50 protein-coding genes, 1 tRNA gene, 1 pseudogene and 1 riboswitch are annotated in these 47,570 nt (G+C 66.2%); of the genes and pseudogenes, 32 read left to right on the top strand and 20 right to left on the bottom strand.

Annotated features, from left to right (window positions below):
- Positions 1-818 (top strand): enoyl-CoA hydratase/isomerase family protein (locus IE113_RS15715; RefSeq protein WP_308430084.1); only part of this gene is annotated, 818 nt, incomplete at its 5' end.
- A 4-nt stretch (positions 819-822) separates the two neighbouring features.
- Here IE113_RS15715 and IE113_RS15710 read toward each other — a convergent pair.
- Genes IE113_RS15710 through IE113_RS15700 form a run of 3 tightly spaced genes read right to left on the bottom strand, consistent with a single transcriptional unit; the run spans position 823 to position 3,153 of the window.
- Positions 823-1,599 (bottom strand): enoyl-CoA hydratase, encoded by a 777-nt coding sequence (locus IE113_RS15710; RefSeq protein WP_189543194.1) that lies wholly within the window; start codon positions 1,597-1,599, stop codon positions 823-825.
- 1 nt (position 1,600) lies between these two features.
- A complete protein-coding gene (locus IE113_RS15705; RefSeq protein WP_189543192.1) occupies positions 1,601-2,365 on the bottom strand; it encodes an N-acyl homoserine lactonase family protein in 765 nt (254 codons plus the stop codon).
- Entirely contained in the window at positions 2,365-3,153 is a 789-nt protein-coding gene (locus IE113_RS15700; protein WP_189543190.1) for an SDR family NAD(P)-dependent oxidoreductase, read from the bottom strand. The genes IE113_RS15705 and IE113_RS15700 overlap by 1 nt, the downstream gene beginning before the upstream one ends.
- Before the next feature lie 181 nt (positions 3,154-3,334).
- Here IE113_RS15700 and IE113_RS15695 point away from each other — a divergent pair, with 181 nt between their 5' ends.
- Positions 3,335-4,504: an acyl-CoA dehydrogenase family protein gene (locus IE113_RS15695; protein WP_189543201.1), complete on the top strand. Its 1,170-nt coding sequence runs from the start codon at positions 3,335-3,337 to the stop codon at positions 4,502-4,504.
- Positions 4,505-4,510: 6 nt separating this feature from the next.
- Here IE113_RS15695 and IE113_RS15690 read toward each other — a convergent pair whose 3' ends face one another.
- The 4 genes from IE113_RS15690 to IE113_RS15675 form a co-directional block, all read right to left on the bottom strand.
- Positions 4,511-5,110 carry a 2-hydroxychromene-2-carboxylate isomerase gene (locus IE113_RS15690; RefSeq protein ID WP_229822628.1) on the bottom strand — a complete coding sequence of 200 codons (600 nt, stop codon included), beginning with the start codon at positions 5,108-5,110 and terminating at the stop codon, positions 4,511-4,513.
- Entirely contained in the window at positions 5,110-5,832 is a 723-nt protein-coding gene (locus tag IE113_RS15685) for an SDR family NAD(P)-dependent oxidoreductase (protein WP_189543185.1), read from the bottom strand. Before IE113_RS15685 ends, IE113_RS15690 begins: the two co-directional genes overlap by 1 nt.
- Positions 5,829-6,275 carry a hotdog fold thioesterase gene (locus IE113_RS15680; protein WP_189543183.1) on the bottom strand — a complete coding sequence of 149 codons (447 nt, stop codon included), beginning with the start codon at positions 6,273-6,275 and terminating at the stop codon, positions 5,829-5,831. The genes IE113_RS15685 and IE113_RS15680 overlap by 4 nt, the downstream gene beginning before the upstream one ends.
- A gap of 81 nt (positions 6,276-6,356) precedes the next feature.
- Positions 6,357-7,895 carry a flavin-containing monooxygenase gene (locus tag IE113_RS15675; RefSeq protein WP_189543180.1) on the bottom strand — a complete coding sequence of 513 codons (1,539 nt, stop codon included), beginning with the start codon at positions 7,893-7,895 and terminating at the stop codon, positions 6,357-6,359.
- A gap of 211 nt (positions 7,896-8,106) precedes the next feature.
- Between IE113_RS15675 and IE113_RS15670 the strand changes: the two genes are divergently transcribed.
- The 12 genes from IE113_RS15670 (at position 8,107) to IE113_RS15615 (ending at position 20,396) form a co-directional block, all read left to right on the top strand.
- Positions 8,107-8,862, top strand: coding sequence for a DUF2059 domain-containing protein (locus IE113_RS15670; RefSeq protein ID WP_189543177.1), 756 nt, complete (start codon positions 8,107-8,109; stop codon positions 8,860-8,862).
- Positions 8,863-8,944: 82 nt separating this feature from the next.
- The gene (crtY, locus tag IE113_RS15665; protein WP_189543175.1) at positions 8,945-10,126 is read left to right on the top strand and encodes a lycopene beta-cyclase CrtY; all 1,182 of its coding nucleotides are present in this window, start codon (positions 8,945-8,947) and stop codon (positions 10,124-10,126) included.
- Positions 10,123-11,634: a phytoene desaturase gene (locus tag IE113_RS15660; protein WP_189543173.1), complete on the top strand. Its 1,512-nt coding sequence runs from the start codon at positions 10,123-10,125 to the stop codon at positions 11,632-11,634. The genes crtY and IE113_RS15660 overlap by 4 nt, the downstream gene beginning before the upstream one ends.
- The gene (locus IE113_RS15655) at positions 11,631-12,227 is read left to right on the top strand and encodes an LOG family protein (protein ID WP_189543171.1); all 597 of its coding nucleotides are present in this window, start codon (positions 11,631-11,633) and stop codon (positions 12,225-12,227) included. Before IE113_RS15660 ends, IE113_RS15655 begins: the two co-directional genes overlap by 4 nt.
- 18 nt (positions 12,228-12,245) lie before the next feature.
- Positions 12,246-13,208 carry a phytoene/squalene synthase family protein gene (locus tag IE113_RS15650; protein ID WP_189543169.1) on the top strand — a complete coding sequence of 321 codons (963 nt, stop codon included), beginning with the start codon at positions 12,246-12,248 and terminating at the stop codon, positions 13,206-13,208.
- A 12-nt stretch (positions 13,209-13,220) separates the two neighbouring features.
- Positions 13,221-14,114, top strand: coding sequence for a prephenate dehydratase (locus IE113_RS15645; protein WP_189543168.1), 894 nt, complete (start codon positions 13,221-13,223; stop codon positions 14,112-14,114).
- Positions 14,115-14,171: 57 nt separating this feature from the next.
- Positions 14,172-14,807 carry a hypothetical protein gene (locus IE113_RS15640; protein WP_189543166.1) on the top strand — a complete coding sequence of 212 codons (636 nt, stop codon included), beginning with the start codon at positions 14,172-14,174 and terminating at the stop codon, positions 14,805-14,807.
- Complete coding sequence (locus IE113_RS15635; RefSeq protein WP_189543164.1) at positions 14,804-16,108, top strand: DUF4350 domain-containing protein; 1,305 nt, start codon at positions 14,804-14,806, stop codon at positions 16,106-16,108. Before IE113_RS15640 ends, IE113_RS15635 begins: the two co-directional genes overlap by 4 nt.
- Before the next feature lie 5 nt (positions 16,109-16,113).
- Positions 16,114-17,070: an AAA family ATPase gene (locus IE113_RS15630; RefSeq protein ID WP_189543199.1), complete on the top strand. Its 957-nt coding sequence runs from the start codon at positions 16,114-16,116 to the stop codon at positions 17,068-17,070.
- 4 nt (positions 17,071-17,074) lie between these two features.
- Positions 17,075-18,409 (top strand): DUF58 domain-containing protein, encoded by a 1,335-nt coding sequence (locus IE113_RS15625; protein ID WP_189543162.1) that lies wholly within the window; start codon positions 17,075-17,077, stop codon positions 18,407-18,409.
- Positions 18,409-19,467 (top strand): stage II sporulation protein M, encoded by a 1,059-nt coding sequence (locus tag IE113_RS15620; RefSeq protein ID WP_189543160.1) that lies wholly within the window; start codon positions 18,409-18,411, stop codon positions 19,465-19,467. Before IE113_RS15625 ends, IE113_RS15620 begins: the two co-directional genes overlap by 1 nt.
- Entirely contained in the window at positions 19,464-20,396 is a 933-nt protein-coding gene (locus IE113_RS15615) for an RDD family protein (RefSeq protein WP_229822626.1), read from the top strand. The genes IE113_RS15620 and IE113_RS15615 overlap by 4 nt, the downstream gene beginning before the upstream one ends.
- 28 nt (positions 20,397-20,424) lie before the next feature.
- On the opposite strand, the gene IE113_RS15610 is transcribed toward IE113_RS15615, so the two are convergent.
- Positions 20,425-21,357 (bottom strand): isoaspartyl peptidase/L-asparaginase family protein, encoded by a 933-nt coding sequence (locus IE113_RS15610; RefSeq protein ID WP_229822625.1) that lies wholly within the window; start codon positions 21,355-21,357, stop codon positions 20,425-20,427.
- Between the two features lie 127 nt (positions 21,358-21,484).
- Here IE113_RS15610 and IE113_RS15605 point away from each other — a divergent pair, with 127 nt between their 5' ends.
- The 7 genes from IE113_RS15605 (at position 21,485) to IE113_RS15575 (ending at position 26,431) form a co-directional block, all read left to right on the top strand.
- On the top strand, positions 21,485-21,949 hold the full coding sequence (locus tag IE113_RS15605) for a GNAT family N-acetyltransferase (RefSeq protein WP_189543158.1): 465 nt from the start codon (positions 21,485-21,487) through the stop codon (positions 21,947-21,949).
- Positions 21,949-22,467: a GNAT family N-acetyltransferase gene (locus tag IE113_RS15600; RefSeq protein WP_189543156.1), complete on the top strand. Its 519-nt coding sequence runs from the start codon at positions 21,949-21,951 to the stop codon at positions 22,465-22,467. Before IE113_RS15605 ends, IE113_RS15600 begins: the two co-directional genes overlap by 1 nt.
- A gap of 51 nt (positions 22,468-22,518) precedes the next feature.
- Positions 22,519-23,652, top strand: a complete 1,134-nt coding sequence (gene ispG, locus IE113_RS15595) for a flavodoxin-dependent (E)-4-hydroxy-3-methylbut-2-enyl-diphosphate synthase (RefSeq protein ID WP_189543154.1) — start codon at positions 22,519-22,521, stop codon at positions 23,650-23,652.
- Positions 23,653-23,739: 87 nt separating this feature from the next.
- Positions 23,740-24,240: a retropepsin-like aspartic protease family protein gene (locus IE113_RS15590; protein ID WP_189543152.1), complete on the top strand. Its 501-nt coding sequence runs from the start codon at positions 23,740-23,742 to the stop codon at positions 24,238-24,240.
- 32 nt (positions 24,241-24,272) lie between these two features.
- Positions 24,273-25,187, top strand: a complete 915-nt coding sequence (locus tag IE113_RS15585) for an EamA family transporter (protein WP_189543150.1) — start codon at positions 24,273-24,275, stop codon at positions 25,185-25,187.
- Entirely contained in the window at positions 25,184-25,681 is a 498-nt protein-coding gene (locus tag IE113_RS15580) for a GNAT family N-acetyltransferase (RefSeq protein WP_189543148.1), read from the top strand. Before IE113_RS15585 ends, IE113_RS15580 begins: the two co-directional genes overlap by 4 nt.
- Before the next feature lie 42 nt (positions 25,682-25,723).
- A complete protein-coding gene (locus tag IE113_RS15575; protein ID WP_189543146.1) occupies positions 25,724-26,431 on the top strand; it encodes a murein L,D-transpeptidase catalytic domain-containing protein in 708 nt (235 codons plus the stop codon).
- Between the two features lie 3 nt (positions 26,432-26,434).
- Here the strand turns inward: IE113_RS15575 and IE113_RS15570 are convergent, their stop codons facing one another.
- The gene (locus tag IE113_RS15570) at positions 26,435-27,250 is read right to left on the bottom strand and encodes a MipA/OmpV family protein (RefSeq protein WP_189543144.1); all 816 of its coding nucleotides are present in this window, start codon (positions 27,248-27,250) and stop codon (positions 26,435-26,437) included.
- A 164-nt stretch (positions 27,251-27,414) separates the two neighbouring features.
- Positions 27,415-29,238, bottom strand: coding sequence for a DUF885 domain-containing protein (locus tag IE113_RS15565; RefSeq protein WP_189543142.1), 1,824 nt, complete (start codon positions 29,236-29,238; stop codon positions 27,415-27,417).
- A gap of 287 nt (positions 29,239-29,525) precedes the next feature.
- Between IE113_RS15565 and IE113_RS15560 the strand changes: the two genes are divergently transcribed.
- A complete protein-coding gene (locus IE113_RS15560) occupies positions 29,526-30,932 on the top strand; it encodes a L,D-transpeptidase family protein (RefSeq protein WP_189543140.1) in 1,407 nt (468 codons plus the stop codon).
- On the opposite strand, the gene IE113_RS15555 is transcribed toward IE113_RS15560, so the two are convergent.
- Genes IE113_RS15555 through IE113_RS15545 form a run of 3 tightly spaced genes read right to left on the bottom strand, consistent with a single transcriptional unit; the run spans position 30,929 to position 34,400 of the window.
- The gene (locus IE113_RS15555) at positions 30,929-31,816 is read right to left on the bottom strand and encodes an enoyl-CoA hydratase-related protein (protein ID WP_189543138.1); all 888 of its coding nucleotides are present in this window, start codon (positions 31,814-31,816) and stop codon (positions 30,929-30,931) included. The two genes, IE113_RS15560 and IE113_RS15555, sit on opposite strands and share 4 nt — an antisense overlap.
- Complete coding sequence (locus IE113_RS15550; protein WP_189543137.1) at positions 31,813-33,036, bottom strand: cytochrome P450; 1,224 nt, start codon at positions 33,034-33,036, stop codon at positions 31,813-31,815. Before IE113_RS15550 ends, IE113_RS15555 begins: the two co-directional genes overlap by 4 nt.
- Positions 33,033-34,400 carry a flavin-containing monooxygenase gene (locus IE113_RS15545; RefSeq protein WP_189543135.1) on the bottom strand — a complete coding sequence of 456 codons (1,368 nt, stop codon included), beginning with the start codon at positions 34,398-34,400 and terminating at the stop codon, positions 33,033-33,035. Before IE113_RS15545 ends, IE113_RS15550 begins: the two co-directional genes overlap by 4 nt.
- Before the next feature lie 183 nt (positions 34,401-34,583).
- On the opposite strand from IE113_RS15545, the gene IE113_RS15540 reads away from it, so the two are divergent.
- Positions 34,584-34,985, top strand: coding sequence for a hypothetical protein (locus tag IE113_RS15540; protein WP_189543133.1), 402 nt, complete (start codon positions 34,584-34,586; stop codon positions 34,983-34,985).
- Between the two features lie 4 nt (positions 34,986-34,989).
- Here IE113_RS15540 and IE113_RS15535 read toward each other — a convergent pair whose 3' ends face one another.
- On the bottom strand, positions 34,990-35,607 hold the full coding sequence (locus IE113_RS15535) for an SOS response-associated peptidase (RefSeq protein WP_189543131.1): 618 nt from the start codon (positions 35,605-35,607) through the stop codon (positions 34,990-34,992).
- Positions 35,608-35,651: 44 nt separating this feature from the next.
- Positions 35,652-35,794: riboswitch (TPP riboswitch) on the top strand.
- Between the two features lie 35 nt (positions 35,795-35,829).
- Here IE113_RS15535 and thiC point away from each other — a divergent pair.
- Together thiC and IE113_RS15525 are read left to right on the top strand one after the other, a co-directional pair.
- A complete protein-coding gene (gene thiC, locus IE113_RS15530; protein ID WP_189543129.1) occupies positions 35,830-37,677 on the top strand; it encodes a phosphomethylpyrimidine synthase ThiC in 1,848 nt (615 codons plus the stop codon).
- Between the two features lie 118 nt (positions 37,678-37,795).
- Positions 37,796-38,938 carry a hypothetical protein gene (locus IE113_RS15525; protein ID WP_189543127.1) on the top strand — a complete coding sequence of 381 codons (1,143 nt, stop codon included), beginning with the start codon at positions 37,796-37,798 and terminating at the stop codon, positions 38,936-38,938.
- Between the two features lie 29 nt (positions 38,939-38,967).
- Here IE113_RS15525 and IE113_RS15520 read toward each other — a convergent pair whose 3' ends face one another.
- On the bottom strand, positions 38,968-40,041 hold the full coding sequence (locus IE113_RS15520; protein WP_189543125.1) for a hypothetical protein: 1,074 nt from the start codon (positions 40,039-40,041) through the stop codon (positions 38,968-38,970).
- Positions 40,042-40,182: 141 nt separating this feature from the next.
- Here IE113_RS15520 and IE113_RS15515 point away from each other — a divergent pair, with 141 nt between their 5' ends.
- Positions 40,183-40,635 carry a hypothetical protein gene (locus IE113_RS15515; RefSeq protein WP_189543123.1) on the top strand — a complete coding sequence of 151 codons (453 nt, stop codon included), beginning with the start codon at positions 40,183-40,185 and terminating at the stop codon, positions 40,633-40,635.
- A 23-nt stretch (positions 40,636-40,658) separates the two neighbouring features.
- Complete coding sequence (locus IE113_RS15510) at positions 40,659-41,003, top strand: hypothetical protein (protein WP_189543121.1); 345 nt, start codon at positions 40,659-40,661, stop codon at positions 41,001-41,003.
- Here the strand turns inward: IE113_RS15510 and IE113_RS15505 are convergent.
- A complete protein-coding gene (locus IE113_RS15505; RefSeq protein WP_189543119.1) occupies positions 41,000-41,167 on the bottom strand; it encodes a DUF1674 domain-containing protein in 168 nt (55 codons plus the stop codon). The two genes, IE113_RS15510 and IE113_RS15505, sit on opposite strands and share 4 nt — an antisense overlap.
- 54 nt (positions 41,168-41,221) lie before the next feature.
- Here IE113_RS15505 and IE113_RS15500 point away from each other — a divergent pair, with 54 nt between their 5' ends.
- A complete protein-coding gene (locus IE113_RS15500) occupies positions 41,222-42,451 on the top strand; it encodes an RsmB/NOP family class I SAM-dependent RNA methyltransferase (protein WP_189543117.1) in 1,230 nt (409 codons plus the stop codon).
- Here IE113_RS15500 and msrA read toward each other — a convergent pair.
- Positions 42,448-42,975 carry a peptide-methionine (S)-S-oxide reductase MsrA gene (gene msrA, locus IE113_RS15495; RefSeq protein ID WP_189543115.1) on the bottom strand — a complete coding sequence of 176 codons (528 nt, stop codon included), beginning with the start codon at positions 42,973-42,975 and terminating at the stop codon, positions 42,448-42,450. The two genes, IE113_RS15500 and msrA, sit on opposite strands and share 4 nt — an antisense overlap.
- A gap of 122 nt (positions 42,976-43,097) precedes the next feature.
- On the opposite strand from msrA, the gene IE113_RS15490 reads away from it, so the two are divergent.
- The 4 genes from IE113_RS15490 to IE113_RS15475 all read left to right on the top strand — a co-directional run bounded on the left by IE113_RS15490 (position 43,098) and on the right by IE113_RS15475 (position 45,444).
- On the top strand, positions 43,098-43,961 hold the full coding sequence (locus tag IE113_RS15490; protein WP_189543113.1) for a class I SAM-dependent methyltransferase: 864 nt from the start codon (positions 43,098-43,100) through the stop codon (positions 43,959-43,961).
- A 13-nt stretch (positions 43,962-43,974) separates the two neighbouring features.
- Positions 43,975-44,826, top strand: a complete 852-nt coding sequence (gene aguB / locus IE113_RS15485) for an N-carbamoylputrescine amidase (RefSeq protein ID WP_189543111.1) — start codon at positions 43,975-43,977, stop codon at positions 44,824-44,826.
- A 7-nt stretch (positions 44,827-44,833) separates the two neighbouring features.
- Positions 44,834-45,331 carry a 2-amino-4-hydroxy-6-hydroxymethyldihydropteridine diphosphokinase gene (folK, locus tag IE113_RS15480; protein WP_189543108.1) on the top strand — a complete coding sequence of 166 codons (498 nt, stop codon included), beginning with the start codon at positions 44,834-44,836 and terminating at the stop codon, positions 45,329-45,331.
- Between the two features lie 37 nt (positions 45,332-45,368).
- Positions 45,369-45,444: transfer RNA gene (locus tag IE113_RS15475), tRNA-Lys, on the top strand.
- A gap of 158 nt (positions 45,445-45,602) precedes the next feature.
- Here IE113_RS15475 and IE113_RS16460 read toward each other — a convergent pair.
- From IE113_RS16460 to IE113_RS15460, 3 genes and pseudogenes are all read right to left on the bottom strand, one after another.
- Positions 45,603-45,871, bottom strand: a pseudogene (locus IE113_RS16460) (MucR family transcriptional regulator); the annotation flags it as partial.
- A 250-nt stretch (positions 45,872-46,121) separates the two neighbouring features.
- Positions 46,122-46,487, bottom strand: a complete 366-nt coding sequence (locus IE113_RS15465; RefSeq protein ID WP_189543106.1) for a hypothetical protein — start codon at positions 46,485-46,487, stop codon at positions 46,122-46,124.
- A gap of 2 nt (positions 46,488-46,489) precedes the next feature.
- A partial coding sequence (locus IE113_RS15460) for an IS256 family transposase (RefSeq protein ID WP_229822623.1) occupies positions 46,490-47,570 on the bottom strand: 1,081 nt, incomplete at its 5' end.

Here is a 47,570-nt window from a genome sequence, read left to right as displayed (position 1 = left end):
AAACCCGGCTGCCCTGCCATCACCGCCTCCGACGCCTCGTCGGCGAAGTGAATCAAATCCGACCTTCAAACGCCAGAGTTTTTCGAGGCGTCCAACTGGTCCTGCTGGAGCGGCGCGGTGCCATTGCGCTGCTGACGCTGAACCGACCGGACAAGCGCAACGCGCTGAATCTCGCCCTGTGGGGTGAACTCGATACGCACCTTAACGCAATCGAGGCTGCGGGCGAGGAGATCGGTGTGGTTGTGCTGCGCGCCGCAGGGTCAGTGTTCTGTGCGGGCAACGACCTGAAGGAGCGAGGAGCGGAGGCTCCGCGCGCGAACTATCAGGCCGGCATTGTCACGCGGTTGGCCAATCTGCCGCATCCGGTGATCGTCGCGGTGCAGGGTGGATGCTTTACCGGCGGGTTGGAACTGGCGCTGGCCGGAGACATCATTCTGGCCGGGGAAAGCGCAAGCTTTGCCGATACGCACGGCCAGTTCGCATTGGTCCCGATCTGGGGGATGAGCCAACGCCTTCCGCGCCGCGTCGGACAGTGGAAGGCCCGTGAGATGAGCTTCACCGGGTTGCCGGTGAGCGGCGCAGAGGCGGCGCGGATCGGGCTGGCCAATCAGTGCGTGCCCGATGCCGAGCTGGCGGCGCTGACGCTGCGCATGGCCGAGGCCATCGCTGCACAAAGCCGCCATTCCGTGCTGGCCTATAAGGCGCTCTACCGGGCGCAGGCCGACCTGCCGCTGGATGCCGGGCTGGCCTATGAAGTGTTCAACACCGCCGGGGTTGGCCCCGACTTTGCCGAGCGGGTCAGCGGCAGGTTCGGCTGAAGGGTCAGACCTGCGCGCGGCCGCGCTCCATCACTGCGCGGCGGCGCGCCTCCACCTCGTCGGCGCTGACCTGGCCATTGGCAGCGCTGGAGCGGCTGTGCTCCAGCGCCATCCCGTCGCCGAAGGACGCGGCATAGCCATCGTCGATCAGTGCCTTGTAGGCGCGGATCATGCCCGGGTCGGCGGTGGCGATTTCCCCCGCCAGTTTCTTTGCCGCTGCCAGCAACTCGTCGGCAGGGACCACGCGGTTGACCAGCCCCCAGGCACACGCTGTCTGCGCATCGAGGAAGTTGCCCGAGAATGACAGTTCCTTGGCCCGGCTGATGCCAATCATCCGCGACAGCTTTTGCGACAGGCCCCAGCCCGGCATGATCCCGACGCGGGCATGGGTATCGGCAAAGCGGGCGTTTTCCGACGCGATCAGGATATCGCAGGCCAGCGCCACTTCGAACCCGCCGGTGATCGCCACGCCGTTGATCGCGCCGATCACGGGCTTCTTGCATTGCTCGATGGCCTTGACCGGATTGGCGAGCGCGTCCTCGGCATTGGCGGCGCCGAGGTTGGAGGTGTCGGCCCCCAGTTCCTTGAGATCGAGACCGGCGGTGAACGCGCGCGTCCCCGCGCCGGTCAGCACCACGGCGCGGATCGAGTCGTCGGCGTTCACTTCCACCATCGCGGCAGCGAGCTCGGCCCGCAGTCCCTTGGACAGCGCATTCATCGCTTCCGGGCGGTTCATTGTTACTACGGCGACCGGTCCGTCGCGTTCAATCGTTACCAGCATGTCAGTTCCCCAAATCGAAGGGCACGCCTTCATGCACGTGCGCCCATTGCTTGCCATCATGGCCATAAAGGATCGTGGTGCCGCCAGCGCGCGCCTTCGCCAGTCGTTCGAACGTGAGCAGGCCCTGCTCCACATCGGCGGTGGCGCGCGGCAGCACCATCACGTCCAGGTTGCGTTCGGTATAACAGCAGTCGCCCGCCAGCAGCACGTCCCCTTTCGCCAGCTTGACGATCACGCTCTGGTGACCGTGGGTATGGCCCCAGGTCGGCACGATCCGGACCGTGCCGTCGCCGAACAGGTCATGTTCGCCGTCGATCAGCTTGATCGGTTGGCCGGTGTCGAAATCCTGCGCTTCATAGAGCTCCGGTTCCGGATTGGCCCGCGCGGCATCCCATTCGCGCCGCTGGATGATGACGCTGGCGTTCGGCAGCAACGCATTGCCGCCGCAGTGGTCGATGTGGAGGTGCGAATTGATGATCCAGTTCACGCTGCCCGGATCGACGGCGATCGCGCGCAGGCGAGTGGCAATGTCCATCCCCTCGAACCACTGCAGCCCGAATTTGTCGGCCGGCAGCGCGTCTGCCAGGTCGCGGCGATAGCGTACCCCCATGCCGGTATCGAACAGCGCCCGGCCACGCGGGTGCTCGATCAGATAGGCCGGAACGGGCCCGCGCAGGTAATCGCCTTCGTCCCCTTCGACGAAGTAACCGGGGCGGCACTGGAACCACCCGCAGTTGAAGGCGTAGAGGCGCAGGCCCTGATCCATCACATCCGGGTCCGCGCGCTTTGCCCGTCGTCGATCCGGATGGTCGCCCCGGTGACGCATTCGCTGGCCGGTGCGACGAGGTAGAGCAGGGTGGAGTCCATCTGCTCCGGCACGGGCACGCGCTTGCGCGGCAGGTGTTCAGCCGGATTTCCGCCCATCCGCGCGAACATTCCATCGGTCATCTCTGAAACGAACATCCCCGGTGCGATGGCGTTGACGTTGATGTTGTAGTGGGCCCATTCCACTGCCAGCGCCTCGGTCATGCGGGCGATGGCGGTCTTGGTCACGGCATAAAGCGCCGCGCCGCCGCCGTCATAGCGGAAGTGCGCGACCGAGCTGATGTTGACGATCCGGCCCGGTTGCTTCGCCGCGATCAGCCGCCGCGCCACTTCGCAGGCCAGGATCCACGGGCCGCGCAGGTTCACGCCCAGCACCTGGTCGATCAGTTCCACGCTCATCTTGTGGGCGCGCTGGGCGTCCGGCATCCCGGCGTTGTTGATCAGGATGTCGACCGTGCCGAAAGCGGCCTCCGCCGCTGCCACGGCGGCGATCACGGAATCGGCGTCGGTCGCATCCATCTGCACGGCCAGCGCCTCGCCCCCGGCCGCCTTGATTTCGGCGGCCAGCGCCTCAAGCCGGTCGATCCGGCGCGCGCAGAGCGCAACCTTGGCGCCTTTGGCGGCCAGCACGCGGGCAAAGCGCGCACCCAGCCCGGACGATGCGCCGGTGACGAGTGCCACGCGGCCGGTCAGGTCATCGCTGGTATAAGGCAGGGGGTAATCGGTCATGTCAGTTGCTCCAATGGCCAGTAGAGTTTCCCGTGAGGGGCGGGGCGTCCCCGGCAAATTGCCCGGCTTGGTCGAACATGCTGGATTTCCCCGTCCCGTTGTGCTTGGCGAAAATTCAATCGCGCGATTAAATTGCACGATGAACGGCCAGACCGGCCTTGGCAAGCAGGGGAATGCAGCGATGATCTCAAGCCGCGCACTGGAAATCGGGGAACGCGTCGAACGCTTTGTGCGCGATGTGGTGATCCCTTACGAAACCGATCCCCGGCGGGACCATCACGGCGCACCGCTGGATGAACTGGTCGATGAAATGCGTGACAAGGCGCGCGCGGCGGGGGTGCTGACCCCGCATATCTTCCCCGATGGCGGCCACCTGACCCAGCTGGAAACCGCCTATGTCCTGCAGAAGTCCGGCCTTTCGCCGCTGGGGCCGCTGGCGGTCAACACCATGGCCCCGGACGAAGGCAACATGTACCTGCTGGGCAAGGTCGGCAGCGCCGAGATCAAGGAACGGTTCCTGAAGCCGCTGGTCGAAGGCCGCGCCCGCAGCGCGTTTTTCATGACCGAACCGGCGCTGGAGGGCGGGGCGGGCAGCGACCCGTCGATGATGCAGACGACTTGCCGGATGGACGGCAACCACTGGGTCATCAATGGCCGCAAGGCGTTCATCACCGGCGCGGAAGGCGCCAAGGTGGGCATCGTCATGGCCAAGGCGGAGCAGGGTGCCTGCATGTTCCTGGTCGACCTGCCCAATCCGGCGATCCGGATCGAGCATGTGCCCAACACCATCGACAGCTCGATGCCGGGCGGCCACGCCACAGTGGTCATTGAAAACCTGCGCGTGCCCGCTGACCAGATGCTGGGCGAGGCGGGTGAGGGCTTCAAGTATGCCCAGATCCGCCTGTCCCCGGCGCGCCTGTCGCACTGCATGCGCTGGCACGGCTGCTGCGAACGCGCGCACGAAATCGCTAGTGATTATGCCAACCGCCGTTCGGCCTTTGGCAAGCAGCTGATCGACCATGAGGGCGTCGGCTTCATGCTGGCGGAAAACCTGATCGACCTGAAGCAGGCCGAACTGATGATCCGGTGGTGCGCGCAGGTGCTCGATACCGGCTCGCTCGGCACGGTCGAAAGCTCGATGACCAAGGTTGCGGTGTCCGAGGCGCTGATGCGGATCGCGGATCGCTGCGTGCAGGTGATGGGCGGAATGGGCGTGACCGACCACACCATCGTCGAGCAGATCTTCCGCGAGGTCCGCGCGTTCCGGATCTATGACGGCCCGACCGAAGTTCACAAGTGGAGCCTGGCGAAGAAGATCAAGCGCGACTGGAAAGCGGCGCAGACCGGTTGAAGCGGCTCAGCCGCCTGCCGCTTCCACCACGTCGCGCAGGCGGTCCTTGCCGAACCACATTTCGTTGCCGAGGAAGAAGGTCGGCACACCGAATGCCCCGCGCGCCGCAGCGGCTTCGGTGTTGGCAACCAGTTCGGCCTTGACCGCATCGTCCTGCACCAGCGCGCCCAGCGCCGCAGCATCAAGGCCAGCTGCGCTGACCGTTTCGGCCCAGATCGCCGGATCGTCGAGCTTCAGCCCGTCTTCCCACAGCCCCTTGAACATCGCCTCGCGGTAGGCGGCCCCGCAGCCCAGCCGCTCGGCCGCGATCGCGCCGCGCATCGCCAGCAGGGTATTGACCGGGAAGTGCGGGTTGAGCCGGAAGCCGGTGATCCCGTGGCGGGCCATGAAGCGGTCCATTTCCAGCCGGTCATAGGCCACCTTGGCCTCGACATGGCCATAGACCAGCATCGGCGGCTTGTTTCCGGTGGCCTTGAACAGCCCGCCCAGCAGCACCGGGACGTGGCGAAAGCGGACTTTGCCCTGAGCTTCGATGGCGGGAATGGCCCGCTGCACGAACCAGGAATTCGGCCCGCCGAAATCGTAGATGAATTCAATCTCGGTCATCACCATGTCTCTCCGTAGGGGCGGATTTCCTGCTCGAAGGTCCAGGCCGCGCTCGGCTGGCTGTAGAGCGCCCAATAGGCCTCGGCCACGGCTTCGGGCGGCATCAGCAGATCGGGCTGGGCGGCAAGCGCTTCGGCACCGATCCGCTCGATCACGCGCTGGCGAACCCAGGCGGTATCGACGCCGGCGTCAATCACCAGATGGGCCACATGCAGCCCCTGCGGCCACAGTTCCCGCGCGGCGGATTGTGCCATGGCGCGCAGCCCGGCCTTGGCGGCGGCAAATGCGCTGTAACCGGGATTGCCGCGCAGGCCGGCCGTGGCCCCGGTGACGAAAATCTTGCCTGCGCCGCGCGGCGCCATGATCCGCGCGGCTTCGCGCACGGTCACGAACCCGGCGAAGCAGGCCATTTCCCAGACCTTGCGGAACACCCGGTCGGTGGTGTCCAGCAGTGGGAACTGCACGTTGGCGCCGACGTTGAAAATCACCAGCGCCAGCGGGGCGATTGTCTCCGCTTCGGCCAGAAACGCGGCGACATCGTCAGGCTCGCGCGCATCAAGCGAGCGTCCGGTGACAGTCCCGCCCAGCAGCGGGGCCAGTTTGTCACCATTGCGGCGTCCGGCGTGAACGGCAAAGCCCTGAGCGGCAAACTTGCGCACGATGGCGGCGCCGATGTGGTCGCCCGCGCCCAGCACCGCGACCGACTGGGTCGGCGCGGTCACTTGCGCTCCAGCGCGATCACCGCGACGGTGAAGCGCGACAGGCAGACCAGTTTCCCGCCTTCATCCTCGATCCGGATGGTCCAGACCTGCGTGGTGCGCCCCATCGATTCGGCGCGCGCAGTGGCGTAGACGAAGCCGTCATAGGCCGGGCGGATGTGGTTGGCGTTGATCTCCATGCCGACGCCGACAAACTTCGTGCGATCAACGCACCAGCCCGCCGCGACCGATCCCACCGTTTCGGCAAAGGCCACCGATGCCCCGCCGTGAAGCCGCCCGAACGGCTGGCGCGTGCGCTCATTGACGGGCATCCGCGCACGGATCCAGTCATCGCCGCAGTCGATGAACTCTACGCCCAACCAGCCGTTCATCGAACCGGCCCCGCCCTGCGTCATGGCTTCAAGATCGGGGCGCGTCCCGCCCCACCAGATTGATGCGTTGCTCATGGCAACTGGTTCTGGCGGAAAGCGGGACGCGTGTAAACGGGAGGAAGGGTTGATCCGAAACCTCAGCTTCGGATCAGCCAGTTACGCGGCGACCGGCTCCTTCGCCTTCGATCCGGCGCGGACGCCGTCATAGACGAATTCGCTGCCTTCCAGATTGGTCTTGGGAATCTCGTCCTTTTCGGCCCAGTAATCCTGATTGTGCCGCCATTCGGGCTTGTCCCCCCGGCGCGGCATCTGGTCCAGCCCGCGAACGAGATAGCCCGGGTTGAAGTTGTCGCTTTCGATCCAGGGCAGCAGTTCCATCCCCTGATCCTCGTCCCGCAGGGCGACATCGACACGGCTGACGCCCTTGGCGTCCATGTGGTTGAGCAGGTTGCAGACGAAATCGCCCAGCATGTCCACGCGCAGCGTCCAGCTGGCACGGAAATAGCCCATCACCCAGACGAGGTTGGGCACGCCGGTGAACATCATCCCGCGATAGTTGACCGTCTTCGACCAGTCGACCGGGGTACCATCCACGCTGAAGGGAATGTCGCCCATCACCGACAGGCGGAAACCGGTGCAGGCGACGATGATGTCGGCCTCGATCTCGTCACCCGATGCGGTGCGCACGCCCTTCTCGGTGAAAGTGTCGATCGTGTCGGTGTAAACGGTCAGCTTGCCCTGCGCGGCGGCCTGGAAGATATCGCCATTGGGGCAGAACGCCAGCCGCTGCTGCCAGGGGCGATACCTGGGCGTGAAGTGCGGCTCGAACTCGAAGTCCGGCTTGCCGCTGAACGCGCGGACCAGTTCCTTCAGATCCTCGAACACGGCATCGGGTTCCTCGATGCAGCGCTTGGTCATCTGGTCCTGATCATACATGATCTGCTTGCGCACGACGTGGTGGATGATCTCTTCCTCCACGCCCACTTCGCGCAGCCGGTCGGCCAACTCGTTCTTGTTCTCGCTGCAGAAGAAATACGTGGGCGAGCGTTGCAGCATCGTCACGTGCGCGGCCTTTTCGGCGAAGGCCGGAATGACGGTGGCGGCGGTCGCGCCCGAACCGATCACCAGCACGCGCTTGCCGGTATAGTCGATCGAGGGGTCCCACTTCTGCGCATGGATGAACAGGCCCTTATACCGGTCCATCCCCGCCCAGTCCGGGATATAGGGCGTTTCGTGATCGTAATAGCCCTGGCACATCCAGAGGAAGTTCGCGGTAAACGTCACGGCCGCGCCATCGGCCTTGCGCACGGCCTGGACCGTCCAGAGGTTGTCCTTGCTGGACCAGTTGCAGCCGGTGATGCGGTGGCCGTAATGGATGTGCTGGCCGATCCCGTTCTCCTCGATCACCTCACCCATGTACTTCAGGATTTCCTCGGCACTGGCGATGGGCGCGCCGACCCACGGCTTGAACCGGTATCCGAAGGTATAAAGGTCTGAGTCCGAACGGACCCCGGGATACTTGTGCGTCTCCCAGGTCCCGCCGAAGGTGTCCTTCATTTCGAGGATGGCGTAGCTTTTGCCGGGGCACTGCTGCTGCAGGTGATAGGCCGATCCGATGCCCGAAATGCCTGCGCCGACGATCAGCACGTCAACGTGTGTGGACGGATCTGGGGCCTGAACTGCTGCTGTTGCCATCACTCTCTCTCCGGTTGTGTTGCCACTGGCGCTATTACGCCATTGAAGTCAGTTTCGACTCGAAACGCGATTGAAACATTGACCGCGATCAAGCGCAACTGCCAAGCGCGGCAGGCTGCGGATTGCGTGGTGCGCCTGCTCCAAAAGGCTTGGCATCACAGGGACTTGTGTTAGGCAGGATCAATCTTTCCCGCCGGAGCCACAACCGACCATGCCCCGTTTCGCGCCTGCCATCGCCGTTCTGCTTGCCTGCGCCCCGTTGGCGGCCCTGCCGGTTCATGCGGCCGATGTGCCGGCCGCCGCGCCAGTTGCGGTCGATCCATTCGAGGATATCTATGCCGCCATCCAGGAATCGGCGGACATGGAGCGTCAGCTTGATCAGCTGTCGGCCACGATCGCGGAGCAGATCGCCAGTGCCGATACCAGCCTGGCCATTGCCGAGGCGCGCTATCCGGGGCTGTCGAAAGCGATGGTGGCCGGGTTCCGGCCCGTTCTGGCCGGGTATTCGGCCCGCGTGCGCGAAAGCTTTCGCCCGCGCATGATCGCGGTGTTCCGCGACAAGCTGAGCGCAAGCGAGGCGCGCGACGTGGCCGCGTTCTATCGCTCGCCGATGGGCAAGCGGCTGCTGGGCGGGGTGGTCGAAAGCTTTGATGCCAAGGCCACCATCACCAGCGCGCTGAAGGACAAGGAAGTCAGCGCCGCGGCGGTTCAGGCAGATACCGATGCCGCCGTGCGCGGCGCGCTGGCGCAGTTCACGCAGGACGATTTCGCGGCGCTGGGCGAACTGGCGCGGCGCCAGCCCGGCCTGATGAAGCTGGGCGCGATTGGCGAGGCGCTCGGCCCGATCCGCGCTGAAATGGAAAACCAGCCGCTGACCGATGCGGAGCAGCAGGCGTTGAGCGATTCGATCGTTGCCTCGCTCGACAAGCATATTTCCGCTGCCGAGGCCAAGGCTGCGGGCAAATAAGCGGCAGTCTCGCGCCGTCGGGCCGAAATGCGGTAGTGCTTTGGATTGCGGCAAATCGCGCCAGCGCCTAAGTCTGCGCGCGATGAATGGTGGCAGGCATGATTTTGCGATCCTGGGCGGCGGGCTGGCCGGTGGGCTGACAGCGCTGGCGCTGCACCGCGCGCGGCCCGATCTGTCGCTGTGCCTGCTGGAACAGGGTGAAACGCTGGGCGGCAATCACCGGTGGAGCTGGTTTGCGACCGACCTCTCCACTGCGGGCACCAACCTGCTGGCACCGCTGCGCCAGACCCGCTGGGACCAGGGCTATGACGTGCGCTTTCCGGCCCATGCCCGCACTCTTCAGGCGCGCTACAACTCGCTGTCGTCCGAGGATTTCGACGCCGGACTGCGGCGCGAACTGCCTGCTGGCACAATCCGCACCCGCGCCGTGGTCGAAACGGTGGAGCCGGGCAGCGTCCAGCTGGCCAGTGGCGAGACCATTCGCGCCCGCGCGGTGATCGATTGCCGGGGCATCACGGCCGCGCCGGAACTGACCGGCGGCTGGCAGGTGTTCATGGGCCGCCATTTGCGCACGGCCCGCCCGCACGGGCTGACCCGTCCGGTCATCATGGACGCCGCCGTGGCCCAGCACGGGGCCTATCGCTTTGTCTATGTCCTGCCGCTGGCCCATGACGAGTTGTTCGTGGAAGACACCTATTACGCTGACAGCCCCGCGCTGGATCGGCGGGTGCTGGCCAGCCGGATCCAGGCCTATTGCGACGCACAGGGCTGGGAAGGCGACATTCTGGGCAATGAAACCGGGGTGCTGCCGGTTGTTACCGGTGGCAATTTTGCCGCGTTCCAGGCCGCGCACCGCATTCCCGGCGTGGCCGTGGCGGGATCGCGCGGCGGGTTCTTTCATCCGCTCACCAGCTACAGCCTGCCGCAAGCGGTCGACACCGCGCTGGCCATCGCTGACGATGCCGATCTGCCGGGCGCGCAACTGGCCGCCCTGATCGAAGCCCGCGCCACCGCCCACTGGCGCGCCACCCGTTTTTACCGCCAACTTGGCGCCATGCTGTTCGGAGCAGCACTTCCAGAGGAACGTTACCGCGTGTTCGAACGCTTTTACCGCCTGAGCGAACCCCTGATCGAGCGGTTCTATGCCGCCCGGTCCACCCCGCTGGACAAGGCCCGCGTGCTGTGCGGCAAACCGCCGGTGCCGATTGGCCGGGCGCTCCAAGCCCTGCGCACTCCCGGCACTCCGCTGGAGATCGCGGCATGAGCGCGCTGGCCCCGCTCGACCCGCACGCCCCGCGCCGCGCCTGCGTGATCGGCGCCGGCTTTGGCGGCCTGGCGCTGGCGATCCGCCTGCAGAGCGCCGGCATCCAGACCACCGTGATCGAAGCGCGCGACAAGCCCGGTGGGCGCGGATACCACTGGGAAAAGGACGGCTTCACGTTCGATGCCGGGCCGACCGTCATCACCGATCCGGCCTGCCTGCAGGAACTGTGGGCGCTGTCGGGCCACGATATCGCCGAGGACGTCGAACTGATGCCGGTCATGCCGTTCTATCGGCTGAACTGGCCGGACGGCACCAACTTTGACTATTCCAACGACGAAGCCAGCCTGACCCGCGAAATTGCCCGCGTCGCCCCAGGCGATCTGGCCGGGTACGAGGAATTCCTGCGCTATTCCGCCGGGGTATTCGAGGAAGGCTACGTCAAGCTGGGCCACGTGCCCTTCCTGGACTTCGCCAGCATGATCAAGGCCGCGCCCGCGCTGGCCAAGTATCAGGCGTGGCGCAGCGTCTATTCGATGGTTTCCAGCTTCATCAAGAGCGAGAAGCTGCGCGAGGCGCTGAGTTTCCATACCCTGCTGGTCGGCGGCAATCCGATGACCACCAGTTCGATCTATGCCCTGATCCACAAGCTGGAAAAGGACGGCGGCGTGTGGTGGGCCAAGGGCGGGACCAACCAGCTGATCGCCGGGATGGTGAAGCATTTCGAGCGGATCGGTGGGAAGGTGCGGCTGCACGATCCGGTGGTCCACATCCACACCGTCGGCAACCGTGCGACCGAGATCGAAACGCAGAGCGGCTGGAAGGAACGCTTCGACGCGGTCGCCAGCAATGCCGATATCATGCACACCTATCGCGAGTTGCTGTCCGGCAATCCGCGCGGGCAGCAGGCGGCGCGCAGCCTGGCGCGCAAGCGGTTCTCGCCCAGCTTGTTCGTGGTCCACTTCGGGCTGGAAGGCACCTGGCCGGGCATCCCGCACCACATGATCCTGTTCGGTCCGCGCTATAAGGGCCTGCTGGACGACATCTATGAACACGGCGTGCTGCCGCAGGACTTCTCGATCTACCTGCACCACCCGACCGTGACCGATCCCAGCGTGGCCCCGCCGGGCAAATCGACGTTCTATGCGCTGATCCCGGTCGCCAATCAGGGTAAGCTGCCGATTGACTGGGAAACGGTCGGGCCGATGCTGGAAAAGCGCATCCTGGACGAAGTCGGGCGGCGGCTGATCCCGGACATTCACGACCGGATCGTCACCAAGTTCCACTATGCCCCGCGCGATTTCGCGCTGGACCTCAACGCCTACATGGGCAGCGCCTTCAGCCTTGAGCCGATCCTGACGCAAAGCGCGTGGTTCCGCGGCCACAACCGGGATGACAAGATCGGCAACCTCTATCTGGTCGGCGCGGGCACGCATCCGGGCGCGGGGATTCCGGGCGTGGTCGGCAGTGCCAAGGCCACGGCCAAGCTGATGCTGGAGGACCTGCAGTGAAGCGCATCGCGGTCTACTGCGGCTCGGCCTCGCCCGAAGATCCACGCTACATCCAGCTGGCGCACGATGTGGGCCGTACGCTGGCGGAGCGCGGGATCGGCGTGGTCTATGGCGGTGGGCGGCTGGGCCTGATGGGCGCGGTCGCCGCCGGGGCGCTAGAGGCCGGGGGCGAAGTGATCGGGGTGATCCCCGAAGCCCTGGCCGGCGCCAACGGCAAGGGCGGCGAGGTCGCCAATCACGATTGCACCGAACTGCACATCGTTTCGGGCATGCACGAACGCAAGCTGGCCTTCACCAACCTGTCGGACGGGTTCCTGACGATCCCCGGCGGGGTCGGGACGATGGACGAGCTGTGGGAAGCGGTCAGCTGGGCGCAGCTGGGCTATCACGCCAAGCCGGTCGGGCTGCTCAACGCCTTCGGGTTCTACGATCACCTGCTGGCGTTCAACCGCCACATGATCGAGGTGGGCTTCATCCGCCCGGCGCATCAGGGCATCCTGATCGCGGAGGCCGAGCTGGACCTGCTGCTGACCCGCATGGCCGCGCATGAGCCGCACACCCCGATCTTCGCGATGAAGGTGACCGACCTGTGATGCCGACGGGCCGCGCGCATGGCTGACCGGCACGCGCCGTCGCGCACGGCGCTGGTGGCACAGGCGCGCGATTCGATTATGCGCGGATCGAAAAGCTTTGCTGCCGCATCGCGCCTGTTCGATTCGCAAACGCGTGAGCGGGTCTGGCTGCTCTATGCCTGGTGCCGCCGCTGCGACGATCTGGCCGACGATCAGGACCACGGCGGCGTGCTTGGTCCGGCCGCTGGCGCGCAGGACCGGCTGGCGACGATCCGCACCCTGACCGAGCTGGCCTTCGCGGGCGAGGCGACCGGCGATCCGGCGTTTGACGCGCTGGGCGTGGTCGCGCGCGAAACCGGACTGACCCGTGCGATGGCGGACGACGTGATCGGCGGCTTCGCGCTTGACGCCGATGACTGGCGTCCGCGCAGCGAGGCGGACCTGCTGCAATACTGCTTTCACGTCGCCGGGGCCGTCGGCGTGATGATGGCCGTGGTGATGGGCGTGTCCCCGACCGACGAGGACACGCTGGACCGCGCCTGTGACCTCGGCCTTGCCTTCCAGCTCGCCAATATCGCCCGCGATCTGGACGAGGACGATGCGGCGGGGCGCTGCTATCTGCCGCTCGACTGGTTGGTGGAGGCGGACATTCCCCCTGGCGAGCACATGAAGCCGCACTATCGCGGCGCACTCGTGCCGATTGTCGCGCGGATGTGCGCCATGGCGCAGGATTACGAAGTGTCCGCCCGGATCGGCGCGGCGCGGCTGCCGCTGCGCTCGCGCTGGGCAGTGCTCTCCGCCGCTGGCATCTATGGCGCCATCGGGCGCGAAGTGGCGCGGGCAGGCGAACATGCGTGGGACCACCGTGTCACCACCAGCACCGCCGCCAAGCTGGGGTTCGTGGCCAAGGCGCTCGCCCAGTGCCTGCTGCCGCCGCCGGGCAGTGCGCCCGCGCTGCCGTGGACGCGCCGCCAGCTTGCGGAAAGAGCGCGCGCGGCTTAGGGGCTTGGCCCCATGCACAGCTATCCCGCCCCCGCCCAGGCCCGCGTTCAGGAAATGGTTCAGGCCGCCGCTGCCGATCCGGCGCGCGCGGTATCGTTTCAGGGCGCCCCCGGCTGCAACGGCCACCGCGCCGCGCTGGAATACGATCCCGCCTGCTTGCCGCTGCCCTGCTTCAGCTTCGAAGACGCGCTGGACGCGGTGAAGGACGGCAGTGCCGCCCGCGCGATCATTCCGATCGAGAATTCGCAGCATGGCCGCGTGGCCGACATCCACTTCCTGCTGCCCGAAAGCGGGCTGAGCATTGTGGGCGAACACTTCATGGCGATCCGCCACAGCCTGATGGCGCTTGGTGATGGGCCGTTTGCCGCCGCCTATTCGCATCCGCAGGCGCTGGGCCAGTCGCGCGTGTTCCTGCGTACGCGCGGGATCGTGCCGATGGCCTATGCCGACACCGCTGGCGCGGCCGCGTATGTCGCCGAAATGGGCGATCCCGCCGCCGCCGCCATCGCGCCCAAGATCGCCGCCGAACTCTATGGCCTGAAGATCATCGCCGATGACGTGCAGGACGCGTCGGACAACATGACCCGGTTCGTCGTGCTCGCCCCCCAGCCGCTCGATCCCGCTTCGCTGGCCGGGCAGACAACGATGACGACGTTCGTGTTCGAAGTGAAGAACATCCCCGCAGCGCTCTACAAGGCGCTGGGCGGGTTCGCGACCAACGGCGTCAACATGACCAAGCTGGAAAGCTATCAAAAGGGCGCCAGCTTTTCCGCGACCACGTTCTATGCCGATATCGTCGGTGCACCGGGCGATCCGGCGGTCGACCGCGCGCTGGAGGAACTGGCGTTTCATTGCAAGGAGCTGCGGATGCTGGGCACCTATCCGCAGGAACGCGGGCGGGGGTAGGGGCGCGCCGGATTTCCCCGCTTGCTCCGTTGCTTGCGCCGTGCGACCAGTAACCGCGTGACGATCCAGGGAGCACAGGCCGCGCAGGATGCCGCGCGCGATTGGCAGGCGGTGCGGGCCGATGGCTCGATCCAGTATGCCCCGGTCACGATCCCCGACAAGCCGGTCAATGAACCGCCAGAATGGCTGAAAGCACTGGCCGAATGGCTGGAGCCGCTGGGCCGCGCGCTGGGGATGAACTGGCACGTCCTGCAATGGATACTGCTGGGCATCGCGGTGCTGGCGGTGATCTGGCTGGTCTGGCGGATGGTGGAGCCCTTGCTGGCCCGTGTCCGCCCACCCGCTGCCGACGCCGTGCCCGACTGGACGCCCGACCGCGAAGCCGCGCTGGCCTTGCTGGACGATGCCGACGTGCTGGCCGCTGCGGGCCGGTTTGACGAGGCCGCGCACTTGCTGCTGCGGCGCAGCGTCCGCCAGATCGCCGCTGCCCGGCCAGACTGGGTTCACCCTGCCAGCACGGCGCGCGAACTGGCGGCGCTTCCCGCCCTGCCGGACCGCGCCCGCAGTGCCTTTGGCTTGATCGCGGCGCGGGTGGAGCGCAGCCGCTATGCCCTGCGCGCGCTGGATGCCGCCGACTGGCAAGCCGCGCGCGAGGCTTATGCCGCCTTCGCGCTGGAACGGATCGCGGCATGAGCGCGCGGCCCGACAGCCCATTTTCGCCGCGCACCGTGCTGGGGCTGGTGGTGGTCGGCGGCCTCGCGTTTCTGGCGTTCCTCTGGCTGATCGGCGCGGGGCTGACCGGGGGCAATCCCAACGACGGGCAGGCCAGCGTCGGGGGCAAAGGGCTGAACGGCTATGCCGCGATGGCCGATTATCTGGAGCGGCGCGGCTATGCCGTCTCGCGCGTGCAATCGCTCGCCAGCCTGAAGCAGCCGGGCCTGCTGATCCTGACCCCGCCCGCCGATGCCGAAGGCAAGGACCTGGCCGAAGTCGTTACCCGCCGCCGCCTGATCGGTCCGACGCTGATCATCCTGCCCAAGTGGCAGGCGATGCAAGTTGGCCAGCTGAACCCTGCGGCCAAGCCCGGCTGGGTCACGCTGGACGGGGTGCAGATGCCCAACTGGACCGAGTTTTACGACGACATCAGCCTGGACCTGAAGCCGATGCGGGCGGGCGGCAAGGTGGCCAGCTGGCGCGGGCTGGGGACGGGTGGCGACCTGCCATCCAGCGAAAACGTGCTGTCCGGCGCGGGCGATGCGCTGGTGCCGCTGGTAGTCGGGACCGAGGATGGGCGGGTGCTGGCGGGCTATATCGACGATGGCGATTACCCCGCGCTGCGCGAGGCGGCGGAGGGATATGCGCCGGAACCCGATCCCGATACGGTCGACGATACGCTCTATCCGCTGGTCATGGTGTTCGAGCCGGACCTGCTGAGCAATCAGGGCTTTGCGGATGCGCCCAATGCCGTTCTGGCCGAAGCGCTGGTGCGCGAAGTGCTGGACGGCGGGGACAAGATCGTCGCCTTCGACCTGACGCTCAACGGTTATGGCCGCTCGCAGAACCTGCTGACGCTGGCGTTCACCCCGCCGTTCCTCGCCGCCACGCTGTGCCTGTTGCTGGCGGTGCTGGTGATTGGCTGGCGGGCGTTCCACCGGTTCGGCCCGCCGCTGCTGGCCGGGCGCGGGATCGCGTTTGGCAAGCGCGCTCTGGTCGCCAACGCCGCCGCGCTGGTCCGCCGGACCCGGCGCCTGCACCTGATCGGTGCGCCCTATGCCGATGCCGCGCGGGACCGGCTGGCGCGCGCGCTGGCCCTGCCGCATCGGCTGGACGGCCCCGCCACCGAAGCCGCGATTGACCGCGCACTGGCCGCCCGCGCGCCCGACCTTATGCCGTTTTCCGCCGCCGCCGCCGCCCTGCGCGCCGCGCGCCGCCCTGCCGATCTGCTGCGCGCCGCGCAGACGCTCCATTCGCTCGAAAGGACTCTCACCCGATGACCCCAATGACGCTTGCCGATGTCGGCGCGCTGGCCCGCGCGATCCGGGCCGAAGTGGGCAAGGCCGTGGTCGGTCAGGCCGATACGGTCGATGCGCTGCTGGTTGCGCTGCTGGCGCAGGGCCACGTCCTGCTGGAAGGCCCGCCGGGCACCGCCAAGACGTTTCTGGCGCAAAGCTTTGCCGCCAGCCTCGGCCTCGATTTCGGGCGCATCCAGTTCACGCCGGACCTGATGCCGGGGGACATTCTGGGATCAAACCTGTTCAATTTCCAGACCAGCCAGTTCACCCTGACGCGCGGGCCGATCTTCTGCGAGCTGCTGCTGGCCGACGAAATCAACCGCACCCCGCCCAAGACGCAGGCCGCGCTGCTGGAAGCGATGCAGGAACGCCGCGTCACGCTGGACGGCACCGCGCACCCGCTGCCCGCCAGCTTTCTGGTGGTTGCGACCCAGAATCCGATCGAGAGCCAGGGTGTCTATCCCCTGCCCGAAGCGCAGCTGGACCGGTTCCTGTTCAAGCTGCTGGTCCCCTATCCCAGCGCGGCTGAGGAAGCGCGGATCGTGGCGACCTTTGGTGAACGCGCCGGACCGTCGCGCCCGGCTGACCTGGGCGTCAGTGCGGTGGCCAATGCCGATGTGATCGCGGCGGCGGCGCTGGCGGTGAAGGGGGTAACGCTGGCTGACAGTGTGGTCGATTACATCGTGCGCCTGATCCGCGCGACGCGGGAAAGCGCCGACCTGTCATCCGGGGCCAGTCCGCGCGCCGCCGTGCTGTTGGCCAATGCCGCCCGCGCCCGCGCGGCGGTGGATGCGCGCGAATACGTGCTGCCCGACGATGTGAAGGCGCTCGCCCCCGCCGTGCTGCGCCACCGCCTGCTGCTGTCGCCAGCGGCAGAGATCGAAGGCAAGCAGGTGGAAACGCTGGTCGCCGACCTGATCGCCGCGACCGAGGCACCGCGCTGAAGCGATGCCCCTGCGTCCCGCCCTGATCCCAACGGCGCGCGCGGCCTGGCTGGTGGCCGGTGCTGCACCCGTGGCGCTGCTGATTGCCGCGCTGGCGCCCGGTGCATGGGTAATCGCGCCGGGGATCGGGCTGGTACTGGTGCTGCTGGTCCTGTTCGACGCGCTGCTGGCGGGGCAAGTGGAGGACGTCGCGCTGAGCCTGCCTGCGGATAGCGAGGTCGGCGGCGATAGCTGGCTCACGGTGGGGGCGCGGTTCCGGCAGGGCAGCCCGCATCAGGTTGAGGCGGCGCTGGCCAGCGATGACCGGCTGCTGTCCGGCGGGCGCGGCACCGTTCCGCTGGCAGCACCGGAACAGGCGGGCGATGGCTGGCGCGGGACGCTGCACTTCCGCCCCAACCGGCGCGGGACGGGCGCGGTGGAGCGGCTGTGGCTGCGCTGGACCGGGCCGCTGGGCCTTGGCGCGCGGCAGGTGTCGTGCGGCGTGGCGGCGCAGATGCGGGTCTGGCCGAACCTCGCCCCGGTCCGCTCCCCCGCGCTGCAGGCGTTCCTGAAAGACGCGCAGGTTGGCCTGATCGCGCGGCGGATGCGCGGCGAAGGCACCGTGTTCGAGGCGCTGGCCGAATACGAACCGGGTATGGATCGCCGGCGGATCGACTGGAAATCCAGCGCCCGCCATGCCCAGCTTTACGCCAAGGAGTTCGAGGCGGAGCGCAACAACCAGATCGTCTTCGCGTTCGATTGCGGGCAGGCGATGTGCGAGCCGGTGGACGGCCTCGCCCGGATCGACCGCGCCGTTACCGCCGCGCTGACCACGGCTTATGTCGCGCTGAAGGCGGGGGACCGGATCGCGCTGTTCGGGTTCGCCGCGCGGCCGGAAGTGTTCACGCCCTTCGTCACCGATGCACGCGATTTTGCCCGCCTGCAATCCGCCGCCGCAGCGCTGGATTACCATGCGCAGGAACCCAACTTCACGCTGGCGCTGGCGACTCTGGCCGGGCGGCTGAAGCGGCGCAGCCTGGTGGTGGTGTTTTCCGACTTCACCGATCCGACCAGCGCGCAACTGATGATCGAGAGCATCGGGCGGCTGACCGCGAAGCATCTGGTGCTGTTCGTGACCATGGCCGATGCCGAACTGGACGGAATCGCCGCGCAGCGCCCCGGCGACATGCAGGATCTGGCGATGGCCGCGACCGCCGATGCCCTGCTGCGCCAGCGCGCGCTGGTGCTGTCCCGCCTGCGCGCGCTGGGCGTGGACGTGATCGAGGCGCCGCATGACCGGATCGGCACGCGGCTGATCGACGCCTATCTGGCGATCAAGCGCAAGGGAGCGATCGGCTGATGGCGTTCTTCGGACTGCTCGGCGGGGAAGCCGCCGCCAGCGATGCGGCGATCGAAGCCGCTGCACTGCGTTCCGACCGGTTCCGGCAGGAGCGCGAGGGCGACTGGAAGCGGCTGGAAGCCATCGTCACCCGGATGGAAGCGGGGCGCTGGCGGCGGCTGTCGGATGAGGACGTGCTGGCACTGCCGGTGCTCTATCGCACGGTTGCCTCCAGCCTGTCGGTTGCGCGGGAAACCTCGCTCGATTCGGCGACGCTGGCCTATCTGGAGGCGCTGGTGCAGCGCGCGTGGTTTCTGGTCTATGGCCCGCGCACCACGCTGGCGGGCTGGCTGGCGCGGTTTCTGGGCGGCGAATGGAGCCGCGCGGTGCGGGCGATCTGGCCGGAGCTGCTGGTCGCTTTCGCAGTGATGGCGGCGGGCACGCTGGTCGGCTGGCTGCTGGTGAGCAGTGATCCCGACTGGTATTACGCGCTGGTCCCCGGCCAGTTTCAGGATGCCCGCGTGCCGGGTGCCACGCGGGAAGTCTTGCAGGGTACGCTGTTCGGCAGCGCGCAGGATGACGGGCTGTCGATGTTTGCCGCCTATCTGTTCAGCCACAACGCCGGGGTGGCAATCATGTGTTTCGCGCTGGGCTTTGCGTTCGGCGTGCCGCCGCTGCTGCTGCTGGTGCAGAACACCGCGACGCTTGGGGCGATGGTGTGGCTGTACCATGACAAGGGGCTGGCGACGGACTTCATCGGCTGGCTTTCGATCCATGGCACGACCGAGCTGCTGGCGATCCTGCTGGCGGGGGCGGCGGGGCTGCATGTGGGCCGGTCGATGGCCTTTCCCGGCACGCGCGGGGTGATGCAGGCCGTGGCCGAAGCTGGCCAGCGCGCTGCCGTGGTCATGGCGGGCGTGGTGCTGATGCTGGTGGTGGCCGGAATGCTGGAAGGGTTCGGGCGGCAACTGGTGGACGATACCACCGGGCGTTACATCATCGGCTATTCGATGCTGGCGATCTGGCTGGCCTATTTCTTCGCGTTCCGCCGCACGCCTTCGGGCAGCGAGGCAGCATGAGCGTGGGTGCAGCCAGCATGACGGCGAAGATCGACCGGCGGCGGGTGATGATCACGCCCGAAGGGATCGCCCTGCCGGTCATGGTCGGCAGCCGGGGCAGCCGGCTGGGCGCGCTGCTGCTCGACCTGCTGTTCATCGTGGTGCTGATGATCTCGACCACGCTGCTGCTGGCGTATCTGGGGTCAGGCGTGGACGATCTGCGCAGCGAGGCGCTGGCCAAGGGTGACAAGGCGGTTGCGCGGGCCAGCGAGTTCCTGGTGGTGCTGTGGATCGCGGTGATGTTCCTGTTTCGCCACGCCTATTTTCTGTTTTTCGAACTCGGCCCGCGCGGGACGACGCCGGGCAAGCGGCTGACGGGCCTGCGCATTGCCGCGCGCGATGGGGGGCGGCTGACCACGGAAATGGTGCTGGCGCGCAACCTGCTGCGCGATATCGAGCTGTTCCTGCCGGTGGCGATGATCGTCACCAACAGCGGAGCGGACAACATGGGCGCGGCCGGGGTGGCGGCGACGGTGTGGTTCCTGGTGTTCGGCCTGTTTCCGTTCTTCAACCGGGATCGGCTGCGCGCGGGCGATCTGGTGGCGGGAACCTGGGTGGTCGAAGCGCCCCGGCGCAAGCTGGAAGCGGTGCTGTCCACCACGCCGACCGCTGCCAGCGGCCACAGCGCGGCGACTGGCGCGCAGTATCGTTTTGGCGAGGCGGAGCTGGCGGTTTACGGCGAGTTCGAGTTACAGACGCTGGAGCGCGTCCTGCGCGAAAACCGCCCAGAGGCACTGGTCGCGGTCCACACCGCGATCTGCCGCAAGATCGGCTGGGAACCCGGCGCGGGGGATGAGCGGGCGTTTCTGGAAGCCTATTACACCCAGCTGCGGGCGCGGCTGGAATCCGGCATGCGGCTGGGCCAGCGCAAGGCGGACAAGCACGGGTAAAGCAACCCGCGCTTGTCCGCCCGGCAGGTCAGTCCTTGAACACCGCGACTTCCTTGACCCCGGCGCTGGTCGCGCGGCCGCGGTACATGCCCGGCGTGTTGAAGCTGAAGATCGCCTCACCCTTGGGCGTCACCACGATCACACCGCCATCGCCGCCCAGTGCCGCGACATTGGCCATCACCGTGTCGGCGGCCTGCTGCGGCCCTTCGCCGGTAAAGCGCATCCGCGCGCAGATTTCGTGCGCCACGCCTTCGCGGATGAAGAATTCGCCCGCCCCGGTCGCGCTGATCGCGCAGGCGCGGTTATCGGCATAAGTGCCCGCGCCGATGATCGGGGAATCGCCGATCCGGCCCCAGCGCTTGCCGGTCAGCCCGCCGGTGGAGGTCGCGGCGGCGACGTTTCCCGCCGTATCGACCGCTACCGCGCCGACCGTGCCGTATTTCAGGTCCACGTCGAACCAGCCCAGCTTCCTGGCCTTCAGTTCCTCCAGCTGGCGCCAGCGTTCGGGCGTGGCGAAGTAATCGGGATCGACCATTTCCAGCGCCTGCTCGCGCGCGAATTCCTCTGCCCCTTCGCGGGAGAGGAACACGTGCGGGCTTTTTTCCATCACGGTGCGCGCGGCGGTGATGGGGTGCTTGATGTGGGTGATGCCGGTCACCGCCCCGGCGGCGCGGGTGCGCCCGTCCATGATCGCGGCGTCGAGCTCGTTCACGCCGTTATAGGTGAACACCGCGCCGCGCCCGGCGTTGAAGTGCGGGTCGTCCTCCAGCACCTTCACTGCCGCTTCCACCGCATCGAGGCTGGTCCCGCCTTCGCGCAGCACTTTGCTGCCGGCTTCCAAAGCGAACGCCAGCGCGGCCTTGTATTCTGCTTCTTTCTCCGGCGTCATCTTTTCGCGCGACATCGTGCCGGCGCCGCCGTGGATGGCCAGGCTCCAGGTGGGAGCGGCGGGTTGGGTCATGGAAGGTCCTTCTTTTGCCTGCGCGGCGGCCGGGAATGCGGCGCCCAGCGCCAGGGTCAAGGCTGCGATTGCCAGTGTCCGGCGGCTCATACTTGTCATCATGGGGCGGTCATAGCAGAACACAGCCATGAAAGAATATTCCATTCGCGAAGACGATCTGACCGGCGAGGCCATTGCCGCGTTGCTGCGGCTCCACTTGTCGGAGATGCACCAGTGGTCCCCCGTATGCAGCGTTCACGCCATGCCGATCGAGCGGCTGCGCGCGCCCGATGTGACGTTCTACACCGCGTGGGATGGGGACCGGCTGGCCGCATGCGGCGCGCTCAAGCAGCTGGACGCCCGCCATGGAGAGCTGAAATCGATGCGCGCCGACCCGGCCTATCGCGGGCAGGGGGCAGGGCGGGCCATGCTGGACCACCTGCTGGGCGTCGCGCGGGCGCGTGGTTACACCCGCGTCAGCCTGGAAACCGGACGGCCGGAGCCCTTCCTGCCCGCGCGCAGGCTTTACGAAGCGAACGGTTTCCGCGAATGCGCCCCCTTCGGCGATTACGTGGCCGACGATTTCAGCATCTGCATGACCCGGGAACTGTGATGGAACTTATCCTGCGCGCCGCCACCGAAGCCGACATCCCGGCCATCTCGCAGTTGGCAACGGACAGCTTCATTGCCAAGTTCGGGCATCTTTACAGCGCGGAAAACCTGAACGCGTTTCTGGCGGAAAGCCTGTCCGAAGCCGCGATCGCGGCGGAACTGGCCAACCCGGCGCGGCTCTACCGCCTGGCCGAGGCGGACGGGCGATTGGTGGGGTATTGCAAGCTGGGGCTGACCTGCGGCTTTCCGGAGCACGCGCGCGGGGCCAACGTGATGGAGTTGAAGCAGCTTTATACTGATCCGAACGCCACCGGCATGGGCATCGGCGGGGCGCTGATGGACTGGGCGATGGGCGAATTTTCTGCCCGCAAGGCTGATGAAGTGCAGATTTCGGTCTATGCCTATAACGACGGGGCGCACCGGTTCTACCGCCGCTATGGGTTCGACAAGGTGGCCGACATCACGTTCCGGGTGGGCGAACATATCGATCCGGAATTCCTGTTCGCGCAGGTGTTCTAGCGCGCAACTCCCTGTTTGCGCGAAGCCGCCGCGCCACCTATATCGCGCACCATGTCCTCGATCAGACCCTGGCGCGATATCGCGCGGCGCAAGTCCCGGCAGATCATGGTTGGCAGCGTGCCCGTGGGTGGCGACGCGCCGATCACCGTGCAGACCATGACCAACACCCTGACGTCCGACGCGGTGGCGACGATCGACCAGATCCGCCGCTGCGAGGAAGCCGGGGCGGACCTGATCCGCGTGTCCTGCCCGGACGAGGACAGCACTGCGGCGTTCCGCAAGATTGCCAAGGCTGCGCGCGTGCCGCTGATCGCGGACATTCACTTTCACTACAAGCGCGCGCTGGAGGCCGCCGATGCGGGCGCGGCCTGCCTGCGGATCAATCCGGGCAACATCGGTTCGGCAAGCCGCGTGGCCGAAGTGGTCCGCGCGGCCAAGGCCAACGGCTGCGCGATCCGCATCGGCGTGAACGCGGGCAGCCTTGAGAAGGACTTGCTGGAAAAATACGGCGAACCCTGCCCCGATGCGCTGGTCGAAAGCGCGCTGGATCACATCAAGCTGCTGCAGGACCACGATTTCCACGAATACAAGGTGGCGGTGAAGGCCAGCGACGTGTTCCTGGCGGTTGCCGCCTATATGGGGCTGGCCGAGGCGGTCGATTGCCCGCTGCACCTGGGCATTACCGAAGCGGGCGGGCTGATCGGCGGGACGGTGAAATCGTCCATCGGCATCGGCAACCTGCTGTGGGCCGGGGTCGGCGATACGATCCGCGTATCCCTGTCCGCCGAACCGGAAGAAGAAGTGCGGGTCGGCTATGAAATCCTCAAAAGCCTGGGTCTGCGCACCCGCGGCGTGCGGGTCGTCTCGTGCCCCAGCTGCGCGCGGCAGGGCTTTGACGTGATCCGCACTGTCCAGAAGCTGGAAGACGCGCTGGGCCACATCAAGACGCCGATGAGCCTGTCGGTGCTGGGCTGCGTCGTCAACGGCCCCGGCGAAGCGCGCGAGACCGACATCGGCGTGACCGGCGGGGGCAACGGCAAGCACATGGTCTATCTGCGCGGCGTGACCGATCACCACGTGCAGGACGACGGGATGATCGACCACATCGTCCGGCTGGTCGAGGAAAAGGCCGCCGAGATCGAAAGCGGCGCGGTTCCCAGCATGGACAGTCTGCACGGGAAGTAGACTGGAGTCTGTTCCACTACCGTGGAAACGGCACCGGCCCTCTCCCCCGTTCGCAAAGCGGTAATACCTGCCTGATATGCCGGGGGAATGTACCGGCTGCTGGCCATCGCCCTGTCCGCCATCGGCCTGATGGCCCTGCTCGCCGTGGCGATTCCCCGGCCCGATGCGGACGCGCCGGTCGTGGCGGCCAGCGCGGCGGCGGATAGCGACGGCGCGGGTAATGCCTATGTCACGGTGATCCGGCGCGATTCCTCCGGGCAGTTCCACACCACCGCGCTGGTCAACGGGCAGGACACCCGGTTTCTGGTCGATACCGGGGCCGACATGGTCGCCCTGACCGAGGAAGACGCCGAAGCGCTGGGCATCTCCGTTGATCCCGACAGCTTCGTGCCAATGCTGCAAACCGCTTCCGGCCCCGGCTATGGCGCGCGCGTGACGCTGGATAGCCTCGCGCTGGGCGAGACGGAGTTTACCCAGGTGCCCGCGGTGGTCGTGCGCGGGCTGGGGGTCAACCTGCTCGGGCAAAGCGTGCTTGGCAAGCTGGGCAAAGTGGAGCTGCAAGGCGACGAGATGGTAATCCGGCACTGACAGCGCGGCCTTGCCACGCTAAAGGCCCGCGCATGACCGCCGCCAACCGTTCCGTCCTGCCGCCGCTGCACCTGTTGCTGGCGCTGGCCGTCATGGCGGTGTGGGGCACCAATTTCGTGGTCATCAAGCTGGCGCTGGCGCATTTGCCGCCGTTGACGCTGGCCGCGCTGCGCTTTGCCTTCGCGTTCCTGCCGCTGGCCTTGTTCGTGCCGCGACCGGCGGTGCCGTGGCGCAATCTGGCGACGTATGGGGTGCTGATCGGGGCGGGGCAGTTCGGCCTGCTGTTTACCGCGATGCGCGCCGATATCACGCCGGGCCTCGCCTCGCTGGTGGTGCAGACTCAGGCGTTCTTCACCATCGCCCTGTCGATGCGGCTGACCGGAGAGCGGTTGGCCCCGTTCCAGATCGCCGCGCTGGGGCTGGCGGCGGGCGGGCTGGGCATCATCGCGCTGCACACCGATGGCAGCGCCACCCCGCTGGGGCTGGCGCTGGTGCTGGGTGCGGCGCTGTGCTGGGCGCTGGGCAACATGACCTCGCGCGCGGCGGGGCCGGTCAACATGCTGGCCTATGTCGTGTGGTCCAGCGTGTTCGCGGTGCCGCCGCTGGTCGCTCTGGCCCTGCTGACCGAAGGCTGGACCGCCATTTCCACCGGGATCGCCAATGCCGATGGCGCCACCTGGGCGGCCGTGGCGTGGCAGGCGGTGGGCAACACGATGTTCGGATACGGCGCGTGGGGCTGGTTGCTGGGCCGCTATCCCGCCGCCAGCGTCGCGCCGCTGTCGTTGCTGGTGCCGGTGTTCGGCCTTGGCGCATCGGCGCTGTGGATGGAAGAGGCCTTGCCCGGCTGGAAGCTGACCGCGTTTGCGCTGGTCATGGCCGGGCTGGCGCTGGGCATCCTGTGGCCGCGACTGGCGGCAAGATTTCTGGCTGGGAGTAAGCCTGCATGACCCTTTCGATCCGCCCTGCAACCGCTGCCGACCTGCCGCTGATCGCGCAGCTGATCCACGAACTGGCCGAATACGAGAAGCTGGCCCACGAAGTCCGCTTTGACGAAGCGGTGCTGGGGGCCAAACTGTTTGGCGCGCGGCCCTATGCCGAAGTCGTGATCGGTGAACTCAGCGGCATTCCGCAGGGCTTCGCGCTGTTCTTTCACAACTTCTCGACGTTCGAAGGGCGGCCCGGGATCTATCTGGAAGACCTGTTCGTGCGGCCTTCGGCGCGTGGATCGGGGCTGGGCAAGGCGCTGCTCTCGCACCTTGCCGCGCTGGCGGTGGAGCGGGACTGCGCGCGGCTGGAGTGGTCGGTGCTGGACTGGAACGCGCCCGCGATCGGATTCTACCAGGCGCTGGGCGCGCGTTCGATGGATGAATGGACCGTGATGCGGGTGGATGGCGCGGCGCTCGAACGGCTGGGCGCTGCCGGGCGCGGTTCTGCCGCCTAGGGGCTTGGCGACTCGTTGCGGATTGGGTTATCCACAGCTGGTATGGCGCAGAATATCAACCGACGCAGTCTGATCCGCGGGGCGCTGGCCGTGGGTGCCGGCCTGGCCTTGCCAGCCCGCGCACTGGGGCAATCGTTGACCGAGGCTTTCGACCAGGCACTGGGCGTTGCCCCGCCGGTTCCGGCCGCTCCGGTTGAACCCGCGCTGCCAACGGTCGTTGCCCCCAACCCAGCCTATGACGCCAAGCTGGTGGAAATCGCCAAGCGCGAACTCGAACGGGCCGGAGCCACCGTGTGGCGCCACGACATCGTCGGCATTTCCGACTTTGCCCGCCCGTCCAGCCTGCCGCGCTTTCACTTCGTGAACCTTGAGCGCGGGGAAATCCGTTCGTTCTACGTCAGCCACGGGCGCGGTTCGGACCGCGAACATAGCGGGTTCCTGCAGGAGTTTTCGAACGTTCCCGGCTCCGAAGCGACCTCGCGCGGGGCTTACCTGACCTGCGAATGGTACAAGGGCAAGTATGGCACCTCGATCCGCCTGGAAGGGCTGGATCACGACAATTCGAACGCGCTGGACCGCGCGATCGTGATGCATCCGGCCACCTATGCCTCGCCCACGTGGATTTCGAAGCAGGGCAAGCTGGGCCGCAGCGAAGGCTGCTTCGCGATGGCGCCAGACCAGTTCAACGAAGCGCTGTGGCACCTGTCAGGTGGACGTCTGCTGTTCGCGGACCGGATCGACGTTGCCTGAGCGCTAGAAGCTGTAGGTTACTCCGGCCACGCCAAAGCCCTGACTGGCGCTGCCCGCATCGCGCACGACCGGGCTGGCGGCATATTTGCCCAGCAGCCGCTTGTACCCGCCCAGTGCGAACAGGCCGACCCCGGTAAAGGGATCGCCGCCCAGATCATGCACCAGCAGCAGCACGCTGCCCGCGCTCTTGAACCCGCCGCCCTGCACGCCATAGGCCGTCAGGCCCGACGCCGCCGCGCCCGCCGGGGTGACATCGAAATAGGTCCGTCCGAAGCCTTCGCCGACATAATCGGCCGACAGGACCAGCCGCGCGTAGGTCTGGCGTGACAGCGGGGTGGAATAGGACACGCTGGGCGACAGGATGTAGCTGCCGTGCGCGCCCGCCATATCGTGGACGAAGCTGAGTTCGACATTCACGCTGTCCGGCGGGATCAGCACGCCGCGCTTGCCGACGCCGACATAGCCGCCCAGTTCCACTGCCGTCTTGCGATCGCCCAGCGCGGCGATGCGCGGATCGCGGATCGTACCGGTCCTGTCCAGCCGCACTTGCGCAACCGGGCCGAAGGTCAGGTTGGTGTCGCTGCCGGGCTTGTCGCGGATCAGGTCGACATAGATGTTGGTGCCGCGCACCTGCACGTCGAAGCCGCTGATCCGCCCCTGCATGACCCCGCCGGGCTGGAAATCGGTTTCGTTGGAGCCCTCATGATCGGGGCCGATCCCGCCACCGATGCCGATGGTAAAGCGGTCTCCGGCAGGCGGTTTGGGCATTCCGGCAGGCGGACCGCTGTCTGGTGCCTGGGCCAGGGCCGGGATGGTCATGCTCAGGGCCGCGGTGGCTGCGATTGCTCCGCCCAAGGTATGCTTCAGGTCGATCATGCGCGCTCCAGTACCTGCCCCCATAGCCAGTTATAGGAGCATCTGCGCCAGCCACAACACCGCCCATCGGCCCGGTGCGTGACTGGCGCAAAGCGCATGGATTGCCCTTATTTGGCGGCCTTGACCGCCTTGATCCACGCCTTGATTTTGGCTTCCAGCACCGGCAGCGGCAGCGCGCCGGTGTTCAGCACCTGATCGTGGAAATCGCGAATGTCGAACTTCTTGCCCAGCTGCTTTTCCGCCTGCCCGCGCAGCCGCTGAATGGTCAGCGCACCGATCTTGTAGGCCAGCGCCTGGCTGGGGATGGCGATATAGCGTTCGACTTCCGCCGTGGCGTCGGTCTTGCCCATGCTGGAATTGGCCAGCATGTAGGCAATCGCCTGTTCCCGGCTCCAGCCCTTGGAATGGATGCCGGTATCGACCACCAGCCGCATCGCGCGCAGCATTTCATCGTCCAGCGTACCCATCCGCGAATACGGGTCCTTGTAGAAGCCCATCTCGTAGCCCAGCGTTTCGGCATAAAGCGCCCAGCCTTCGACATAGGCGGTGTTGCCGCCAAAGCGCATGAATGCGGGCAGGGCCGCGTTTTCCTGAGCCAGGCTGATCTGGAAGTGGTGCCCCGGCGCGCCTTCATGCAGGTACAGCGTCACTTCGCCCGGCGTGGTGCGGCTGGGGAGGTCATAGGCGTTGAAATAGAACGTGCCGGGGCGGCTGCCGTCGGGCGTGCCCTGCTGGTAGGAACCGCCCGCTTCGAACTTCTCGCGGAATTCCTCGTAAGGACGGATCTGCAGCGGCGACTTGGGCAGAACCCTAAAATAGTCGCCGACCTTGGCATCCACCAGCTTGCCGATGTCGTAATAGCGCTGGGTGATTTCCTCGCGGCTCTTGCGCTTGAACTGCGGGTCGGTGCGGATGAAGTTGAAGAATTCCGCCAGCGTTCCGTTGAAGCCGACTTCGGCCTTCACCTTCTCCATTTCGCCGCGAATCCGCTTCACTTCGGACAGGCCCAGCTTGTGAATTGCCGCCGCCTTCATCGGCATGGTCGTGGTGTTGGCGATCTGCAACTCGTACAACTTGGCCCCGCCCTTCATCTGCGACAGGCCAAAGCTGTCGCGCGCGCTGGCCAGGTAATCGTCGCGCAGGTAATCGCGCAGGCGCTGGTGCACGGGGTAGAGCTGCTCGCCGATCACCTTGCGGTATTCGGTGGTCAGGCGGTCCTTGTCGGCCTGGGTGAAGCTGTCCGGGAACTTCTTCACCGGCTCGAAGAACGGGGATTCCTCGACCGGCAGCTTCAGCTGGGTGTCGAGCTGCTCGATCACGTTGCGGATCGTCATCTTGGTCTCGACCACGCCGGACTTCTGCCCTTCGCGGAACTTGGCGATCGAACGATCGATCAGCTTCACGTAGTCGGCGTGGCGCTTCAGGTTGTTTTCGTAATCCGCAACCGTGCCGAACGGAATGCCGGTCTTGCCGCTGGCCAGCGTCGGGTAGAATGTGTGGAACCCGAAGAAGTGGTTGATCGGCCGCACTTCGGTCAGCGCCAGGATCTCTTCGGTCAGGCCCTTCAGCGTCTCGGAGCGGTCATACTTGAACACGTCGTAGGCGATCTGGTCGGTCGCGGACAGCTTGGCGCGGTCGATCTGGGCCAGCTGGGCCAGTTCGCCTTGCGCGGCGGCGCGTTCGGCATCGTTGTATTCGGGGGTCAGGTAATCGCCCAGCCGGTCCGCATAGCGCATGTCGCCGCGGAACAGCGCGCCGATCGGGTTGCGCTTGAGCGCGGCCTCGTCCGAAGCGGCGAACAGCGCGAACAGCTTGTCATGCTCGCTTTGCGCGGCGGTGGCAGTGGTGGGCTCTGCCGCCTGGGCAAAAGCGGGAAGGGGTGCGGTGGCGGCCAGCAGGGCGGCGATCAGGGCAGGGCGGAACTGGGTCATGCGACAAGGACTTCCTGAAATGGAGTAACTGTGTTGTATATGTAATACAGCTGGCGTGTTTGGCAATGCCCTTCGTTGCGGGCCTTTCGTGCATAGGCTGCGCGTGCCAGTCGGGCAGCGACGGTCGATGAACAGTCGCCGGGCTTCGACGGGTGGGAACAATTGCGGGGGCAATTCAGCTTTCCGCAAGGCTCGATGCTTGAAGGGGCGGGAGCTTGTGGGCAAAAGATGCCCAGAGGAGTTACCGGCCTGCTGGCCGAATGGAGTTGACGATGCAGTTTCGGGGCATGATCGGCCGTACGCGCGGTGCTGGCCGGGCAATTCTGGGGATTTCGCTGTTGCTTGGGGCCAGCGCCGTCTCTGCGCAATCCGCCGGCGCGCCGGAAAACATCCTGCCGACGCCGGCGCCCGCTCCGTCCAGGCCTGTCCCTCCGACGCAGCCGGCCGTTCCCGCAACGCAGGCACCGGTGGCACTGCCGGGCGATCCGGCCGCTACCGTGATGCCGCCGGCCCCGGTGATCGATCCGGTGATGAACTGGAGCCTGGCCAACGCACAGGCGCTGGTGGGCGTGATCGAACAGATCGGCGCGCATGGTCTGGTTCCGGCGGATTATCAGCTGGGCGACCTGCGCGCCGCGATTTTGGCGGGCGCGGGGCCCGCGCTGGACGCGCAGGCCAGCCGCAGCTTTACCTGGCTGGTCGAGGACATGCGCGATGGCCGTACCCGGATGGATGCGCGTCACCAGTGGTTCGTGGTTGACCCCGACGTGGACGCATCGCCAACCGAAACCGTGATGGCGCAGGCATTGGCGAGCGGCGATATCGCGGGCGCGATCGAGGGGCTGGCCCCGACCCATCCCGATTACGCGGTGCTCAAGGCCCGTCTGGCCGCCACCCCTGCGGCCAACAAAACGATGCGCAACACCCTGCGCGTCAACCTTGACCGTTGGCGCTGGATGCCGCGCGATCTGGGCAAGGCCTATCTGCTGACCAACGTGCCCGAATTCCAGCTGCGCCTGACGGTCGATAACGAGATCATCCGCAGCTATCGCACAATCGTCGGCAAGCCGGGCCGCACGGCGACCCCGCAGCTGGCCGAAGTGGTCGAGGGCGTGATCTTCAACCCCACCTGGACCGTGCCGCAGTCGATCGTGAAGGGTGAAGGACTGGGCGCACAATTGCTCGCCAATCCAGCCCGCGCCGCGCGCGAGAATTACAAGGTGACCAAGGCCAAGGACGGCACGATCTATGTGGTCCAGCAGCCGGGGCCGCAGAACGCATTGGGCATGATGAAGCTCGACATGCCGAACGAGCATGCGATCTTCCTGCACGACACGCCGGGGCGGCACCTGTTCAACCAGGCAGCCCGGGCGCTCAGCCATGGGTGCATCCGCACCGAGCGGGCGCTGGAACTGGCCATCACGATGGGCATCCTGGGTGGCGGGTTGAGCAAGGAAGAAGCGGTCGAGATCGTCAAGTCGGGCACTTACACCCGCGTGCCGATGACCCGGACTTTCCCGGTCTATCTGACCTATTTCACCGTGGCGTCGGACATTTCGGGCAAACTGGGCCAGTTCAATGATCTCTACGGCCGCGATGCGCCGGTGCTGGCCGCGCTCAACGCCCCGCGCCAGCCGTGGGATGGCAAGCGCAAGAGCACCGAAGCGATCATCCAGCTGGACAATCCGCTCTAAGCGGGATTGCCCTGGCGGCGGTTTTCCGGTTCGTCCGGCCACCAAGGTGTGGCCGGCATGTCGGCGCTGACGGTCAGCGGGAAATCGGGCGCGCGCTTTTCCAGAAACGCGGCAACACCTTCGTGGACGTCGCCTTTTGCCCCCAGCGCGATGTTGAGCGCAGCATCGACCGACAGCGCGCCGCCCGGTCCGGTATCGCCGGAAAAGTGCCACAGCATCCGCCGGGTCAGCGCCAGCGCGACCGGAGAGCAGTTGGCGGCGATTTCCAGCGCCAGTGCGCGTGCGCGTGTCTCGACCTGATCGGCGGGGACGGTTTCGCTCACCAGTCCGGCCGCCAGCGCCTCAGTCGCCGGAACCAGGGCGCCGGTCAGGCACCACTTCAGCGCGGTGGACAGGCCGACCAGCCGGGGCAGGAACCAGGCCGACCCCGCTTCGGGCACCAGCCCGCGCCGGGTGAATACGCAGCCGAATTTCGCCGTGTCGGCGGCGATCCGGATATCGCAGGGCAGGGTCAGCGTCAGGCCGACGCCGGCCGCCGAGCCGTTGAACGCCACGATCGATGGCTTGCGGCAATCCATCATCGCGCGGATGAAGTTGCTGTTCCCGCGCGAACCGTCGGCTGGGCCAAAGTTCTTTGCGCCCTCGCCGGATTCGGTATCGAACGCCCCCGCGCCCGCTGAAACGTCGGCCCCGGCGCAGAACACCCGCCCGGTGGCAGTCAGCACCACCACGGCCACGCTGTCGTCACCGTCAGCCTGCGCAAAGGCGCGGACCAGTTCCGTGCCCATTTCACTGGTATAGGCGTTCAGCACTTCTGGCCGGTTGAGCCGGACCCACAGGATCGGCCCCTCCTGTTCGACCAGCAGGGTGTTCCAGCCGCTCACTGCGGTTCGATCCGCACCGGCAGCGATGTGAAGCCATGCAGGAACGGGCTTGGCAGCCGCTCCGGCGCGCCTTGCGGGACGATCCGGATGTTGCGATCGACAATCTCGCCGATCAGCGTGGCCAGCTGGTTTTCGGCCAGCTTGGCGCCGACACAGCGATGAATGCCGTGGCCGAAGCCCAGGTGGCGGCGGGCATTCTCGCGGCCCACGTCAAACCGTTCGGCATCCGGGAACACGCGCTCGTCACGGTTGGCGCTGATGTACCACATCACGATCTTCTCGCCCTTGCGGATCACCTGCCCGCCCAGCTCGGTGTCCTCCAGGGCGGTGCGGCGCATGTGGGTGACGGGCGATTGCCAGCGGATGATTTCCTGTGCGGCGTTGGGGATCAGCGACCGGTCGGCGCGCAGGCGTTCGAGCTGGTCGGGATACTTGTCGAAGGCTTCGACCAGCGCGGTCATCGAATTGCGGGTGGTGTCGTTCCCGCCGACGATCAGCAGCGCGATATTGGCGATCCGCTCCATCGGCTCCATGTGGCCCATCGCTTCGGAATGAACCATCCGGCTGAGCAGGTCGTCGGTGGGTGGCTTGCCCCGGCGGTCTTCCAGCTCGCGGTCGAACCGGGCCAGCATCTCGCCCATCTGGGCCAGGAACTGCGCGCGGTATTCGTCGTTCAGGTTCTCGGCGGAAACGCCGCTAGCCCAATCGGACCAGCGCTTGATGTCGCGCCATTCCTCGAACGGCATGTCGAACAGGATGCACAGCATCCCCAGCGTCTGCGGGATCGAGACGCGCTCTACCCAATCGAACGGTTCGCCCACCGGCAGGCCGTCCATCAGCATCTTCGTGCGTTCGCGGACCTGCTTGTCCAGCTTCAGCATCTGGCTTGGCGAAAAGGCGGGGGCGATCACGCGGCGCTGGGCGGTGTGGATCGGCGGATCCTGCGCGATGAAGTTGGGGAACCCCTCGCCATTGACGGCATCGGCAATGGTGATGTTGCCCATGTCCCAGCGGGATGAGAACACATCGTGGCGCAGTTCCACTTCCTGCACCAGATCGTGCGTCACGGCAGACCAATAGGCACCAAAGGGGCTTTCCTCGCGCCAGGACAACGGCATTTCGGCCCGCAGCCGGGCAAAGGGCTCGCGCCAGGTGTCCTCGACATAGAGCGCGTCCTGGCTGACGTCGAACGGGTTGAGCGGACGTTCCTGCATGGTCATGCTGCCTCCATCTGGCGGGACCGGACCGGCAGGGCATTGCCCGCCGCTGCCGCGCGCCTGGCACCCTTGGCGAGTTCCTTGTTCAGCGCGCGGACGTAATGATCGAAGTCGAGCTGGATCGTGTGACGCCGCGCGGCGTAATACTGGCCGGTGTAGTATTCCTCGTCCGTGGCGATGATCCGCTCCATTTCCGCCGGATCGGGCGGCAGGTACTGACCCGCCAGATAGGCGCCGACCAGCTTGGACTGCTGCTCGGCGAAGTTGACCAGCGTCGGCAGCGGCTGGGCCAGCCCCATGTAGAACAGGTCCGGCACGCCCGGCTTCATGATCCGCTTGTAGAGCGGCGGCGGGCGGTTGTCGGTGTCGGCGGTGAAGGCCGGGTCCTTGAAGAACGGGAAGCTGATGTCATAGCCGGTGGCCCAGACGATCACGTCCACCTGTTCGCGGCTGCCGTCGGTGAACACCACGCCGTCACCGTCCAGCCGCTCCACCCCCGGCTTCATCGTCAGGTCGCCAGATCCGGCCCGCAGCAGGAATTCGCCCGATACCGTGCCGTGGCTTTCGAACGGGCTGATTTCGGGTTCGGGCAGGCCATAGTCGCTCATCTTGCCGACCAGCTTTTTGATCATGCGTCCGCCCAGCCACTGGCGCAGCCCCTTGGGCATCCACGCCGGGGCCGGGTTCTTGTCGAGCGGCTGGCCGCGATAATACTTCGGGAAGACCCAGACCCCGCGCCGGGTCGAAACGAACAGCTTCTGCGCCATCGGCCGCTGCGACAGCTCGCTGGCAATGTCCATCGCGCTGTTGCCCATGCCCACCACCAGCACGCGCTTGCCGATACAGTTCACGGGTTCGAACGGGGTGCGATACTGGTGCGAATGGATCTGTGCGCCATCGAAGCTGCCCGGATATTCGGGAATGCGCGCGGCCCAGTGGTGGCCGTTCGCCACTGCCAGCGCATCGTAATGCAGCACTTCGCCGGTCGAGAGCGTCACCCGCCAGCCGCCGCCAGCCTCGCGCGTCGCGTCCTCGACCCGCGTGTTGAAGCGGATATGCGGCCGCAAGCCGAAGTGATCGACGTAATCGTGGAAGTATTGCAGCAACTGCGAATGGTGCGGGTAATCCGGCCAGTCGGCGGGAACGGGATAATCCTCGAACGCCAGCCGCCATTTCGACGTATCGATGTGGAGGCTCTGGTAACAGGCCGACATGCCGTTGGGGTTGTTGTAATACCAGGTGCCGCCGATGTCGTCCGATGCCTCGAACACATCGAACGGGATGCCGTAATCCTTGAGCCGCTTCGCCGTGGTGAAACCGCTGCAGCCCGCACCGATGATGCAGACCCTGGGCAAACGTGATGCCATCGCCAAGACTCTCCCTCGCCCGTTTGCCGGGCCTGTCATTTCCTGAATTGTCGGGGAGTATGTTTAAGCGATCGATTAAAGTCCAGTGGGGAAAGGCGCTCTGGACAACGTTGCCAAGTCTGCGCATTGTGCCGCAAACATAATCCTCCGGGGAGAACCACCTGGGCTGGAGGGAACTAAAGGATGACTGGGACTTTCGACGCGACGGCCTGGACCGGGCTGCTGCTGGGCGCGACCGCATTGTTCGCGGGGATTGGGGCGCTGCGCAAGCCGGGCGCATGGCGCACCATGATCGAGGAAGTGGAACGCTCGCCCGCGCTGCAATTTGTCTGCGGGATGCTGGAGCTGTTGATCGGCGCGCTGGTCTACCTGTCCAACCCGTGGATCCCGTCCGACCTGCTGGCCTGCGTGCTCAAGGCCATGGGCGGGCTGATGATGTTCGAAGCGCTGGCGATCCTTGGCTTTTGCGACATCTACACCCAGTTCTGGCTGCGCACGCTGGCGCACATGCATCGCGGCTGGGCGACCAGCACGGCGCTGCTGGGCTTGGTGCTGATAGTGCCATCGTTGCTGCGGTTCCAATAGGGCGTTAACGCTCCAGCATCTGCGATGAGGGATAGGGCGCGATCAGTTCCCGCGCCCGCTTCCAGTCGCCATGCAGCCACAGCTGCCACGCCCCCGGATCGGGCGGCAGGATCACCGGCATCGCATCCCGGCCCGCATGGCGCAGCGCCGCGTTCGGTTCGCAGGTCAGCAGGGCGAAGCTGGCGACCTCGCTGTCCTTCCACACTCCGGCAAAGGCGAACAGCGGCTGGTCCGCGCAGGCAAACCAGTGCTGGCGGCGCTTGCCCTCGGCGTCGGTTCCCTTTCCCCATTCCATGAAGGCCGTGGCCGGTATCAGGCAGCGGAACTCGCTGTTGCGCAAGTTGCCGATCCAGAACGGGCTGTCGGGATTGCGCACGCTCAGCACGCCGGGACGCCCCGCGTCGCCCGCCGATGGCGGCGGCACGCCCCACAGGCGGGGGATCAGACGGCGCGGCTGGCGCTCCAGCCGCGCTCCCGCCACGAATTCCCGCCCGGCCGTGATGACCGGGGCGAAGCCGCCCGGGGCAACATGTCCGCCCGCCCACGGATCGCGCCCGGCCTCTGCGCCGAAGTGGCGGGCCAGCGCGGCGGCAGGGGCATCCAGGCGGTAAAGCACGGTCATTGGTCCAAGCGCCTAGACGGCCCGCGCCGCAGCGTCTATCTAGCTGTCATCCACCGGGGAGCGTGCCACCCGCGAACCGCTTGCAACAGCGGCCAGTTGGGAAATGCTGAGAGGGGCGGTTCGCAACGCCCGACCCGTTGAACCTGAACCCGTTAGCACGGGCGGAGGGAGTGGCCGGTTCGTGAACCCCCGTGCCATCCCTGCGCCCATGAAGGAGCGCACATGGCCGATATCAACAGCAAGCTCGAAATTGGCGTCACCACCGGGCCGATCCGGGGGTCGAAGAAGATTCACGTCGGCCCGCTGAACGTCGCCATGCGCGAGATTTACCTGGAACCGTCCAGCGGGGAGCCGCCGGTGCGCGTCTATGACACGTCCGGTCCCTATACCGATCCCGCCGCGACGATCGACATCGCCGCCGGCCTGCCGCAGCTGCGCCGTGACTGGATCATGGCGCGCGGCGATGTGGAGGAATACCAGGGCCGCGCGGTCAAGCCTGAGGACAACGGCCAGCTGGGGCCGGACCGTTCGGGCGGCGTGCCGCCGTTCCCCAAGGTCGTCCAGCGCCCGCTGCGCGCCAAGGCGGGGATGAACGTCAGCCAGATGCACTATGCGCGGCGCGGCATCATCACGCCGGAAATGGAATACGTCGCCACGCGCGAAAACCTGGGCCGCGAAATGCTGCGCGAATACAAGCGCGACGGGCAGGACTGGGGCGCAGCGATCCCCGATTACGTAACGCCCGAATTCGTGCGTGACGAGGTAGCGCGCGGGCGGGCGATCATCCCCAGCAACATCAACCACCCGGAAAGCGAACCGATGGCGATCGGCCGCAACTTCCTGGTCAAGATCAACGCCAACATCGGCAACTCCGCCGTGGCCTCTGACGTGGCGAGCGAAGTGGACAAGATGGTCTGGTCGATCCGCTGGGGCGCGGACACCGTGATGGACCTGTCCACGGGCCGCAACATCCACGACACCCGGGAATGGATCCTGCGCAACAGCCCGGTGCCGATCGGCACCGTGCCGATCTATCAGGCGCTGGAAAAGGTCGGCGGCATTGCCGAGGAACTGACCTGGGAAGTGTTCCGCGATACGCTGATCGAACAGGCGGAGCAGGGCGTCGATTACTTCACGATCCACGCCGGGGTGCGGCTGCCCTACATCCCGCTGGCGGCCAAGCGGATGACCGGGATCGTGTCGCGCGGCGGCTCGATCATGGCCAAGTGGTGCCTGGCGCATCACAAGGAATCGTTCCTCTATGAACGGTTCGACGAAATCACCGAGATCATGAAGGCCTATGACGTGGCCTACTCGCTGGGTGATGGCCTGCGTCCCGGTTCGATCTATGACGCTAACGACGAAGCGCAGTTCGCGGAACTCTATACCCTGGGCGAGCTGACCAAGCGCGCCTGGGCCCAGGACGTGCAGGTGATGATCGAGGGCCCCGGCCACGTGCCGATGCACAAGATCAAGGAGAACATGGACAAGCAGCTGGAAGCCTGCGGCGAAGCCCCGTTCTATACGCTTGGGCCGCTCGTGACCGATATTGCGCCGGGTTATGACCACATCACCAGCGGTATCGGTGCGGCCCAGATCGGCTGGTTTGGCACGGCGATGCTCTGCTACGTCACGCCCAAGGAACACCTCGGCCTGCCGGACCGCGACGATGTGAAGGTTGGCGTGGTGACCTATAAGCTGGCGGCCCACGCGGCCGACCTGGCCAAGGGCCACCCGGCTGCGCAGGTGCGCGACGATGCGCTGAGCAAGGCGCGGTTCGAATTCCGCTGGCGCGACCAGTTCAACCTCAGCCTCGATCCCGACACGGCGGAGCAGTACCATGATCAGACGCTCCCGGCCGAAGGCGCAAAGACCGCGCACTTCTGCTCGATGTGCGGGCCGAAGTTCTGCTCGATGAAGATCAGCCAGGAAGTGCGCGATTTTGCCGCCAAGCAGAACCAGCCCGTCGAAACCTTCGTCGCGGCCGAGGACGCGGAAAAGGGCATGGCGGAGATGAGCCAGGTCTACAAGGACAAGGGCAGCGAACTGTACCTGCCCGCAGACAGCTGAGCGATCGGGGCGGTGGTGAATGCCGCCGCCCCTTGCCAGCGCTGCGTATGATCCGGATCAACGACGACGGCGGACCGGTGTTCCAGAGCGAAGATCGGCAGGGCCGCAGGACGGGAGCATGGATGCGATGAACAGGCTGGGCGCGACAGGATGGATGACCGCCGTTGCGGCGCTGGTGGCGGCAGTCGTTCCGCTGCCGGGACGAGCCGCAGCGCAGGATGGTGGAACGCCGCTCGGTGCATCGGCCTCGGGGCAGACGGTATTGGGCGCGGATGTCGGCCGGATCGAAGCGCGGCTGCTGACCGGGGTGGCGGTGAAACAGACGGCGCGGCGGATCGTCGATGCCACCGGGACCGACTTTTCATCGCTGACGATGGTGGTCCTGCCCGTGCCGAAGGAAGCGCAGGATTCCGCCAGCACCGTGGGCGGCATGGGCTGGGACGTACTGCAAGGAGCCGACCAGCTGCCCGTGGTGGAAGATATGGTGCGGGTGCGTGACCGGCTGGGCCGCTTCGCCGGGCGCTATGCCGGTATCGTGGCGACCGGGACCAAGGCCTGCCGCGCGAATGTGCAGGGTGAACTGATCGAAAAGGGCGAGATCGACAGCCTCGGCTCGATCACCAATGTGCTCAATGCGGCGACCCCGCTGCTCAACCTGTTCAAGCAGGATTTCGTCTATCAGGGCCTGAACACGCGCGTGCGCGATGGCATGCTGGTAACGGCTGTGCGTGGCGAGATCGCCGCGCGGCGCAAGTCCGCCCCGGCATCTGCCGTAACGGGCGGGGCCGAGACGCTTCGCGCGGCCATCGAAACGCTGGGCGACCAGCTGAAGGCGCTGCCGCCACAAGCCAGCTGCGGCGACGGGGATGGCGGGGCAGAGGCGGGCCGGGCCAGGCTCGCCGCCGAGTTCGAGGGCTTCCTTGGCGAGTTGTCCGGCCCTGGATCACAGGGCGGCAGCAGCCTGATCGAAGCGGCGGAGGATCAACTGCGCCGTTATGGCCCGCGCCCGGCGACGCTGGTGCTGGCCATCGATGCCGACGGGGCATCGCTGGTCAAGCGCAGCAATCTTGGCACGATGTTCGGTGCGGAATCGACCACGGTGTCGAGCGGGATCGTCGTGTCGTACGAATTCTACGAGCCGCAATCGGGCGGGATCGGATCGCTGAAGGCAGCGGGTGTGCTCAGCTGCGTATCCGGCGCGGTCGGCATTCGCGCGATGCACACCGCCGACAAGATCCGCAACCGCGCCACCTGCTATTGATGGGGCCGGCGGGGGCAACCCGCCGCCCGTCAATTGCACTGCAGCGTCGATCCGCTGGGCAGGCCGATGTAGTATCCGCTGCGGAAGCGTTGCAGGGCGTTGGCGTACTCGGCCGGGCAGCTCATGCCGCGCAACTCGTTGATGCCGCTGTCGATTTCGAGGCAGCCGTATTGAATGTAGTCGAAGCCGATCCGGACCCCGGTCTTGAGGTAGGTCTGCACTCCCTGTTGCGCCAGGCGGAAATCCTTGGTGGCGGCGGCACGGGTACGTTCCAGCGTGGCATCGCAGCGCCCGATCAGCGGATCGGGGGGGCTGTAGGTCGATTGGCCACTGCTTGATGACGGGGCCGAGGCCTGGGCCGGGGCGGTCTTGACCGGATTGGCGCGCAGCCATGCGTAATACGCCGTCTCATGCGCCTTGGTGCCCAGCGGGTTGATGAAGGGCGTGCCGGTTTTGATCGAAATCCGGCAGGCTTCAGCAACGCGGATGACCTCTGCTTCGTCGAGCTGGGCCTTGAACATCCTGGTCCGCGCCCCGAAGAGTTCCAGGTCTTCAGGGAACGAAGCCCCCATTGCCAGGAAGCTATCAACATGGCGCTTGCTCTCGTCGCCCGAGGTGATCGACCAAGCATAGGCCAGCGCGGTCCGGCAATGCTTGCCGTCATAGTCCGAGAACGCTTCCATATGATCACGGCCATCGCCATCGCGCAGAAAACGCTGGAATTCGGCCTCGTTGGTCTTGGCGGGGAAGGGGTTGGCAAACGGCTTGCCCTTGTCCAGCGCGCGCTGGCAGGCATCGGCCAGCTTGCGGACCTGATCGAAGCTGAGGTTCGTCTTGAGCATGCGCGAGCGATACCCGATGGTCAGGTTATCCTCGTTCGGGGTGACCGCGTGAAACCGCTCGAAGATTGCGCTGTAGCGGGCCTTGGTTGAACCCTTGGTGTCGACCGTGGCGTATGCCGTGGCGGCAACGCAGAGCCGCAGGTCCTCAGTCGTGAAATTGGCGGGAGCAGGCGGCTTCTGGCTGGACAGCGCGGTTCCGGCCACCAGCGCCCCAAGCGTAGGCAGGCCCAGCATGGCACCGCGCCGCAGTGCGATACGCATCGTCAGTTGTTCCCCATCCGGGCGCGCGCCCGCTGTTTGTCTAGGCAAGCGCGCGGGCCAGCGCAAGCTGGTGGATTCAAGGGCTTGCGCGGCTGGGCAGGGGCATTATCCCACAGTGGCACCCACCAGGAGATTGGCCCGATGTCCCGCCCCGCCACTGCCGCGCGCTTCACCGGATTGTTGATGCTGTCCGCACTCGCCCTGGCCGGCACGGTGGCGGTGGCCGCGCCCAAGCGGGCGAAGGGGCCAGACTGGGCGGCGGCGCGCACGGCCTTTGCCAGCGCGCCTGCGCTGGAGCTGGACGAAAGCGTGTTCTTTGCCTGCAGTGCCACCTGGGGGCTGTGGGGCGAGGCGCTGGACAGCGGCAAGGTCAAAGTGCCTGCCGGGGCGCTGCCGCCGCAGCTGGTGGACCCCAAGGCGGGCGAGACGGCGGCGGACTGGGGCCTGTACCTGATCGACAGCGACGAGGCGTTTGAACTGCACAAGGCCACCGAACAGCGGCTGGCCCCCGAACTCGCACGGGTGCTGGCAGGCGATGCCAAGGCGGCGCGCACGTGGTTCGCGCGGCTGGGGACCTGCAAGGTGCCGGACTGACGACAACGACCGGGGGATGAGTGATGGCGAGAGGATGGAGCTGGCTGCTGTGGGCGGCGGCGGCCTATAACTGGGTGGTGGCGCTGCCGGGGCTGGCTCTGGCCGGTGCGCCCGTGAACGACCGGATCGTGGCGCTGCTCGTCTGCTGCTTTGGCGTGGTCTATGCCATCACCGCCCGCGATCCCGCGCGGTTCGCGCCTATGCTGTGGGCCGGGATCATCGGCAAGCTGGGGATCGTGGCGCTGCTGCTGCCAGCGGTTCAGGCCGGAACTGCCGCGCCGGGCACCGGACTGGTGCTGGCCGGGGACGCACTGTTTACTGTTGGTTTCCTGGCGCTGCTGTTCACCGCGCGGCGGAAAACGGCCTAGAAATCAATCGCGATGCCGTTCTTCACCCAATCGCCATAGCGGGTGGGTGACAACTCGTCGGGATCGTCCGACAGCTTGGGCTCGGCCGGTTTGGGCGCAGGCGTATTGGTCCAATGCGCGGGCTTGGCGAAGGGCTTGGGGCGCTGGGTGGCACGCTGGGTCATGCCAGCCTCATGCCTGTGCTGGCCCTGCGACGCAATCCCGCCTAAAGGCCCGACATGGATATTCCCGGCCTCCCCGCGCGCAAGGCAGCGCTGAAACTGACCGATGCCGTGCTGCGGCGCGGTGAAACGCTGGATCAGGCCGCGAACGGCGCGCTGCAAGGCGTGCGCGGACAGGCGGACAAGGCGCTCGCTCGCGCGCTGGCGGGAGAAGTCCTGCGCTGGCTGGCTGACCTCGACGCGCTGATCGACAGCGCCACGCGGCAAGTGCTGCCCGATGATGCCAAGCCGCGCGCGGTGCTGCGGATCATGCTGGCGGGCTGGCTGCGGCTGGATACGCCGCCCCATGCCGTCATCGCCACGGGCCTTGAGCTGCTCAGCGGTGGGCCGCGCCGGCTGGCGCACGGGGTGTTTTCCACGCTGGTCAAGCGTGGCGTCACGCTGCCCGCCGCGCCGACCCTGCCGCCGCCGGTGGTGGAGCGCTGGGGCGAGCGCTCGGCTGAGATTGCCGCCGCACTGGCTGAGCCGCCGCCGCTGGACCTGACCTTGCGCGATCCGGCGATCACGGCGCAGTGGGCGGACAAGCTGGGCGGCACTTCGCTCGCCCCCGGCCACCTCCGCCTGCCGCGCGGCAACGCGGTGGAGAACATCGAAGGCTTCGATGCCGGTGCGTGGTGGGTGCAGGATCTGGCCGCCAGCCTGCCCGCGCGGTTGCTGGGGCCGGGCGCGGGGCGGCGCGTGCTGGACCTCTGCGCCGCGCCCGGCGGGAAGACGCTGCAACTCGCCGCGGCCGGGTGGCACGTGACGGCGCTCGATGCCAGCGCCAAGCGGCTGGAGCGGATGCAGGCCAACCTTGACCGCACTGGCCTCAGCGCCGATCTGGTCGCTGCCGATGCGCTGACGTGGGAGCCGGGCGCACCGTTTGACGCGGTGCTGATCGACGCGCCCTGCACCGCCACCGGCACCTGCCGCCGCCATCCCGATGTGCTGCATCGGATCGGGCCGCGCCAGATCGCGGAACTGGCGGAATTGCAGGCTGCGCTGCTGGCGCGGGCAATCGCGTGGGTCAAGCCGGGCGGCCGCCTGGTCTATGCCGTCTGTTCGCTGGAGCGTGCCGAGGGCGAGGAGCAGGCTGCAGGCGTGGCTCTCACCCCCGATCCCGTCCGCGCCGATCAACTCCCCGCCGGGCTTGTCCCGACGCCGGAAGGCTGGGGCCGCACCGATCCGGCCATGCTGGCCGAAGCGGGCGGGCTGGACGGCTTCTTTATCGCGCGCTGGCGGGTTTAGCTTTTCACCCGCGCGGCAAAGCTCTTGCGCAGCTTCATCAGCTTGGGCGGGATCACCGCCAGGCAATAGGGGTTCCGCTGCCCTTCGCCGTCCCAGTATTCCTGGTGATAGTCTTCGGCCGGGAACCATTCGGCCGGACCTTCGATGGTGGTGACCACCGGCTCGCTGCGGTTCTGCTGGGCGCGGGCGATTCCGGCCTCGGCCTCGGCGCGCTGGGTATCGTCCAGCGGGAAGATGGCAGAGCGATACTGCGTGCCGATGTCGCCGCCCTGCCGGTTCAGCTGGGTCGGGTCATGGATCGCGAAAAAGATGTCGAGCAGGTCGCTATAGCCGATCACGGCGGGATCGAAGGTCAGGCGGATCGCCTCGGCATGGCCGGTATCGCCGCCGCAGACCTGCTTGTAGGTCGGGTTGGGCACGGTGCCGCCGATATAGCCGCTTTCGACCTCGCTCACCCCGATCACGTCGCGGAACACCGCCTCGGTGCACCAGAAGCAGCCACCTGCCAGAATTGCCTGCACCATCAGAAGTTCGCTCCCTTGTCTGCCGATCCCGCGACAAATAGGTACAAGGTCGCGGCTTGTCATCGCCCCGCCTGCAACTAAGTTGCGCCGCAGAGCACAATTCCTCACGGGAGATCCGATCCATGCGCCTTTTCGCCGCCCTTGCCGCGAGCACGATGCTGCTTGCCGCCACCCCCGCGCTGGCCCAGTCGGCCGGGCATGACCACCACGCCCACAAGGTGGACGCCAAGGCCGCGCTCGCCGCAGCCGTCGCCAGTCCGCTGCGCGAGAAGGACCGCGCCCGCGACCAGTATCGCCGGCCGGCCGAAACGCTGAGCTTCTTCAAGGTCGAGCCGACCATGAAGGTGGGTGAATATGCGCCCGGCGGCGGCTGGTATTCGCGCCTGCTGGGGCTGTACCTGGGTGAGCATGGCAAGTTCGTGGGGCTGTTCTTCGATCCCACTTCGGGTGCGTTCAACGAGAAGAGCCAGCAGGGCATTCGGGACGGGGCTGCCAAGTTCCCGGCGGATGTGGCGGGTTGGTCGGGCATGCCGGCGGATCGGTTTGCCGCCTATACTCTCGATGCCGTTCCGGCGGCGGAAAAGGGCACTTTCGACCGCATCCTGATCATGCGGATGATGCACAACCTGACCCGCTGGAACATCGCCGACCGCGAAATCAAGGCGATGCGTGAACTGCTGAAAGCGGATGGCATGATCGGGATCGAACAGCACCGCGCCAAGCCGACCGCGCCCTATTCCTACACCGATGGCAGCAAGGGCTACATGCGCGAGGCGGACATCATCAAGTTAATGGAAATCAACGGCTTTACTTTCGTCGGCAAGAGCGAGGCGAACGCCAACAAGAAGGACCCGGCCAACCATGCCGAAGGCGTCTGGACCCTGCCGCCCGCCATGCGCGGGGCCAAGGACGATGCCGAAAAGGCGCGCCTGACCGCGATTGGCGAAACCGACCGGATGACGCTTTTGTTCCGCAAGCGCCCCTGATAATGCGCAGGGGATGAGCACCCTTCGCATCTCCGCGCTGCAGCTGCCGCTGGGCAGTGACGATGAACAGGCCAACATCGCCGCTGTTTCCGCCTTGGTGGAAGCGGCGGCGGCTGATGGCGCGCAAGTGATCCTGCCGCCAGAGCTGTTTTCCGGCCCCTATTTCTGCAAGGTCGAGGACGAGGCGCTGTTCGCGCTGGCCCGTCCGGTGGCGCAGCACCCGTCGGTCATCGCGATGCGGGCGCTGGCGGCGAAGCTGAAAGTCGCGATCCCGACCAGTTTCTTCGAGCGGGACGGTCACCACTATTACAACACCCTTGCCATGATCGGCCCGGATGGGGAAATCCTGGGCACCTACCGCAAGAGCCACATTCCCGACGGGCCGGGGTATGAGGAAAAGTACTATTTCCGTCCCGGCAATGACGGGTTCAAGGTGTGGGACCTGTTCGGCCACAAGCTGGGCGTCGGCATCTGCTGGGACCAGTGGTATCCCGAATGCGCGCGGGTGATGGCGCTGCTGGGGGCCGAAGTCCTGCTCTATCCCACCGCCATCGGGACCGAACCGTATGACGCCACACTCGATACTAGCCGGATGTGGCGCCGGGCGATGATCGGCCATGCGGTGTCGAACTGCATGCCGGTAATCGCCGCCAACCGGATCGGGACCGAGGACGGCCAGCGCTTCTATGGTCACAGTTTCATCAGCGACGAATGGGGCGATCTGGTGGCCGAATATGGCGCCGACGAAACCGGCGTGCTGACCGCGACGCTGGACCTTGCCCGCGCCGCCACGCACCGCGCCGGCATGGGCTTTTTCCGCGATCGCCGCCCGCAGCTCTACACCCGGATCGCGCAGGACATCTGATCCGCCGATGGGCGAGCGCTATCTGATCGCCCTCGGCTCCAACCAGCGCCACGCCCGCCACGGCGCGCCCGAGCGTGTGCTGCACGCGGCGCTGGCCGCGCTGGAGGGTGAGGGCATCCGCGTGGTGCGCGCCGGCCCGGTGATCCGCAGTGCGCCCATCGGCCCGTCGCTGCGCCGCTATGCCAACAGCGCGGCCGTGGTGGAGACAAACCTGCTGCCCGATGCGCTGCTTATTGTGCTGAAGCGGATCGAGCGCGCCTTTGGCCGCACGCGCGGCGGCCAGCGCTGGGGCACGCGGGTGCTGGACCTCGATATCGTGCTGTGGTGCGGCGGGGCGTGGTCCTCACCCGGTCTGACCGTGCCGCACCTGGCCTTTCGCACCCGCGATTTCGTGCTCGCCCCGGCGCTGGCGATCGCCGCCGACTGGCGCGATCCACTGGACGGCCTGACCGTGCGCCAGCTTCTCCACCGCTTGCGCCGAGCAAACCCGCTCGCACCGGCTTGACCGCAAGCGCCAGCCCCCCTAAGCGCCGCTCGTGGTCGGGCCCTTAGCTCAGTCGGTAGAGCAACTGACTTTTAATCAGTAGGTCGCTGGTTCGAACCCAGCAGGGCTCACCACCAAAGCGTTGAATTTAAACAATAAAGTTACCGTGCAGCGCTTGGTGAAGGCCTCCCTGAAAGGGTATAAACAGGTGTAAACTGTTTTCCGTGGAAGGTGAGGGATTCGGACGGCTAAACTCACTCATGCTTTCGCAAGCTGAATTTGCCGTCGCTTACTAGCTGTTTGCTGCCTTCTTCGGACGACCAGGCTTCTTGCCCTGATCAGGCTTACGGCCGAGACCAATCTTCACCGCCAGTTCCTTGCGCTTCTCCGCATAGTCAGGAACTACGAGGGGTGATTGGTGGAAAGGTTCCAGCGAGGCTTGTGCTCTGCAGGTATCAGGTTTGGCTCGGTGCTGAGATCCCGCTTCAGCATTTTACCCTTGAGGCCACAGTCCAAGCAGTTGGTGGCATCAGGCTTCACCGACGAACGGATGGATACAGCGGTACATTGACTACGATACAGAAGAGCAAGGGTGAGTTGTCAGTTTGCTTTTGACGCTGCGGGGCTGGCATGTATATTATTCGTAAAAGCGCAGAAAATCTACAGGCGGTGCGTAGCTAAGAATTACGGTCAATAATTTTATGTAGCGCAATTTTTTAATTATGGGGGGTGAGATGCTTTATTGTAGAGGGTGCGCAAAAGAAATTCACGAGACTGCGGTTTCATGTCCGCATTGTGGATTTCAATACACTCATAATATCGAAAATTCGAGCATTTGGATGCTTGTCATTTCCGCTGCTTTATCACTTGTGCTTTTACTTAATTGGGCGAATATGCCTTGGGATGGGGAGCGAGATCCAATAATCGGAGTTATATTTTTTGGTATAATTTCTATAGTTACAAGCAGCATAAGTTTGGCAAAAAATTCAAGATGGAAAGCGCACCACATTGGCTGCATTGTAGTTTCTTCAATTTCAGTTCTTTTTGCTTTTGGCAGCATGTGATTTTTAATAAGCCTGTCAAACAGTGCATATCCTCGATCACATTCTGTTTTACAGCAGTACGATCCGGTCGCGTCCGTCAACGTGGTGTAATTTCGGCGGTGGCCTTGGGTCATCGTCAGGCAGCCTTTGCGGTGATGTGTAGGGGCTGATTTTCCTCCTCGATCATGGGTTGGTTGAGTTCGGCCATGCCTTCGATCTGCATGTAGCGGTGCTGGATCTGCCACTCGTCATTCTGTTCGAGCAGGACCGCGCCGACGAGGCGGACGATGCTGTCCTCGTTGGGGAAGATGCCGACGACATCGGCACGGCGCTTGACCTCCTTGTTCAGCCGCTCGAGTGGATTGGTGGAGTGTAATTTCGTGCGGTGCTGGGTGGGGAAGCCGGTGTAGGCGAGCACGTCGGTTTCGGCCTCGTCCATGCAGGCGCCAAGCTTCGGCCAGCGGGTGCGCAACTGATCCGCGACCTGCCGCCAGACCTGCGTCGCGCTTTTCTGGTCGGGCTGCAGGAAGACCTGGCGGATCGCGGCGGCAACCACGGTGTTCTGGCCCTTGGGCACATAGGACAGGGCGTTGCGCATGAAGTGAACGCGGCAGCGCTGCCAGGTGGCGCCCATGACACGGGTGATCGCACCCTTGAGGCCTTCGTGGGCGTCGGAGATGACCAGCTTCACGCCGGTCAGGCCGCGCCTGACGAGGTCCTTGAGGAAGTCGGACCAGAACACCTCGGCTTCCGACGGACCGATGTGCAGGCCGACGATCTCACGCCGGCCCTCGGTGTTGACGGCCATGGCGATTATTGCGGCCACGCTGATGATCCGCCCGCCTTCGCGCACCTTGAGATAGGTGGCGTCGAGCCAGAGATAGGGCCACTCGCCGGTCAGCGGGCGCTTCAGGAAGGCCAGGACGCGCTCGTCGATATCCTTGCACAGCTTGGAGACCGTGGACTTGGAGATGCCGGTCATGCCCATGGCCTGGACCAGTTCGTCGACCCGGCGGGTGCTGACGCCGCCGATCCACGCCTCCTGGATCACTGCGACCAGAGCCTTCTCGACCATCTTCCGGGGTTCCAGGAAGCCGGGAAAGTAGGAGCCGGCCCGCAACTGGACGCCTCGAAAAACTCTGGCGTTTGAAGGTCGGATTTGATTCACTTCGCCGACGAGGCGTCGGAGGCGGTGATGGCAGGGCAGCCGGGTTTCT

The sequence above is a fragment of the Novosphingobium arvoryzae genome (assembly GCF_014652615.1).
Lineage (GTDB): Bacteria > Pseudomonadota > Alphaproteobacteria > Sphingomonadales > Sphingomonadaceae > Novosphingobium > Novosphingobium arvoryzae.
Note: the sequence above shows the minus strand (reverse complement) of the source record. Positions and strands in the feature narration are given on the sequence as shown.

Coding starts and splice junctions, on each gene's coding strand:
- IE113_RS15710 (WP_189543194.1), bottom strand. CDS start 1,599: ATGCTGGTAACGATTGAACGCGACGGACCGGTCGCCGTAGTAACAATG.
- IE113_RS15705 (WP_189543192.1), bottom strand. CDS start 2,365: ATGGATCAGGGCCTGCGCCTCTACGCCTTCAACTGCGGGTGGTTCCAG.
- IE113_RS15700 (WP_189543190.1), bottom strand. CDS start 3,153: ATGACCGATTACCCCCTGCCTTATACCAGCGATGACCTGACCGGCCGC.
- IE113_RS15695 (WP_189543201.1), top strand. CDS start 3,335: ATGATCTCAAGCCGCGCACTGGAAATCGGGGAACGCGTCGAACGCTTT.
- IE113_RS15690 (WP_229822628.1), bottom strand. CDS start 5,110: ATGACCGAGATTGAATTCATCTACGATTTCGGCGGGCCGAATTCCTGG.
- IE113_RS15680 (WP_189543183.1), bottom strand. CDS start 6,275: ATGAGCAACGCATCAATCTGGTGGGGCGGGACGCGCCCCGATCTTGAA.
- IE113_RS15675 (WP_189543180.1), bottom strand. CDS start 7,895: ATGGCAACAGCAGCAGTTCAGGCCCCAGATCCGTCCACACACGTTGAC.
- IE113_RS15670 (WP_189543177.1), top strand. CDS start 8,107: ATGCCCCGTTTCGCGCCTGCCATCGCCGTTCTGCTTGCCTGCGCCCCG.
- crtY (WP_189543175.1), top strand. CDS start 8,945: ATGAATGGTGGCAGGCATGATTTTGCGATCCTGGGCGGCGGGCTGGCC.
- IE113_RS15660 (WP_189543173.1), top strand. CDS start 10,123: ATGAGCGCGCTGGCCCCGCTCGACCCGCACGCCCCGCGCCGCGCCTGC.
- IE113_RS15650 (WP_189543169.1), top strand. CDS start 12,246: ATGGCTGACCGGCACGCGCCGTCGCGCACGGCGCTGGTGGCACAGGCG.
- IE113_RS15645 (WP_189543168.1), top strand. CDS start 13,221: ATGCACAGCTATCCCGCCCCCGCCCAGGCCCGCGTTCAGGAAATGGTT.
- IE113_RS15635 (WP_189543164.1), top strand. CDS start 14,804: ATGAGCGCGCGGCCCGACAGCCCATTTTCGCCGCGCACCGTGCTGGGG.
- IE113_RS15630 (WP_189543199.1), top strand. CDS start 16,114: ATGACGCTTGCCGATGTCGGCGCGCTGGCCCGCGCGATCCGGGCCGAA.
- IE113_RS15625 (WP_189543162.1), top strand. CDS start 17,075: ATGCCCCTGCGTCCCGCCCTGATCCCAACGGCGCGCGCGGCCTGGCTG.
- IE113_RS15620 (WP_189543160.1), top strand. CDS start 18,409: ATGGCGTTCTTCGGACTGCTCGGCGGGGAAGCCGCCGCCAGCGATGCG.
- IE113_RS15615 (WP_229822626.1), top strand. CDS start 19,464: ATGAGCGTGGGTGCAGCCAGCATGACGGCGAAGATCGACCGGCGGCGG.
- IE113_RS15610 (WP_229822625.1), bottom strand. CDS start 21,357: ATGACCCAACCCGCCGCTCCCACCTGGAGCCTGGCCATCCACGGCGGC.
- IE113_RS15605 (WP_189543158.1), top strand. CDS start 21,485: ATGAAAGAATATTCCATTCGCGAAGACGATCTGACCGGCGAGGCCATT.
- IE113_RS15600 (WP_189543156.1), top strand. CDS start 21,949: ATGGAACTTATCCTGCGCGCCGCCACCGAAGCCGACATCCCGGCCATC.
- ispG (WP_189543154.1), top strand. CDS start 22,519: ATGTCCTCGATCAGACCCTGGCGCGATATCGCGCGGCGCAAGTCCCGG.
- IE113_RS15590 (WP_189543152.1), top strand. CDS start 23,740: ATGTACCGGCTGCTGGCCATCGCCCTGTCCGCCATCGGCCTGATGGCC.
- IE113_RS15585 (WP_189543150.1), top strand. CDS start 24,273: ATGACCGCCGCCAACCGTTCCGTCCTGCCGCCGCTGCACCTGTTGCTG.
- IE113_RS15580 (WP_189543148.1), top strand. CDS start 25,184: ATGACCCTTTCGATCCGCCCTGCAACCGCTGCCGACCTGCCGCTGATC.
- IE113_RS15575 (WP_189543146.1), top strand. CDS start 25,724: ATGGCGCAGAATATCAACCGACGCAGTCTGATCCGCGGGGCGCTGGCC.
- IE113_RS15570 (WP_189543144.1), bottom strand. CDS start 27,250: ATGACCATCCCGGCCCTGGCCCAGGCACCAGACAGCGGTCCGCCTGCC.
- IE113_RS15565 (WP_189543142.1), bottom strand. CDS start 29,238: ATGACCCAGTTCCGCCCTGCCCTGATCGCCGCCCTGCTGGCCGCCACC.
- IE113_RS15560 (WP_189543140.1), top strand. CDS start 29,526: ATGATCGGCCGTACGCGCGGTGCTGGCCGGGCAATTCTGGGGATTTCG.
- IE113_RS15550 (WP_189543137.1), bottom strand. CDS start 33,036: ATGACCATGCAGGAACGTCCGCTCAACCCGTTCGACGTCAGCCAGGAC.
- IE113_RS15545 (WP_189543135.1), bottom strand. CDS start 34,400: ATGGCATCACGTTTGCCCAGGGTCTGCATCATCGGTGCGGGCTGCAGC.
- IE113_RS15540 (WP_189543133.1), top strand. CDS start 34,584: ATGACTGGGACTTTCGACGCGACGGCCTGGACCGGGCTGCTGCTGGGC.
- IE113_RS15535 (WP_189543131.1), bottom strand. CDS start 35,607: ATGACCGTGCTTTACCGCCTGGATGCCCCTGCCGCCGCGCTGGCCCGC.
- thiC (WP_189543129.1), top strand. CDS start 35,830: ATGGCCGATATCAACAGCAAGCTCGAAATTGGCGTCACCACCGGGCCG.
- IE113_RS15525 (WP_189543127.1), top strand. CDS start 37,796: ATGGATGCGATGAACAGGCTGGGCGCGACAGGATGGATGACCGCCGTT.
- IE113_RS15520 (WP_189543125.1), bottom strand. CDS start 40,041: ATGCGTATCGCACTGCGGCGCGGTGCCATGCTGGGCCTGCCTACGCTT.
- IE113_RS15515 (WP_189543123.1), top strand. CDS start 40,183: ATGTCCCGCCCCGCCACTGCCGCGCGCTTCACCGGATTGTTGATGCTG.
- IE113_RS15510 (WP_189543121.1), top strand. CDS start 40,659: ATGGCGAGAGGATGGAGCTGGCTGCTGTGGGCGGCGGCGGCCTATAAC.
- IE113_RS15505 (WP_189543119.1), bottom strand. CDS start 41,167: ATGACCCAGCGTGCCACCCAGCGCCCCAAGCCCTTCGCCAAGCCCGCG.
- IE113_RS15500 (WP_189543117.1), top strand. CDS start 41,222: ATGGATATTCCCGGCCTCCCCGCGCGCAAGGCAGCGCTGAAACTGACC.
- msrA (WP_189543115.1), bottom strand. CDS start 42,975: ATGGTGCAGGCAATTCTGGCAGGTGGCTGCTTCTGGTGCACCGAGGCG.
- IE113_RS15490 (WP_189543113.1), top strand. CDS start 43,098: ATGCGCCTTTTCGCCGCCCTTGCCGCGAGCACGATGCTGCTTGCCGCC.
- aguB (WP_189543111.1), top strand. CDS start 43,975: ATGAGCACCCTTCGCATCTCCGCGCTGCAGCTGCCGCTGGGCAGTGAC.
- folK (WP_189543108.1), top strand. CDS start 44,834: ATGGGCGAGCGCTATCTGATCGCCCTCGGCTCCAACCAGCGCCACGCC.
- IE113_RS15465 (WP_189543106.1), bottom strand. CDS start 46,487: ATGACCCAAGGCCACCGCCGAAATTACACCACGTTGACGGACGCGACC.